A 56373-nucleotide genomic window follows, 5' to 3' on the forward strand; every position below is an offset into this window, starting at 1 on the left:
CTTGACCATCTGCCCTTCTTCAAAACTGATCTTCATCAGTTCACCGCCGACCCGGCTGCGCACATTGATGGTGTTCAACGCCGTTACGGTGCCGAGGGCCTTGTAGTACAGCGGGAAGTCCCCCACGACCGCCGGCGCCACACGCACCGGAACCGCGCCCGCCGCGCCACCGAAACCGGGGCGCATGCTCCCCGAACGGCCGACGTGACCGCTCGCCGCCTTTTGTGCGGGAGCGTCCTTGCTGGCGCTGCCGGCCGGCCAAAATTTCCAGCACAGGCCAGCAATGATCAACAGGACCAGCAGGCCGAACAGCCAGCGACGAGAGTGACGGGAAGCGGAAGATTGCATGGAGTGATTAACCATTGGGCGCGTGGGCATCTTTATACGGGAGGCTGAACGATAAGCACTGACGGTCAATTAGCAAAGCGCCTTTACCGGCAATTTACCTTCAGCCTGTTTTTCGCGAGTGATTGCTAAATGACTGAAGCACAAATGAAAACGGCCTGGACAGAGCCAGGCCGTTAATAATTGTAATGCCTGTTACTTGAGCACGGCCAACGCTGCTTCGTAGTTCGGCTCCTCAGCGATTTCCGCGACCAGCTCGCTGTGCAGCACTTTGTCGTTTTCGTCCAGTACGACGACCGCGCGAGCGGTCAGGCCCTTGAGTGGACCGTCGGCAATGGCCACGCCGTAGTTCTCGAGGAACTCGGTGCCACGCAGGGTCGACAGGTTCTGGACGTTTTCCAGGCCTTCGGCGCCGCAGAAACGCGCTTGGGCGAATGGCAGGTCGGCGGAAATGCACAGCACCACGGTGTTGGCGATGTCATTGGCCTGGGCGTTGAACTTGCGAACCGAAGTGGCGCAGGTCGGGGTATCGACGCTTGGGAAGATGTTCAGGACTTTGCGCTTGCCAGCGAAGTCTTTCAGGGTAACGTCGGACAGGTTGCCTGCGACCAGGGAAAAGGCTGGCGCCTGGGAACCGGCTTTAGGCAGTTCGCCGTTGACTTGAACCGGACCGCCTTTGAGAGTGACTTGAGCCATGATCAGTGTCCTTATTAGTAGTGGGTGTAATGAACCATCGAAGGATCTCGCAAGGAGGCGAAGTTAACCACGAATGGGCGGTCGAGCCTATCTCGACGTATCGATAGATTTTTCCGAATCCATTGAAATAATTAACCTTCTGACTGGCCGTAACCGTGCTGACTGCTAACTTGCTTAGTTGAACCTTACAGCGCAGAGGGGTATATCCCACAGCGCATTCGTCGATTTCTGACGATCAGTTCACGCCATACCCACGCTCACCCACAGGATTGTGCAATGACCCGATTGACCCCGACTCGCCTGCTACTGGGCGGCCTTTGCCTGTTATTGAGCGCCACCAGCTGGGCGGACTTTACCGCCAGCCCCGCAGAAGCCCGCAGCATCGCCAAGGAAGCCTACCTGTACGGTTATCCGGTCGTTGAGATGTACAAGACCCTGTATGCACAAACCGTGGACAAAGGCGGACCGAACTTCAAGGCGCCGTTCAACCATATCGGCAATACCGCCAGGGTGTTCACGCCCAAGGACACGGCGATCATCACGCCCAATTCCGACACGCCCTACTCCTTCGTCTGGATGGACTTGCGCGCCGAGCCGGTAGTGTTGACCCTGCCGCAGATTGCCGAGGAACGTTACTACTCGGTGCAGTTGATCGACCTCTACACGCAGAATTTCGCCTATCTGGGCACCCGCAGCACCGGTAATAAAGGTGGGCGGTTCATGATTGTCGGTCCGGACTGGAAAGGTCAGCAGCCGGTCAATATCGATCGCCTGGTGCGCAGCGAAAGTAACATCGCCTACGCGCTGTATCGCACCCAACTGTTCGACGACAAGGACCTGGAGAAGGTCAAACGCATCCAGAACGGCTACAAGGTCCAGCCCCTCAGCCAGTACCTCAAGCAACCGGCAGCGCCGGCGGCGGCGAAGATCAACTGGCCCAAGCCCAGCGCCCATATGAGCGACAGCCCGGAGCTGTTCAAGTACCTGAACTTCATGCTGGCCTTCGCCCCGGCCGTTGATTCGGAGCGGGAGGCCCTCGCGCGCTTCGGCAAAATCGGGGTCGTCGCCGGCCAGCCGTTCGAACTCAAGACCCTGAGCAACGAACAGCGCCAGGCCCTGGAAGACGGGATCAGCGATGCCCAGGCCGAGTTTGCGGCGTTCAAGAAGGAAAAAATCGATACCCACCAGCTCAGCAGCGGTGACTTCTTCGGCACCCGTGAGCACCTGCAGAACAATTACCTGTACCGCTACGCCGGCGCCAACATCGGGATTTTCGGCAACTCTGCCGATGAAGCTGCGTACATGGGCTATTTCGTCGACAGCACCGGCAAGCCACTGAATGGCGCCAAGCGCAGCTACAGCCTGCACTTCGCCAAGGACCAGTTGCCACCGGCGGAGGCGTTCTGGTCGCTGACGATGTACGACGGCAAGACCAAACTGTTGGTGCCCAATCACCAGGATCGCTACCTGATTAATTCCCGAATGTTGCCTAAGCTCAAACGCGACGCCGATGGCGGACTGACCCTGTACCTGCAGCACTCGGTGCCAATCAAGGACCAGCGCAGCAACTGGCTGCCAGCGCCCCACGGCCCGTTCTATGCGGTATTGCGCCTGTATCTGCCCAAACCCGAGGTCGCCAATGGCCAGTGGAAACTGCCGGCGCTGACCCCAATCAACTGATCGTCCCACTGCAAAGGATCGCCCCCATGACCGCACTGACTGATATCAATGCCCTGCAAGCGAACATCGCCGAGGCGGTACTCGGTCAGGATCAAGTGATCCGGCAGATCATGCTTGGCCTGCTGGCCAACGGTCATTTGCTCCTCGAAAGCTTGCCAGGGCTGGCCAAGACCCGCACGGTCAAAGCCCTGGCCAAGCACCTCGATGCAAAAATGCGCCGGATCCAGTTCACCCCCGATTTGCTGCCCTCGGACATCACCGGCGCCGAGGTACTGCACCAGGTCGACGGACAGAATCAGATCCTGTTCCAGCCGGGACCGTTGTTCGGCAACCTGATCCTCGCCGACGAAATCAATCGCGCGCCGGCCAAGGTCCAGGCGGCGCTGCTCGAGGCCATGGAAGAGCGGCAAATTACTGTGGCTGGCAACAGCCATGCACTGCCGCAGTTGTTCATTGTGGTGGCCACGCAAAACCCGATCGAACAGGAAGGCACCTACCCCCTGCCGGAGGCGCAGATGGACCGCTTCCTGATGAAAGTGCTGCTGGATTACCCCAGCGCTGAAAACGAAAGCCAGGTGTTGCGCCTGTTACGCGACGAAGAACAGGCCCAGGCCGGCACAGCCGCGACCGCCCCCGGCTTTCAGCTACCTCAGGAAGTGATCTTCAATGCACGCCGTGAAGTCAGTGCGGTCAGTGTCGCGCCGGCCATTGACCGTTACCTGATCGATCTGATCAACGCCACCCGCCACCCTGCCGACTACGATGCCGACCTGGCGCGCTGGATCACCATCGGCGCCAGCCCCCGTGGCGGGATTGGCCTGGACCGCTGCGCGCGCGCCGACGCCTGGCTGCAGGGCCAGGATTTCGTCACCCCCGATAACGTGCGCAGCGTGGTTCACCCGGTGCTGCGTCATCGCCTGCAATTGAGTTATGACGCGGTGGCCGACGGGGTCAACGCAGACCAGGTGCTTGACCGCCTGCTCGACACTGTCGCGATTCCCGCCTGAGGCCATGCCGATGAACACTCAGGAACTGGATGGCCTGGTGTACGTATCGCTGAAGCAACTGATGTCCCTCGAGTTCAAGGCCCGTGACCTGAGCTTCACCGCGCGCCAGCCCCAGGGCAGCATCCTTGCCGGCAATCATGCATCGCGCCTGCGCGGGCGCGGCTTGAACTTCGATGAGCTGCGCCGCTATCAACCCGGCGATGACCTGCGCCATCTCGACTGGCGGGCCTCGCTGCGCACCGGCAAGCCGGTGGTACGCACCTTCACCGAGGAGCGCGACCGCCCGGCGTTAATCCTGGTGGACCAGCGCATGTCGATGTTCTTTGGCTCGCAGCGCAGCTTCAAGTCGGCGCTGGCCGCTGAGCTGGGCGCACTGGCGGCGTGGATGGTGTTCAACGCCGGCGACCGGGTCGGCGGCCTGGTGTTTGACGATCGGAATATCGACAGCGTCGCCCCGCTGCGCAGCCGCAAACGCCTGGAAGCGTTGTGCACGCGAATTGCACGGCAGAATCAGGCACTCAGTGCGCGCAACCCGGATCACGAAGGCGAGGATCAACTGGACAAGGTCCTGCAACGGACCCTGGCCGTGGCCAGGCACGACCATCTGATTTGCATAATCAGCGATTTCGCCGGCGCCGGTCCGCGTACGCTGCAACTGATGCGCCAGCTCAGTGCGCACAACGATGTGATCGCCATGCAGGTTTACGATCCGCTGGCCCTCAAGCTGCCGAACAACGGCCATGTGCTGGTGACCCAAGGACAATTGCAGGTCGAATTGGCGGTGGGCCAGCGCCAGGTGCACCAACCGCTGGGGGATTTTCTCAGTGGCCGCTTGAAAGACGTCGCCACGTTGCTGCGGCGCAGCCGGGTGCCGGTGATGATGTTCAGTACCGCGCTTGCGGCCCATGAGCAATTGCGTGCGGAGCTAGGCAAGCTCGTCGGGGGGCGGCGATGAGCAGCCATGTGCCGAGTATCGATCAGCTCAAGGAAATGGCCCTGCCGACGCCCGTCAGTTACATGCCGCAGACCTGGGGCTGGTGGTGTCTGCTGGGGCTGCTGCTGGTGGGATTGCTGGTGTGGGCGGCGCGGCGTTATTGGCAGTGGCGGCGGGATGCCTATCGGCGTGAAGCCCTGGAACGGCTGGCGCTGTTGCAACGGCGCAGCAGTGATTTGAATGCGTTGCGTGAGTTGCCGGAGTTGCTCAAGCGTGCGGCGCTATCGATGCCAGTACCACACTCCCCAACTGTGGGAGCGAGCCTGCTTGCGAAAGCAATCTTCCATTCAACATCGCGAGTGCCTGACATGCCGCCATCGCGAGCAGGCTCGCTCCTACAGGGTGGTGTTTCAGATTCAACATCGGCGGGGGCTGACACACCGCCATCGCGAGCAGGCTCGCTCCTACAGGGGCCGGGTGCGCTGGCGAATGATGATTGGCAGGCATTTTTACAGTTCCACAGCCCCACCCCACTGCCGGAGGATTTCAGCCGGCAATTGGCAACGCTGGCCTACGCCCCGCAAGCGACGCTATTGGCGATACCGGACGAGCAGCGCCAGGCGCTGTTCGCAACCTGCAAGCAATGGCTGGAGCAGCATCATGTGGCAGTTTGACTACCCCTGGCTGTTGCTCCTGCTGCCGCTGGTGTGGCTGGGCTATCACTACTTGGCGGATTACCGCGAAGCGCGCAGTGCGCTGCGGGTGCCGTTTTTTGCCGCGATGAGTCGAGCAATAGGACAAACGCCGAGCCAGTCCGGGGGGCGTGGCAATCGCTTGCAGTTGTTGCTCAATCTGCTGGTCTGGGCCTTGCTGGTCGTGGCCGTGGCGCGGCCGGTGCTGGTGGAAAAACCCATCGAACGCCAGCAGCCCGTGCGCGACCTGATGCTCGCCATCGACATCTCGCAATCCATGGAAACCCCCGACTACACCGACAGCAACGGGCAGAAGATCAATCGCCTGGCTGCGGTCAAGGCGGTGGTCCAGGGCTTTATCGAGCGGCGCAAGGACGATCGCCTGGGCCTGATCGTGTTCGGCAGCGGCGCCTACCCACAAGCGCCCTTGACCCTCGACCACACCAGCCTGTCGCTGTTGCTGGACGACACCGGGATCGGCATGGCCGGACCCAATACCGCGATTGGCGACGCCATCGGCCTGGCGTTGAAAATGCTCGACCAGGCCCATGAGCAGGAAAAAGTGCTGATCCTGCTCACCGACGGCAACGACACCAGCAGTGCCATCACCCCCGAGCACGCCGCGAGCATGGCCGCCGCCAAGGGCGTAGTGATTCACACCATCGGCATCGGTGACCCGGGCGCCAGCGGTGAGTCCAAGGTCAATCTGCAAGGGCTCGAGCAAATCGCCACGGCCACCGGCGGACGCTTCTTCCGCGCCGAAGACCGCCAGGCCCTGGACCAGGTCTATGCCACCCTCGACCAGATCACCCCGCACCGGGTCCAGACGTTCAGTCACCAACCCAAGCGCGAGCTGTTCTGGCTGCCGTTGGGCGCGGCCATCGGCCTGCTCGCGTTGTATCACCTGATCGCCCTGCTGTGGCCACGGCTGCACGCGGGTCGCCAACCCGAGGAGGCTTGAGATGGAGATCAACCTCAGTGACTTTCACTTTCTGCGCCCGGCCTGGCTGCTGCTGGCGCTGTTCGGCGCGCTGCTGCCCTGGCTCTGGCGGCGCAGTCGCGACCTGCAACGGCACCTGCGCGGGACCATCGCCCCGCATCTGTTGCCACACCTGCTGATCACTCCCGACGATCCCAATCGCTGGCGCCCGGTGCACCTGACCTGCGCGCTGCTTGTGCTCGGCGCGGTAGCCGCCGCCGGGCCGACCTGGGAACAGGATCGCCCGGACTTCCTGGAAAACCGTGCGCCGCTGATAGTCGCGGTCGACCTGTCGCCGTCGATGGACGCCAGCGATGTCGCCCCCACCCGCCTCGAAGCCGCCAAGCACAAGCTCCACGATCTGCTGCAACGGCGCAGTGGCGCGCGCACTGCGTTGCTCGCCTATGCCGGCAGTGCACACCTGGTGTTGCCGCCTACCGATGACCCGGCGCTGCTCGACAGCTTTATCCAGGCCCTCGCCACCCAACTGTTGCAGAAACCCGGCAAGAACGTCGCGGCGGTGATCGACCAGGCCAAAACCCTGCTGCAGGCGGAGAAGACCCCGGGCACCCTGCTGCTGATCACCGACGGCGCCGACACCGGGCAACTGGCGGAGCTGGATAAACACCTGGACGACAGCCCGCTGCAAGTGCTGGTGCTGGCCGTGGGCAACAGCGCCGGCGGCGTGATCACCGACGCCAACGGCCAACCCCGAACCGACAGCAATGGTCGGCCGGTGCTGGGCAGTTTCGATCAGGCAGCACTCAAGCAACTGGCCTCGACACTCGACGCCCCACTGGGCAGCCTGACCCTTAACGACGACGATCTGGACTGGATCGAACTGCATGCCCAGCAGCATTTCCAGAGCGCCAGCGCCGAGCAGCAGCAACTGCACTGGAAAGACGCCGGCTACTGGCTGTGCTGGCCGCTGCTGCTGTTGGCCTTCCTCGCGGTGCGGCGCGGCTGGAGTCTGAACTGGACCGCCGCCCTGCTGCTCGGGGTCGGCCTGGCCGGACAGCCGGCAGACGCCGAGGCCAATGCTCTGACCGATGCTTTTTTCAGCGCCGACCAGCAGGGTCGCTGGGCCTTCGAACATCAGCATTTTCCGCAGGCGGCGGCGCTGTTCGAGGATCCGTACTGGAAAGGCATTGCCGCCTACAACGCCGCTGACTTTGACCTGGCGCTGGCTACATTCGCCCACCTCGATACACCGCAAGCCTACTTCTACCTGGGCAATATTTACGTGCGTCGCTTCAAGTTCGACGCCGCTATCGCCGCCTATACCCAGGCCCTGAAACTGCAACCGCGGTTCCCCGAGGCCACTGCCAACCTCGCACTGGCCCAGGCGTTGCTCAAAGACACTGAAAGCGCCGAACAGAACGCGCCCGAAGTCAAACCCGACGAGGTCAAGTACGACAAACCGGCCGGCAAGGGCCAGAGCAAAGCGGTGCAGACGCCACAGGCGGCATCCGATGCGCAATGGCTGCAGAACCTGACGACCTCGCCGGCGAAGTTTCTCCAACAGAAATTCCGTATCCAGGATCAGGAGGGCCAACCATGAAAACCCTATTGATCATTGGCGGTCTGCTGCTCGTTCTATCGGCGACTTCGGCCACGGCGGCCGAACCTGATCTGCGGGTGCAGGCAAGCCTGCAACCCGCCAAGCCGGTGATGGTCGGCGGTCTGGTGAGGTTGCAGGTGGAAGTGCTGACCGACACCTGGTTCACCAGCGCCCCCAGCCTGCCGGAACTCAAACTCGACGGCGCGCTGGTCATGCCCCCCAACGGCGAGTCCGAGCACACCACGCAGACCCTCGACGGCAAATCCTACTCGGGCATGCGTTACAGCTACCTGATCACCCCCAATCAGGCCCAGGCGTTCGACATTCCGGCGTTGACCGTACGGGCGACGCCGGGCCAGGCCAGCCAGGCACTCAGCGCGCAAAGCCAGCCCCTGCAGTTTCGCGCCGAGCAGCCGCCGGGATTCGCCCCGGGAGAACCGGTGCTGGTCGCCCAGGGCCTGCGCCTGACCCAGGTGATCCAACCGTCGACCACCCCACTCAAGGCCGGTGACAGTCTGACCCGGCAGCTCACCTTGCAGGCCGACGGTGCCCTGGCCATGGCCTTGCCGGCGCCTCAGCTGGGTGACGTCGAGGGCCTCAAGCGTTACCTGAAAACCCCGCAGGTCAGCAATCTCGACGATGGCCGTGGGCATCTGAATGGCGGGCAGCGCATCGACGCTGCGACGTATCAGGTCCAGCGCCAGGGCCATTACAGCCTGCCGGCGATTCAACTGCGTTGGTGGGATGCGGCGGCTGGGCAAATACGGGTGGCGGAAGTGCCGGCGGTGACCTTCGAGGCCGCGGCCAATCCCGGCTATAAACCGGTATTCTCGATTGCCGAAGACCTTGAGCGACTGGGCCAGAAGGGTCGCCTGCACCTGTCGCGGCACGGGGTGCTGTGGACGGCAGGACTGTTGCTGGTGGTGATTGCCGGTTACCTGCTCAGGCCCTGGTGCCAACGCGGCTGGCGCGCATGGCGGGCGCGCCGTCAAGCCCGGCATGCCGCCTGGCTGTTGTCCGCCGACTACGCCTGGGAGCAGATTCCCGGACAACTGCAAGGCCAGCCGCCGCAGTTAAGTGCCCTGTATCTGTGGGCGCGCCGCAGCGGAAAAGGGCTGGCCATCGGCGTTCTCGGCGGTTCGGTACAACAGCTGCTGCGCCGCCGATACACGCGCGAAGCCGACGATCAGCAAGCTCTGACGCAGTTCAAGCCAACGTTGACTACGCTACAGGCTCAGGTCGCCGCACAGCGCGCAACCGAGCCCCAGGCCTTGCGTCCACTCAATCCACGTCACGAGAAGGATCACTCATGAACTCACTGAACGTCCGCTACCAGCGTCACGGCCTGAAGTTGCTGCTGGCCTTGGCGCTTAGCCTGCCATTGCTGGCCAGCGCGGCCGATGTTTTGCCTTCGTGGAACGACGGGCCGACGAAAAAGAACCTCATCGAATTCGTCGAGGCGGTGACCACCCAAGGCTCGAAGGACTACGTCAAGCCAGAGGAACGGATTGCCGTGTTCGATAACGACGGCACCCTGTGGAGCGAGCAACCGATGTACTTCCAGGTGCTGTTCGCCCTGGAAGAGGTCAAGCGCATGGCGCCCCAGCATCCGCAATGGAAAACCGAGCAGCCCTTCAAGGCGGTACTGGAAAACGACCATCAGGCACTGGCCGCCAGCGGCATGGACGGCCTGATGAAGATCATCGGCGCGACCCACACCGGGATCACCACCGCCGCCTTCATGGACAACGCCAAGACCTGGCTGAGCCAGGCCCGTCACCCGAAAACCGGCAAACCCTACACCGAGATGATCTTCCAGCCGATGCTGGAAATGCTCGACTACCTGCGCAGCCAGGACTTCAAGACCTACATCGTCTCCGGCGGCGAAGTCGAGTTCATGCGCGCCTTCGCCGAGCAGGTCTACGGCATCCCGCCGGAGCAGGTGATCGGCACCACCTTCGCCACTCAGTTCCAGCTCAACGGCAACGACGCCTCGATCCTGCGCCTGCCCAAGCTCGCCCATAACGATGACGGGCCGGGCAAACCGGAGAGCATCCAGCAGGTAATCGGTCGGCGCCCGATCCTCGCCTTTGGCAACTCCGACGGTGACCTGCAGATGCTGCAGTGGACCGCAGCCGGGCCGGGTAAACGCTTCATGGGCCTGGTGCATCACACCGACGCCAAGCGCGAATGGGCCTATGATCGACAGTCAAACATCGGCCGCCTGGACAAAGCGCTGGATGAAGCCAACAAGCGCGGCTGGAGCGTGGTCGACATGAGCAAAGAATGGAAGCGTATTTACCCATTCGACGCCCCTTCCACCGAGTAGCCGCAATAGTAGTATTCAGCAGCTCTCTTCCCGGTCCTGTACAAGGCAATGCCCATGTCTTCACGTGTCGCCAGCAAGTCGTCGGCCATTCCCGCCTCTCACACCCACGCCCCTGCCCTGTTGATCCCGGCCCTGCTGCTGGTGGTCTCGGGGGCAGCGGCGCTGGTCTATCAGGTGCTGTGGATCAAACAGTTGTCGTTGGTGGTGGGGGTCGAGGTGTACGCCATCACCACTGGCATCAGCGCCTTCTTCGCCGGCCTGGCCTTGGGTGGCTGGCTGTTCGGGCGCCTGGCCGACCGCTTGCAGCGGCCGTTGCTGCTATACGCCGGGCTGGAAGTGCTGGTGGCGCTGCTGGGCGTCGGCGCAACGCTGGGGATGAGTCTGGCCGCCGCGCCATTCGCCTGGCTGGAACAGCAGATCGGCCTGGCGGCCTGGGGGCTGCCGTTTGCCCTGGTGGGTTTGCCGGCGGTGCTGATGGGCGGCACCCTGCCGGTGCTGGTGCGCGCGCTGGCGACGGATCCCCGGCATTCGGGCAAGGCCGGCGGCCAGTTGTATGCGGCGAATACCTTGGGGGCCATCGCCGGAACCCTGCTGGCGGCCTTCCTGCTGATTGCCACCCTGGGGGTGCGCGGCAGTGCAATTTTCGCCGCCATGCTCAACCTGTTGGCGGCCGCCGGTGCGCTGCTGTGGTTTCAACGCCAGGGCCCGGTACCCGCTGAATCAGCGTCAGCTAAAGTCGTAGCGCCTGCCGCGCCGGCGCGTCTGGCGCTTTGGCTGTACGCGATTGCCGGCGGCGTGGCGTTGGGCTATGAGGTGGTCTGGTCGCAGTCCATCGTGCAATTCATGAGCACCCGCACCTATGCCTTCGCCGTGGTGCTGGCGACTTACCTGCTCGGCCTGTTCCTCGGCAGCGTGTGGATGGCCCGTCGGGTTGAGCGGGTGCGTGATCCCTGGGGCTTGTTCGGCTTGTTGATCGCCGCTGCCGGGCTGCTGGCCTTGCTGGAGGTGGCGCTGCTCGGGCGCTGGCTGGTGTTGCTACAAACCCAGGGCGAAGCCGTCGCGCTGGCCCTCGGCGCCAGCGAACTGGCGGCGATGAGCGTGCGTTTCGCCGTGGCCGCGCTGTGCATCGTGTTTGTCCCGACCTTGCTGCTAGGCGCAGCCTTTCCCTTGGCCCTGCGCCTGTGCGTGGGCCAGGATCGGGTGGGCCGGGATGTCGGGGCGGTCGTGGCGTTCAACACCCTGGGCGGCATCATCGGGGTCATGCTCTGCGGGTTCCTGTTGATTCCGCTGCTGGGGTTGGTGCGTACCCTCGGGCTGCTGGCGCTGATTGCTGCAGCGGTCGGGGTGATCGCCATCAGCCAAGGTCGAGCGCTCAACAAAGGCACGCGCCAAGGCGTGATCGCGGTCGCCGTCCTCTCGCTGGGCGTCGCCGTGCTGACTCCGGTCGACAAGCTGGCGAGCCTGCTGCCGGGCGCACGCAATGGTGAATTGGCGTTTTATCAGGAGGGCCGTGGCGGCACCGTTGCGGTGGTCACCCAGGGCAAACAGCCACGTACCTTCCAGCGCCTGTATATCCAGGGCGTGTCAAACACCGGCGATGCCATGCCATCACTGCGCTACATGCGCATTCAGGCCCTGCTGCCGCTGTTGATCCATAACGGTGAGCCGCGCTCGGCGCTGGTGATCGGCTTCGGCACCGGCATCACCGCCGGTGCCTTGCTGCAATACCCTGGACTCGAGCAACGAGTGGTCGCCGAACTGTTGCCGGCGGTGGTGCAGGCCGCGCCGCTGTTCAAGGGCAACTACAACGCCGGGGCCAACCCGGCCCTCGATGTGCGCCTGCGCGACGGTCGCCAGGAACTGCTGCGCAGCGAACAGCGTTACGACCTGATCACCCTGGAGCCTCCGCCGCCCTCGGCCGCGGGCGTAGTCAATCTGTACTCCCGGGACTTCTACCAATTGGCAGCGCGACGTCTCGAAGCCAAGGGGCTGGTCGCGCAGTGGCTGCCGTTGCCGACGCAGAACATCGACGACTCGCGGGCCCTGGTGCAGAGTTTTCTCCAGGTGTTCCCCTACGCCAACGTCTGGACCAGCGAGTTCCACGAAATGTTGCTGGTGGGCTCCCTCGAGCCGATTGAACTGGACGCCGCGCGCATCAGCCAGCGCTATGCCCAGGACAGCGTGCGCAACGCCTTGCAGGAGGTCGGGGTGAGTTCGGCGCCGGCGCTGCTGGCCACCTGGGTCACCGATCGCCTGGGTTTGCAGCAGTTTGCCGGCCAGGCGTTGGCGGTTACCGATGACCAGCCGCGCATTGAATACGCGCCCTGGGTGCGAGCCAAGGAGATCAGCCGGGTACTGCCCGCCCTGCTCGACCTGCATCGCCCGCCGCCACTGCTCAACGCCGATCCGGCCTTCAGCGAGCGAATGAACGTCCACCAGCAACGCCTGATGCAGTTCTATCGTGCCAGCCTGCATGCCTACGACGGCGACCGCCAGGCCTGGGCCCGGGATATACGGGAGGTGATGCGTGGGGATTCGGCGAATCCGTATTATCGGTGGTTTGTCGGGGAGTAAGCGATGTGCAGTTGGTGCGGGGCTTGAGACCGCGTCGATTTCTTCGCTGCGATGGGGCGTCCCGACAAGCCAGCGAAGGCGACCGCAAAGCCCCCACAAAAATCAGGATGACAGCGCCCCGCTCAACCGTTACAACCTCATGCTGTAGACGCTCATCGCCTCTGGACCATGGAAGTCGCAATGCCGATCACTAAAAACAAAAACACCCAGCCTGACCCTGATTCCCAACCAAACCCGATGTCCCGCTATCTGTTTCCCGCCACCGCCGCCCTGCTGTTGCTGATAATGGCCGGGTTGGGCTGGTTTCTGCTCGCCAGCAAACCCAGCCCCGCGCCCTACGTGGCGCCCAGCGTTGCCGTCGCTCCGGCGCCCAAGCCCGCGCCTGCAGCGGCACCCTTGCCACCCGCGAGCATGGTCGAGGAGCAGCAATGCCAGGGCTGCCACAGCGAACAGGTCAAGGACTGGCAAGGCTCCCATCACCAGTTGGCAATGCAGGTCGCCGATGCGCAGACAGTGCTGGCCGACTTCAATGACCGCAGCTTCAAGGCCGAGGGCGAGACAACCCGGTTTTTCCGCAAGGACGATGCGTTCTGGGTCAACACCCCGGGCACCGATGGCAAAAATGCCGACTTCAAAGTGGCCTACACCTTCGGTGTCGCACCCTTGCAGCAGTATTTGGTCGAAGTCGGCGAAGGCCGCCTGCAAGCCCTCGGCGTGGCCTGGGATACCGAGAAACACCGCTGGTTTCACCTCTATCCGGGTCAGGGCGTGACCTTCAAGAACCCGCTGCACTGGAGCAAGCCGAGCCAGAACGCCAATTTCATGTGCGTCGAGTGCCATACCACCGGCTTCAAGCGCAACTTCGATGCCGCCAGCAACAGCTTCGCCAGCCAGTGGAACAGCCTGGGGGTCGGCTGTCAGGCCTGCCACGGCCCGGCCTCGAATCACTTGCAATGGAGCGCGAAAAAAACCGACCTGATCCATGCCGGCTTCGACGTCGACCTCAAGGACCGCAACGCCACCACCGAAATCGAGACCTGCGCCCGCTGCCACTCCCGTCGCGCGCCGCTGGGGGATGGCTACACCGTCGGCAAGCGGCTGATGGACGACTACCTGCCCAGCGTGCTGACCCGCGAGCTGTATGCGCTGGACGGCAAGATCAAGGACGAAGTGTTCGAGCACGGCTCGTTCCTGCAGAGCAAAATGTTCGACAAGGGCGTGCGCTGCAGCAATTGCCACAACCCCCACAGCACTGAACTCAAGGCCTCCGGCAACGGCGTGTGCCTGCAGTGTCACAACACCGCGGGCAAGACGGCCGTCGAAGGTGTCGACGGCAAGGGCCTGCTAGCGAAAAACTACGATTCCATCGAGCACACCCGCCACACCATGGGCCAACCGGGTTCGCAGTGCGTCGATTGCCACATGCCCGGCAAGTTCTACATGGGCAACGACTTGCGCCATGACCACAGCTTCAGCATTCCCAATCCCGAACGAGCGAAAAAACTCGGCACCCCGGACGCCTGCCTGACCTGTCACCAGGGCAAGGCCGGCGACAAGGTCACCGAGCAGTTCAAGCTGTGGAACACCCACCCCGCCGCCCAGGCGCCCCGATACGACGAGAGTCTGTGGCAAGTGCGCGGGGGTCAGCCGGGTGCCGCGCAGGTGCTGTATGAACAGTTGCAGCGCAGTAACCTGCCGGCCATCCAGCGTGCCACCTTGCTCGGTGAACTGCCGCAGTACCCCAGCGAGCAGGCGCTCAAGCTGGCCAGCAAGGATCTGGCGCACCCTGAGCCGCTGGTCCGCGAAAGCGCGATCCGTGCGGTCAGCGCCTTCCTCCCGACACCTGAGCGTGTGTCCCTGTACACGCCGCTGCTCAGTGATCCGGTCAAGGCCGTGCGGATCGCCGCCGCCCGTGATCTGCTGAGTGCTGCCAACAACCTGGGCAGCGCGCGGGCCAATTGGCAGGCGGCAATCGACGAGTACGAACAGGTGCAGTTGAGCCTGGCCGAGCGCGCCGAGGCCAATCTCAACCTGGCGATGCTGTATCAGGCCAGTGGTCGCAGCACCGAGGTCGAGCCGCGTTTGCGGGCGGCGCTCAAGCGTGACGGCGATTTCTACCCGGCGCTGGTGACTCTGGTGCAGTGGCTGGAATCCCAGGGGCGTACCGCCGAGGCCCAGGCATTGCTGCTGCAAGGTCTCAAGGAGCATCCGGATGCGGCGCTGCTGCAGCATACCCAGGGCCTGGCGCTGATCCGCGCCGGAAATCGCGAGCAAGCCATGCAGGCCCTGCGAGCTGCGGTGAAGCTTGAGCCGCAGAACGCGCAGTACGGTTATGTGCTGGCCGTGGCCCTGCATGAGCAAGGCAAGCTCGACGAGGCCTGCGCCTTGCTGGAGAAACTGATCGAGCAACAGCCGACCAACCGCAGCGCGCGACTGGCGCTGATCCAGTACTACCTCAACAGCGGCCAGGAACCGAAGGCCCAGGTGTTGTTGCAGGGCTGGAAGAAGCTCAATCCGGGGGATCCGGCGTTGAAGGGGTAAACAACCTGTAGGAGCGAGCCTGTTCGCGATTAGGCCGGCACATTCAACATCTGCAGCGCCTGACACTCTGCAATCGCGAGCAGGCTCGCTCCAGGGTTTTGTGTTCGATCACAAGATCTTTGCGCCCTACCCCCGCCGCCGAAACAGCGGCCGGGGTTCGATGACCGAGCGTCCGTACTGCACGCTCATCCCGGCCAGGCCCTTGAGCGCATCCTCGGGGCATTTGTCGGCGCGTACGACGAAGGCATCGAAGCCGCATTGGCGCATGTGGCTGAGCTGGTCGCGTAGCACGTCACCGATCGCCCGCAGCTCGCCGGTCCAGCCCAGGCGGGTGCGCAGCAGATAGGCCTGGCTATACGCACGGCCATCGCGAAAGTCGGGGAACTGCAGGGCAATCAGCGGCAGTTGGGCAAGCCAGGGCGTGAGGCTTTCGACCTCGTCATCCGGACCCAGCCACACCCCGTGCTCGCTCGAAGCCTCCTGCAGCCACAGTGCCAACGGCAGCAGCAACGGCCCTTCGCTCCGCTGCGTCTCGGCCGTATCAATCATGGTCCAGCGATCCTCCCGGTCCAGCTCCGCCACTCCATGGCGCCAGCGCAGCAGATTATTCATGCCACACCCTCCACGGCTTTCGTGTAAACCCGCTCCTTGAATGGCTCCAGGCCAATGCGCTGCACGGTGTCGACAAACAACTCTTCCGGCTCGCGATAGCGCACGAAGGTGGCGATGATCTGCTCGATCACCTCTGGCACTTCGGCGGCACTGAACGAAGGGCCAATGACTTTGCCCAGCGCGCTGTGCTTGCCCTGGGCGCCGCCGAGGGTGATCTGGTACCACTCGCTGCCATTTTTATCGACGCCGAGGATGCCAATATTGCCGATGTGGTGATGACCGCAGGCATTCATGCAACCGGAGATATTCAGGCTGATATCCCCCAGGTCGTGCAGATAGTCGAGATCGTCGAAACGGGCCTGGATACCCTGGGCAATGGGGATCGATTTGGCATTGGCCAGGGCACAGAAATCGCCACCGGGACAGGCGATGATGTCCGTCAGCAGACCCGCATTGGAACTGCCCAGCCCGGCCTCGCAGGCCAGGCGCCACAAGGCATGGAGCTGGGCCTTGGGCACATCCGGCAAGATGACGTTCTGCTCGTGAGCTATGCGAATTTCGCCGAAACCGAACTGCTCCGACCAGGCCGCCACCGCGTCCATCTGCCGATCGCTGACATCACCCGGCGGCGCAGCACTGCCCGGTTTGGTCGACAGCACCACGCAGGCATAACCGGGCACCTTGTGCGGCTGCACGTTACGCGCCACCCAGCGGGCAAAGGCAGGGTTGTCCGCCAGGCGCGTGCCGTGCTCCAGGCAGGTGTCGGCGAGTGGCGCATAACTCGGCGCAACGAAGGCGCTGGCGACCCGCTGGAACTCCTCTTCGGTCAACTGCGCAGGACCGTCCTTGAGGTGCTGCCATTCCTGCTCCACTTCCCTGGCGAACGCGTCGATCCCCAGGGCCTTGACCAGAATTTTAATCCGCGCCTTGTACTTGTTGTCACGCCGCCCGTGGCGGTTGTACACCCGCAACACTGCCTCGACGTAGGACAGCAGGTGCTGCCAGGGCAGGTCCTGGCGAATCTGCAAACCAAGGATTGGCGTGCGTCCCAGGCCACCGCCGACAATCACCCGCAGCAGCATCTGCCCGCTGGCGTCGGGGTAAAGGTAGAGGCCGATGTCGTGCATCATGATCGCCGCGCGGTCCTGTTCGGCGCTGCAGATGGCGATCTTGAATTTGCGCGGCAGGAACAGGAATTCCGGGTTGATCGTCGACCATTGCCGGAGGATTTCCGCCAGCGGTCGCGGGTCGATCAACTCGTCTGCCGCCACGCCGGCGAAAGCCTCGGTGGTGATGTTGCGCACGCAGTTACCGGAGGTCTGGATCGCATGCATCTCGACCTCGGCCAGGCGCTCGAGGATGTCCGGAACCTCGGCCAGTTCGATCCAGTTGAATTGCAGGTTCTGGCGGGTGGTGAAGTGCCCGTAGCCACGGTCGTAGTCCCGGGCGATCGCCGCCAGGGTGCGCATCTGCCGCGCACTCAAGGTGCCGTAGGGAATCGCCACCCGCAGCATGTAGGCATGCTTTTGCAGGTACAGGCCGTTTTGCAGGCGCAGCGGCAGGAACTCCTCTTCGCTCAGTTCGCCCGCCAGGTAGCGCTGCACTTGATCGCGGAATTGCGCGACCCGTTCAAAGACCAGGGCCCGGTCATAGTCATCGTATTGATACATGTCGCTACCTCATCAGCAGGATCGGGCTCTACGGCGCGTTCAAAAGGACGCTGACTATGGCGCAACGGCTCAGTGCGTTACAGATTCAGCTAAATCCGAAAAAACCATATCAGCCGCCTCCGAGTCGCAGCCAGCAAGCGAAATATCTGATCTGCATTTATGGCGTTTTTCTGAGCCTGTTTTGTTTCCGTCGGGTTTCCTAGAGTGCGGCCCATGCCTGGCCGGGTGGCCTGGCAAGACTTTGCAACCGTGGAAGCAATGACCATGAGCACAGCTACAATCGGGCAGGCCTATAACTACAAGGTCGTCCGCCAATTCGTCATAGCAACAGTGGTATGGGGTGTGATCGGCATGGCCATGGGCGTGTGGATCGCCTCGCAACTGGTGTGGCCGGAAGCCAATCTCGACTTGCCGTGGACCACTTTCGGCCGGCTCCGGCCGCTGCACACCAGCCTGGTGATTTTCGGCTTTGCCGGCAGCGCGCAGTTTGCCGCCAGCTATTACGCAGTGCAGCGCACCTGTCAGGTACGGCTGTACAGCGACAAACTCGCGGCCTTTACCTTCTGGGGCTGGCAATCAGTGATCGTGATCATGCTGGTGACCCTGCCGCTGGGCTACACCACCACCAAGGAATACGCCGAGATCGAGTTCAGCGGGGCGGTGTGGATGACCGTGGTCTGGGTGGCCTACGCCATCGTTTTTTTCACCACCGTGGTGCAGCGCAAGACCAAACACATCTACGTCGGCAACTGGTTCTTCGGCGCCTTCATCGTGGTGATCGCCATGCTGCACGTGGTCAATCACCTGTCGATTCCGGTGGACTGGTTCAAGTCGTACCCGGTGTATTCCGGGGCCACCGATGCCATGGTCCAGTGGTGGTATGGACACAACGCCGTGGGCTTCTTCCTCACCACCGGCTTCCTCGGGATGATGTATTACTTCGTGCCGAAACAGGTCGGGCGGCCGGTCTACTCCTATCGCCTGTCGATCGTGCACTTCTGGGCGCTGATCACCCTGTACATCTGGGCCGGCCCGCACCACCTGCACTACACCGCCCTGCCCGATTGGGCGCAGTCGCTGGGCATGGCGATGTCGCTGATCCTCCTGGCGCCGAGCTGGGGCGGGATGATCAACGGCATGATGACCCTCTCCGGCGCCTGGCATAAGCTGCGCACCGATCCGATCCTGCGCTTCCTGGTGCTGTCGCTGGCGTTTTATGGCATGTCGACCTTCGAGGGGCCGATGATGGCGATCAAGACGGTCAACGCCCTCTCTCACTACACCGACTGGACCATCGGCCACGTGCACGCCGGCGCCCTCGGTTGGGTGGCGATGATCACCTTTGGCGCTACCTACCACATGGTGCCGAAGATCTTCGGCCGCGAGCAGATGCACAGCATCGGCCTGATCAATGCGCACTTCTGGCTGGCGACCATCGGCACTGTGCTCTACATCGCTTCGATGTGGGTCAACGGCATCACCCAGGGCCTGATGTGGCGTGCGATCAATGACGACGGCACCCTCACCTACTCTTTCGTCGAAGCCCTGCAGGCCAGTCATCCGGGGTTCATCGTGCGTTTTGTGGGCGGGGTGTTCTTCCTCAGCGGCATGCTGTTGATGGCCTACAACACCTGGCGCACGGTGCGGGTTGCCGACGTGCGCCTGGCCGAACGTGAAGCGCAGATCGCCTGAGGCAAGGAGCCGAACATGATCGACATGCTGATGCTCGGATTCCTCTGGCTGGCCATCGAGTGCTGCCTGCGCCACCAGACCGGCGAAAGCCTGGAGGACGCCAGCCTGATTCCGTTTGCCGATGATCCCGAGGTCGCACGGCGGGTGGAGCAGGCCACTGGCAAGCGCATCGATGCGGTGGCGCCGGAGGTGGCGAAACCGGGTTGGGGGAATGTCGAGGCCTGAGCCTGGCCCTTGCGCATGGCAGGTTGACGGGCGACAGTGTGTGTCGCTCGTCAACCATCCAATCCAGGGAAGAATCGCATGCGCACCATCGGCCTTATCGGCGGCATGAGCTGGGAATCCAGCGCCGAGTATTACCGTTTGATCAACCAGCAGGTACGCGACCGCCTCGGCCCGCTGCGTTCTGCGCAACTGTTGATGCACAGCGTCGATTTCGGCCCGGTGGAACAGGCCCAGCACGCCGGGCGCTGGGACGATGCAGCGCAGATCCTGGTGGATGCCGCCAGTAGCCTGGAGGCCGGCGGCGCCGAGTGCGTGGTGCTCTGTACCAACACCATGCACAAGGTGGCCGGACAGATTCAGGCAGCGATATCCGTGCCGTTCCTGCACATTGCCGAGCCCGCCGGCGAGGCTGCGCTGGCCATCGATGCACGCACCGTTGGCCTGTTGGGCACAGCGTTTACCATGGAGCAGGACTTCCTCAAGGAGCGGCTGACTGCCCAGGGCTTGCAGGTGCTGGTGCCCGAGACTGAAGACCGGCAAGCCGTGCATCGGATCATCTACGACGAACTCTGCGTCGGCGTCATCAGCGATGCTTCGCGTGAGCGTTACCAGCAGGTGATCGAGGCCTTGGCCGCCCGCGGTGCCCAGGCAATCATTCTTGGCTGCACGGAAATCAGCCTGCTGATCAAACCCGAGCACAGCGAGTTGCCGTTGCTCGACACCACCGAGCTGCATGCTCGCGCGGCCGTGGCCTTTGCCCTCGGCGATTGACTCAACCCGCTTCTGAACCATGGCGCAGACGCGCCATGGCCAGGGCGTCGACATGCCGGCCATCGCGCACCGCGTACTGGCGCAACAGACCTTCCGTCTCGAAGCCGAATTTGCGGTACAGGGCAATCGCCGCCTGGTTATCGGCATACACGGTCAATTCGACGCGACTGACATTCATCCAGTTGTCCGCCAGATCCAGCGCAGTCGCCAGTAACCGCGAGCCCAGCCCCTGACCCTGCCACGCCTGAGCTACGCCCATGCCGATGTGGGCGCAGTGGCTGCGGCGGATTCGGCTGAATTGTTCCAGGCCAATGTTGCCGATCACTTGTCCCTTATGCAGCGCCACCAGTTGCACCGCGTGTTCGTTATCCGGGGCCAGGCGCTTGCGCCACACGGCACTGGACTGAAAGGGCATTTGCAGGACCTGACGAGCCACGGCGGGATCGTTATAGAGGGCGGTGACGCCTTCGACGTGGGCTTCGGCGAAACGCTCGATGATGATGCTCGGCTCGTGTGAGGCCATGAACTCTCTTCCTTGATGGTGACCGGGCTTGCGAGTCTAACCCGTTGTGCGTGAGCTGCGCACAGGAGGGTGTCATTCACTCAAGAGCATCGATACCCGACGATCACTGGAGTAATCTGGCGCTTCCCATCGGTACAGGAACTGGCGACCTTGGAACTCCATGTTGTGATCAACGGCCGCAAGGACCTCGCCGGCCAGTTGTACCGGCAATTGCGCGAAGCCATCGAGTCGGGGCGGCTGGCCGCCGGTACGCAACTGCCCCCCAGTCGCCTGCTGGCCGAACAATTGGGGGTGTCGCGCAAGACTGTCTCCGACACCTATGCGCAATTGACCTACGACACCTACCTGACCGGCATGATCGGCAAGGGCACTTTCGTCAATGCGCGCCCGCCAGGCAGCGTGCGCAAGCAGCATCACTCACAACTGGCGAGCGCCAACAGCGTCGAACGCTGGCGCACACTGCCGGTGTTCCTGCGCCATCCGAGCCTGCAGGGGTCGTTGCGCTATGACTTCATTGGCGGCGCCACCACCAAGGGTCTGTTTCCCCAGGACGAATGGCGTCGCTGCACCGCTTTTGCCCTGCGCCAGATGGCCGGCTCCAAGGGTTTCTACAGCGAGCCTGCAGGCTTGCCGGCATTGCGTTCGGCGATTGCCGGGCATATCGCCTTTTCCCGAGGCGTGGTCTGCGAGGACACCGACGTGGTGGTCTGCAACGGTGCCCAGCAAGCGCTGGACTTGATCGCCAGGGTCTTGATCGAGCCCGGTTGCCGGGTGGCGATGGAGGACCCCGGTTACCCGCCGGCACGCCTGTTGTTTGCTTCTCATGGCGCCGAGGTGGTCGGGGTGCCGGTGGATGAGCACGGGGTCCAGGTCGAGCTGATTCCCGAAGGCACCCGGCTGATCTACGTCACCCCCTCGCACCAGTTCCCGCTCGGCCTGGCCATGGCCCAGGCGCGTCGCGAAGCCCTGCTGGAGCGGGCTTACGCCCTGGGGGCGATCATCATCGAGGACGACTACGACAGCGAATTCCGCTACGAAGGCCGGCCCACCGACTCCCTGCAAAGCATGGACGAGCACGGGGTCGTCGCCTACGTCGCGACCTTCTCGAAAACCCTGCTGCCGGAGCTGCGCCTGGGCTACGCCATTCTGCCGCCGGCGATCCTCGAAGCGGTGCTGCGGGCCAAGCAGTTGACCGACCTGCACACCTCGACCCTGCCGCAGTGGGCGTTGGCCAGGTTCATCAGCCAAGGCTGCCTGCTGCGGCACATTCGTCGCTGTCACACGGTGTATGCCGGACGCCGGGAGCGCATTCTCAGCCGGGTAGCCGCAGACTTGTCGCCCTGGCTCGAAGCGATCCCCAGTTCCGCCGGGTTTCATCTGGTGCTGATGTTCAAGGTCGAAGTCGACGTGCCTCTGGTCATCGATTTGGCGAAGAAAGTCGAAGTCGGGCTGTACGCGCTCGACGATTTTTTCTATCTCCAGACACCGCGCAATGGGCTGCTGATGGGCTTCGGCGCGATCGAGACGTTGGACATCGACATCGCCCTCGACCGCCTGCGTGAGATTCTCCGGCAAGTTGCCTGAGGCCGGGGTGGTCTTGAGCGTCACCTATTGGTCTCCTCGCCTTCCTTGGGATTGGCTGTTTGTTGTCTCAGGCATCGGGCTTACCGTAACGCCTGAGCCACAACCCTGATCAACACTCTCGAAGGTGCCCCCATGAAACCCCTGACACTGTTCGCCTCCACCCTCACCGCCCTCAGCCTGCTGGTCTCGGCAGGCGTCTTCGCCCATGAGACTGGCGCCCCCACGGAAACCGTCAAGGTGCTGCAGGACCAGATGCTGCTCAATGCACCGGGTAAAAAAGCCCTGATGATCGAAGTCGACTATCAACCCGGCCAGGCCTCGGTCGCCCACAAGCACCAGGGCACAGCCATGGCCTATGTGCTGTCCGGGCAAATCACCTCCCAGGTCAAGGGTGGTGAAGCGATCACCTACAAGACCGGCGAGTTCTGGTATGAACCGGCCGGCTCCGAGCATCTGATCTCGAAAAACGCCAGCAGCACCGCGCCGGCGAAGCTGCTGGTGTTCATGGTCCTGGCGCCGGATGAGCAGATATTGATTCCATTGCAGCAGTGACAACACGCTCGCTCCCACAGGTTTTCAGCGAGCACTTGCACCAATGAGCTATACCCTCTATTCCCCTGATAACCCTTCCTCCCCGGAGGTCGCCCATGAAATCTGGCCACGCCATCGCTACGCTGCTGCTCGTTGCCAGCCTCTTTGGCTGCACCCGCTCCAGCGAACCGGGCACATCGATCACGCTGCAGGCCACCCGGCACAACACCGGGCAGATCGGCAGCACCACCCTCGCCAGTTGGGATCATCAGACCGGTTTCAACTTCTTCATCAGCGGCGTGCCTACCGGCACCGTACTGCCCCTGCGTGTCTCCACCTTTATCTACAAGGGCAGTTGCGCGCAGCCGGGAGAGGTGGCGTTTGCCATGAATGACCGGGTCAACACCGAACGCGCGGCCATCGCCGGCTGGACCTTCTCCCGCAGCGCGCCGATTGCCCTGTCCGAATTGCTCGCTGGCGACTACTCGATCGTGGTGCGCTCAGCCGCCACCGATGGCAATCTCGATCTGTTTTGCGGTGACATCAAGTCAACCAAGGCGCAATAACCATGACGGATGACGATCCCGAAGCCGCCCTGCTGCGCAGCTGGCAGCACAACGCCCAGACCTGGACCGACGCGGTGCGCAGCGGCGCCATCGAGAGTCGGCGCCAGGTGACGGATCAGGCGATCCTGCTGGCGATCATGGCTCGTCAGCCCGAGCGGGTGCTCGACCTCGGTTGTGGCGAAGGCTGGCTATTGCGCGCCCTCACCGAGCGCGGCATCGAAGCCATTGGCGTCGACGGTGACGGTTCATTAGTGGAGGCCGCACGTGCGGCGGGATCGAAGACGGTCTTTCACGCAAGCTATGCCGAACTGGCAGCAGCCAAGGTCGAGATTGGCCACGACTACCCGCTGATCTGCACCAATTTCGCCCTGTTGCACCAGGACATCATTCCCCTGCTCGCGGCGATGCAGGCGCTGCTCGCCCCCGGTGGCACGCTGCTGATCCAGACTCTGCACCCCTGGAGCGTGGCCGCCGGTGACTATCAGGATGGCTGGCGCAGCGAGGCCTTTACCGGCTTCGAGGGCCACTGGCAGCCCATGCCCTGGTACTACCGCACCCTGTCGAGCTGGCTGCGGGCGCTGGACATGGCCGGTTTGCGCCTGCTCGAATTGCAGGAACCGCAGCATCCGCAAAGCCCGCAACCGCAGTCACTGTTGCTGGTGGCCGAGCGGAAAAGCCCGGCCTGAACCCTGAGCTACACTCCTGAGCTGCGCCATTCCTGTCTGCCGATCCGGAGGTAACCCCATGACCGATAGCACCGAATTGACCACCTTCACCGGCTGGGCCGCCACCGCCGCCGGCGCGCCATTGGAGCGCTACAGTTACGACCCGGGGCCGCTGGGCGAGGAAGAAGTGGAAGTGGCCGTGGAATACTGCGGCGTCTGCCATTCCGACCAGTCGCTGATCGATAACGACTGGGGGATCAGCCATTACCCGTTCATCCCCGGCCATGAAGTGGTCGGCAAGATCGTGCGCACCGGCAGCCGGGTGCATGGCCTGCAGGTCGGGCAACGGGTGGGGATCGGCTGGTACAAGGGCAGTTGCATGCATTGCGCGTCGTGCATCGGCGGCGCGCACAACCTGTGCGGCACTGCCCAACCGACCATTATTGGCAGCAACGGCGGTTTCGCCGACCGCCTGCGCTCGCACTGGGCCTGGGCCCTGCCGATTCCCGGGGGCATCGACCCGGCCCTTGCCGGACCGTTGTTCTGCGCCGGCTCGACGGTGTTCAACCCGCTGCTGGAATTTGGCGTCAAGCCCACCGACCGGGTCGGCGTGGTCGGCATCGGCGGCCTCGGCCACCTGGCGCTGCGCTTTCTCAATGCCTGGGGTTGTGAAGTCACCGCCTTTACCTCGTCACTGAGCAAGAAGGACGAAGCGCGGCGTCTCGGTGCACACAACGTCGTCGCCTCCACCGACAGTGAGGCGCTCAAGGCGATCGCCGGGACCCTGGACTTCCTGCTGGTCACCGCCAACGCCAACCTCGACTGGTCGGCCATGCTCGCCACGCTGCAAGGCAAGGGGCGCCTGCATTTTGTCGGGATCGTTCCCGACGCGATTCCGGTGCACGTGTTCGACCTGATCCCGCAGCAGAAAAGCCTCTCCGCTTCGCCCGTCGGCTCGCCAACCACCACCGCGCGCATGCTCGAATTCTGCGCCCGGCACCAGATTGTGCCGCAGGTCGAGCACTTCCCCATGAGCCGGGTCAACGAGGCCATCGAGCACCTGCGCAGCGGCAAGGCGCGTTATCGGGTGGTGCTCGACGCCAGCCAGTAACTGCCTGGGCGCCTCTAGGATTCGAGGCGCCCTTCACCCTCGCGGTCGTGGACGTAGTGGTGGCCCACGGCAAACGCCGGCAACCAGGCCTCGCGGCGCACCATCCAGATTTCGTAGGTAGGGATCAGTTGATCAGGGGCATCGAGGGAGCCGAGGTTGATTTCGATCTCATCGGCGCTGCGGCCAAACACCGACGAACCGCAATGCCGACAGAAATGCCGTCCGCGATACTCGCCTGTTTCGCCGCTGATCGTCACTGCCTCCTCGGCAAATATCGCGCTGGCATTGAACAGCGCGCCGTGAAACTTGCGACAGTCCAGGCAATGGCAAAGCCCCACTCGATACGGCTGACCCGCCGCCTCGAAACGCACCTCACCGCACAGGCAACCGCCCTTGAATCGTTGCATGCTGCACCTCCTTGAAGGGCTCGATGACCCACTGAAACTAGCAGCCTGGCAGCGAACTCAACGCGGTGACTGACGACAGGTCGTCACCCGCGATTAGCTCTCATCGGTGGCATAATCGCAGCGGGTTCATATCAGGGGCGTATCAATGAGCGTCGACAGCTACGATCAACTGGCGATTTTTTCCGCCGTCGCTCAGGCGCGCAGCTTCACCCGCGCCGCCGCCAAACTGGGCATGTCGCAGCCCGCCTTGAGCCGGGCGATGCGTCAGCTGGAAGAACGCCTGGGCGTGCGCCTGCTTTCGCGCACCACCCGCAGCGTCAAGCCGACCGAGGCCGGCGAGCATCTGTTGCGGGTGATCGCTCCGCGCTTCGAGGAAATCGACAGCGAACTCGCGTTGCTCAGCCAGTACCGCGACAAGCCCGCCGGCAAGCTGCGCATCACCGCTGGCGAGCACTCGGCGATCACCCTGCTGCAACCAGTGCTCGGAAAGCTGCTGCCGGACAACCCCGATTTGCATATCGAAATCATCGTCGACTACGGCCTCACCGACATCGTCGCCGAGGGCTTCGACGCCGGCGTGCGCCTCGGCGAGCAGGTGGCCAAGGACATGATCGCCATGCGCATCGGCCCGGACATGTGCATGGCGGTGGTCGGCTCGCCGACTTACTTTGCGCGCCACCCGCAGCCCAGCGAACCCTCCGAGCTGATGCAGCACAATTGCATCACCCTGCGCATGCCGACTTACGGCGGCCTGCTGCCCTGGGAGTTCGAGAAGAACGGCCAGACCCTGAATGTGCGCATCGAAGGGCAGATGGTCTTCAACAACATTTCAATGCGCCTCGAAGCGGTGCTCCAGGGCCTGGGCCTGGCGTGCATGCCCGAAGACCTGGTGCGCGAACATGTCGCCGCCGGCCGCTTGATTCGGGTGCTCGCCGATTGGTGCGAGCCGTTTTCCGGTTATCACCTGTACTACCCGAGCCGGCGCCAGAGTTCGCCGGCCTTCACCTTGCTGCGTGAAGCCCTGCGCTATCCGGGCTGAAGCAGACTCAGGAACGCGCCGCCGCCAACTGCTGCTCCAGCGCATCGCCGGCGCGCCGGGAAGCATCGACGGCGCCATGTTCGGCCAGCAACTGCGCCAGTTGCCGCAACTGCCCGGCGCTCAAGCCGACCCGCAGACTGGCGGCAACGTGCGAGCGCAATTGCGATTCGACACCCGGCGTCGCAGCCAATGCAGCGACTGTGGCCAGTTCGCGGCTGTGCCAGTCGAGGTTGTCGCGCTCGAAGATGTCGCCGAACAAATGCGTCTGCAGGTATTGATTGATCAGCGGAACGAAGTCGAACAGTGGGCCCTGCACCGGTCCACCGGCAATCCGCGATTGATTGGCTTTGCCCGCCGCCAGCAGTTCGTTGCCCGTGGGGATGACGCGACCCGGCTCTACGCCTTGATTGTCCTGAATGCCGCGCTGCTGGCGGTCCCGGGTGACGTTCATCAATTCGCCAAGGGCGTTGAGGCTGCGCGGAAAACCGCTGTAAGCGTAGAGCTGCACCAGAATTTCCTTGGCCTCGCTGACGCTCAGACCCGCGTCCAGTCCCTGATTCAAGGCAGCATTTAACCTGGGCATATCACTCACCGCCATGGCGGCGGCAATCAACGGGATCGCTTGCTGTTTCGTCGATAACGTCTCGGAGGCGGCAGCGGGTGCCGCCGCGGCAGGACGGTCGGCGTTGTATTGCGCATCCGTGACCTTCTCCAGCCACTCGACGTTTTTGCCGTCCACACTGCCGGTCACCGCCAGATGGGTCATGGCGCTCGCCGGGGCCGCACCGTGCCAATGCTTGACCCCTGGCGGGCAGACAATCACATCGCCCGGACGGATCTGCTGCACCGGCTTGCCCCACTCCTGCACCAGGCCGATGCCCGAGGTGACCACCAGCCGCTGACCCGCAGGGTGGGTGTGCCAAGCCGAGCGGGCGCCGGCCTCGAAGCTGACGTAAGCGGCGGACGCATTGAGTTCGTCGCTGGCGGTAAATAACGGATCGACCCGCACCTGCCCGGTGAAATAATCCGCCGGGCCAGCCATCGAGGCCTGACTACCGGCGCGGTTGATCTGTTGTTCGCTGCGGGTTTCAGCGGCCGCCTCGACAAAGGGTGCGGCGGCGCAGACGGCGAGGCCGATCAGGGTATTTTTCATGGGCAGGTGTCCGTTCAGGTCAATGTCCTGACACGTTACCCCTGCAGAATTGATCGATAAACCGCACGAATTTGATAGCACTCATACCAAATTCACATAGATCTGCTGGCATCTGACAACCGTTCATCGCTGGACTACGCTGCGATACGTAGCCTTTATCTAAAGCCGTTGGTGGAAGGAATCCCAGTATGCGCAGGACGTTGTCCGCTGTAATGATGGTCGTGCTGGGCATGTGGCTGGCGATGCCCACCTGGGCTGACGACGGTGCAAAAGCCGACCCACCGGCCAGCGCCGAACTGAAGATCGCCAATCGCAACGTCGTGGTATTTCGCAGCACCCTGCTGGGTGAAGCGCCCGAGTCCCGGGTTAAACGTGCACGCGCGGTGATCACCGATGCGCTGGATGAAAACGACGAGCCCCGGGTATCCATCGACGCGGTCCAGGACAATTACCTGGTGCTGATCGGCACCAAGCGCGCGTTTATCGTCGCGCCCGGGGATGTCGACAGCGTCGAGTTCGAGTCAGTGCGCCAGGCCGCCGAAGCCGCCGCCGACAAGCTGCGCCAGGTAGTCGCGGAAACCCGCGAGGCGCGCAGCCTGCATTTGATACTGCGAGCGCTGCTGGCGGTGGCCGTGGCGACCGCCATCTACCTCGCCCTGCTGTGGGGCATGGGTTACCTGCGCCGCCGACTGCTGGGAATATTGCCGGGGCTGATGCACCGGCACACCCAGGCGCTGAAGGTCGGGCGGGTCCAGGTGATCGATGCCAACTACCTGTACCCGCTGGTCAGCCGCCTGCTCGAAGGCTTGCGCTGGGTCGTGGTGTTGCTGCTCACCTACGAATGGCTGGGCTTTGTCCTGTCGCGCTTCCCTTACACCCGACCCTGGGGTGAAAGCCTGAACAACTACCTGGTCGAACTCGCCAGCTATTTGCTGCAAGCGATTGTCGACGCCATACCTGGCCTGGGCGTCGCCCTGGCGATCTTTTTCATTGCCCGTGGCGCCACGGCGTTCACCCGGCGCATTCTGCGGCGCATGGCGATTCCCGGGACCCTCAACTGGCTCAACCAGGAAACCCTGCAACCGACCCAGCGCCTGACCTCGCTGGCGATCTGGCTGTTCGCCCTGGCCATGGCCTATCCCTACCTGCCGGGAGCTGGCACCGATGCGTTCAAGGGCTTGTCGGTATTGATCGGCTTGATGATTTCCCTGGGCGCCAGCAGCGTCGTCGGCCAGGCGGCGGCCGGGTTGATCCTGACCTACACCCGCACTCTGCGCCCCGGCGAGTTTGTGCGCATCGGCGAATACGAAGGCACGGTCACCGAGTTGGGGATGTTCACCACCCGCATCCGCACCGGCCTGGGTGAGGTGCTGACCCTGCCCAACTCACTGATCACCGGCACCGTCACCAAGAATTACTCGCGCACCGTCAAGGGCGCTGGCTATGTGGTGGATACAGTGGTGACCATCGGCTATGACACGCCGTGGCGCCAGGTCGAGGCGATGTTGCTGGAGGCGGCGCGACGCACGCCGGGGATTCTCGAAGACCCGCCGGCGCAAGTGTTCCAGACTGCGCTGTCGGACTTCTATCCTGAGTACCGCCTGGTGGCCCAGGCCATCCCCAGCCAGCCGCGTCCACGCGCAGTGCTGCTGAGCATGCTGCACGCCAACATTCAGGACGTGTTCAACGAGTACGACGTGCAGATCATGTCGCCGCACTACCTGGGCGATCCCGAGCAGGAAAAACGCGTACCCAAAGATCAGTGGTACAGCGCGCCGGCGCACCCCCCCAGGGAAATCGACCCCCGGTAATAGGCTGCGCGTCCGCCCTGCTATGCTGCCCTGATGTCACCGCGGGCCGACGCCCGCACATCCTGCCGAACGATTGCACGGGAGCGCACTGATGAGCCGACTCACCGCCAAAGACTTTGCCCCGGAACTGCTGGAGCTCTACGACTACTACGCCCATGGCCGGATCAACCGTCGTGAGTTTCTCGACCGAGCCGCGCTGTTCACCTTCGGCGGTCTCACCGCCAGCGCCCTGCTCGCCGCCTTGAGCCCCAACTATGCGCTGGCTGAACAGGTGTCCTTTACCGATCCGGAGATCCTCGCCGAGTACGTCACTTATCCGTCGCCCGAGGGTCACGGCCAGGTTCGCGGCTATCTGGTGCGTCCGGCCAAGGTCACCGGCAAGCTACCGGCAGTGGTCGTGGTGCATGAGAATCGCGGGCTCAATCCTTACATCGAAGACGTTGCGCGGCGTCTGGGCAAAGCCGGTTTTATCGCCCTGGCGCCCGACGGCCTGACATCGGTGGGCGGCTATCCGGGCAACGATGAATTGGGCAAGGAGCTACAGGCCAAAGTCGATCCGGGCAAGCTGATGAACGACTTCTTCGCCGCCATCGATTGGATGAAAAAACACTCGGATGCCACGGGCAAGGTCGGGATCACCGGTTTCTGTTATGGCGGCGGTGTGTCGAATGCCGCCGCCGTCGCCTACCCGGAACTGGCCGCTGCCGTACCTTTCTATGGCCGCCAGCCGGACGCCAAGGACGTGCCACGCATCAAGGCACCGTTGCTGCTGCACTACGGCGAACTGGACAAAGCCATCAACGAAGGCTGGCCGGCGTATGAGCAAGCGTTGAAAGCCAATGGCAAGACCTACGAGGCCTACATCTACCCCGGCGTCAACCACGGCTTCCATAACGACTCGACCCCGCGTTATGACAAGGCTGCCGCAGAGCTGGCGTGGAGCCGGACGCTGGAGTGGTTCAGGCGGTATTTGGGGTGATTGTCCCCACTAATGAAATGGTTACCCCCGCCGCCCCTTGCGATAGCTCACTAAACTTTCGCAAGATAGATGAAAGCAAGCCAAACACGACATCAGAAACAGTATTGCAGAAAAGGGGGTAACCATAGATGTAGGAGCGAGCCTGCTCGCGATAGCGGTCAATCAGGTACACCGTGGCGCCTGAATCGCGAGCAGGCTCGCTCCCACAGGTTCTGTGGCCGATCACAAGATCTGCATCCACCGCAAACCCTGTGGGAGCTGGCCTGCCAGCGATGAGGCCTTCAGCAACACAGCATCAACTTCATCGCGAGCAGGCTCGCTCCAGTATTGTGTGGCGTATGCGGATCTTTTGATCAAGGCCACAGTGATTTTCAGCACAAAAAAACCCAGCACTTGGCTGGGTTTTTTTATGCGACTTAGCTTACAACGCCATATCCGCAGCAGGATTGCTCGGGATCGGCTTGGCCGGGGCCGCCGGGGTTGCCGGGGTTGCCGCTGGAGCCAGGTCCGGGTTGATGGCCGGTGGTGGATCCAGTTGCAGCACCTTGCTGGTGTACGCCCATTCCTCGGCCACACGGGCCGGGTCGTCGTTCAGCTTGGTGCCATAGCTCGGCACGATCTGGTGCAGTTTTTCCTGCCAGGCCGGGCTGGCGACTTTGTCCTTGAAGACTTTTTCCAGCACGCTGAGCATAATCGGCGCAGCAGTCGATGCACCTGGCGATGCGCCCAGCAGGCCGGCAATGCTGCCGTCTTGCGAAGCAACGATCTCGGTGCCCAGTTTCAGCACGCCGCCCTTCTCTTCGTCACGCTTGATGATCTGCACGCGCTGACCGGCTTGCCACAGGCGCCAGTCTTCATCCTTGGCGTTCGGGAAGTACTCTTTCAGCGCGTTCATGCGGTCCTTGTCCGACAGCATCAACTGGCCGGCCAGGTATTCCACCAGCGGGTACTGCTCGATGCCCACTTTGGTCATCGGCCACACGTTGTGGGTGGTGGTGCTGGTCAGCAGATCAAAGTACGAGCCTTCTTTCAGGAACTTGGTCGAGAAGGTCGCGAACGGGCCAAACAGGATCACGCGCTTGCCATCCAGCACGCGGGTGTCCAGGTGCGGTACCGACATCGGCGGTGCACCCACCGAAGCCTTGCCGTAGGCCTTGGCCAGGTGTTGCTGGGCCACGGTTGGGTTCTCGGTTACCAGGAACGAGCCACCTACCGGGAAACCGGCGTATTCGCGGGCTTCAGGGATCCCCGACTTCTGCAGCAGGTGCAGGGCACCGCCGCCAGCGCCGATGAACACGAACTTGGCGTCGGTCTGGGTCTCGCTACCGTCTTTCAAGTTCTTGTAGGAAACACGCCAGGTGCCGTCTTCGTTGCGCGCGATGTCTTCGACTTCGCTCGACAGTTTCAGCGAGAAGTTCGGCTTGGTTTGCAGGTAACCGGCGAACTGGCGGGTGATCTCGCCGAAGTTTACGTCGGTGCCCAGCGGCGACCAGGTGGCGGCGATCTTCTGCTTCGGATCGCGGCCTTCCATCATCAATGGCACCCATTGCTTGATCTGCGCCGGGTCTTCGGAGTACTGCATGCCGGCGAACAGCGGGCTGGCCTGCAGGGCTTCGTAGCGTTTTTTCAGGAACTTGATGTTGTCATCGCCCCACACGAAGCTCATGTGCGGTGTGGAGTTGATGAACGAACGCGGGTCTTTCAGGACGCCGTTCTTGACCTGCCAGGCCCAGAACTGACGGGAGATCTGGAAGGCTTCATTGATTTCAATGGCCTTGGGAATCTCGACCTTGCCGTTCTTGTCTTCCGGGGTGTAGTTCAGCTCGGCCAGGGCGGAATGGCCGGTACCGGCGTTGTTCCAGCCGTTGGAGCTTTCCAGGGCGACGCCGTCGAGACGTTCAACCATCTCCATCGACATGCCCGGCTCGAGTTCGTTGAGCCACACGCCCAGGGTCGAACTCATGATGCCGCCGCCGATCAACACGACGTCGACTTTCTTTGTCTCAGCTGCATGCACAGGCATAAAGACCATCGACATGGCCAGGCCGAGTAGCCCCTTGTTCATTTTTTTTAACATTCGGTATTACCTAGGATAGAACGCCATTCACCCGCAGTGGTGATCCCAAGGCGCCCTGGCTGACGGCACACTGGCCGTCGAACCCCGCACTCAAGAAGACTGATGGGTGAACATATAAAGCCGACACACACTGCCGACCTCACGTTTAGGCCCCTCCCGCGCTGACTTTTTATTGGTCATTGGCTTCAGCAACTTGGGTGACGCTAATTCTCGTATACAACTTGGAGCGCACGATTAGACAGATTAGACCCGCCAGTTGGAACACGCTCTAAAAACCGCTTCGCGGCGCTGTGCCGCGAGCTTCCGTGCTGCGGCATTCTACCTCAGGTGTCGCGGTCAACGAACTGCAACCTTATTGCGCAGTGCCATTACGCGGTTTATAGAACATGAACTTGCCGGTCTCAGCGGTCTTGATGTACTGCTTCGCCCAGGCCGGCTTGACGTTGCGGTCATGGAAATACAGGGCACCGTGGGTACGGTCCTTGAGTTGCTGGTTCAACGCCTTGCGCGCGATTTCCTTGGCCTCGGTGTACTCGCCCTCCTCCTGGACCTGATCGGAGCGTCCGTCGCACCACCAGGAAAACTGACAGGCGCGGGTTTCGACGCCCTGCTTGACCACACCGCACACGGTATCGGGAAAGCCCTCATGCCCCAGGCGATTCATCACCACGCTGGCCACAGCCTCCATGTCGGCAGCGGTAATACCCTTGGCCTCCCAGTAAATGCTGCGCGACAGACAGGTAATGGGGTCGTCCAGCGGCGCCTTGCCAGCCGGGTCGACTTTCTGCACTTCGCTCGGGGTGATGGTCTCGACCTTGGGCACGGGCGCAGCGCCCGCCTTGTCCGCGACCTTCTGTTCCAGCACCTCGGCCTTATTCTCCACCGCCGCCGCTTTCGGCTCGGGGTCGGCCGCGAACGCCGGACCACCGAGCAACACCATCAAGACACCACCGACCACCAACAAAAGGCGCATGGCTGTACCCTGCTGTGACTGCCCTCGCGATGCTGCGACGGGCCCTGAGCAGTGGACACTGGTCGACGGAAAAAATTTCCGGGATTTCGGGCAGACTGCACGATAGCCTTTTGCACACTTGGATAAACGTATAAAGCCTTGCATGACACCGGGGGATATCGCGCATCATGCGCACAGTCATTCCTGGGGAGAAATCCATGCGCGTCCTGTCATCCGTCCTGCGTCTCGCCACCCTGACCGTGGCCATCGGCTGCGCCAACAGCGCCCTGGCCAGTGAAGAAAGCCAACTGGTGGACGCCATCAACGCCTATCGCAGCCAGATCCAGCGTTGCGCCGACCAGGCTTCCGGCGAACTGCCACCGCTGGCGGCCGATCCGCGCCTGGTGCTGGCGCCGGACCGCAATGTCGGCGATCTGCAGCAGGCGATGGCCCAAGCCAAATATCCGATGGTCAATGTGCAGGCGATCACCCTCAAGGGTCCGCTGAATGCCCAGGCGGCGATGAAAGCGGTGCAGGAAAGTTTCTGCCACGTGGTGCTCGACCCGCAGTTCATCGATATCGGCGTCAGCCACGCCGGACCGGCCTGGCGCATCGTCCTGGCGCGCCCGCTGCTGACGGGCGGCCTGGGGGATTGGCAGACCGAAGGCCAGAAGCTGCTGGAGCTGATCAACGGCGCCCGCAGCCAGGCACGCCAATGCGGCACCCAGGCGTTCAGCGCGACCAACCCGCTGACCTGGAACGCAACGTTGGCCAGCGCCGCCGAAGCCCACACCCGCAGCATGGCCAATAACAATTTCTTCGATCACAAGGACCGCGACGGTCGCACCCCCGGCGACCGTGCGGAATTGGCCGGCTACAGCGGCCAGGGCGTCGGCGAGAACATCGCCGCTGGCCAGGACACTCCGCGCAAAGTGCTCGACGGCTGGCTGGCCAGCCCCGGGCACTGCGCCAACCTGATGAACCCCTCGTTCAGCGAACTGGGCAGCGCCTACGCGACCGATCCGAAAAGCGACGCCGGGATCTACTGGACCGCAATGTTCGGCACGCCTTGAGCCGACTAGCGGCGGTCATCGGACAACGGGCCAGGCTCATTGGCCGGTGGCACCTGGGGGTTGGCGCCCGGAGCATCCGGGTCCGTCGGACGTTCGACATCACTGTGGTCGCGGCGACCGGGATCGCGCACATTCGGGTCGGTCACCGGGTCGTGCTGGCGGGAGGGATCGGGCGGATCACTGGGGCTCGGTTCATTAGGACTATGCATGATGCACCTCAATCAAGCTTGGTTTGATTGGAAAACCCCGCCCAATGCGAGGTTCGAACACAGGTACTCAATCATTGGGCAGCGGCATGTCCTTGTCGCCGGGAATGCCATCGCCCTCGCTGGGCTCGTTCCACTTTTCCTCATGCTTGCGCGGGATCACATCCGGGCGCGCCAGCGGGTCGTCACGCAGGGGATTGTCCAGATCCACATCGGGATCGGGCTCCGCTGCACGCGGATCGTCTTCAAGGGGTTTGTCGTCGAAACTTGAGTCAGTGGACATAGGCACCTCGGGGGTCGAGGTCCGGAGAATCCGGGCCGTACTCATTGGAAGGTGACCATCGACGGCCGTGCGGACGAGATGACCAACGGTGCAGTTGTTGGGCCGGGAAACTTCCAGCGCGCTTTTACACTCAACTGACTGATAGCCAACACGCCTGTGCAGCTCAACCAGGGAGGTCTTCCATGACCGAGCACATCGTGCATTTCCATTGCCAAATCGACCAGGGCACCACCGAACGCTTCCGCGACTGCTGCCTGGAAGCCATCGACCAGGGCGCCAGTTCGCTGCTGCTGAACCTGTCGACCATCGGCGGCAGCACCAACTTCGGTTTCACCCTCTACACCTTTCTCAAGTCCTTGCCGGTGCCGTTGTGTGCGATCAACGCGGGCAACATCGAGTCCATGGGCATCATCATGTTCCTCGCCGCCAACCACCGGATCACCGCTCCCCATTCGCGCTTTCTGATCCACCCGATGAACTGGTACTTCAGCCAGAACTCGGTGGACCATCAGCGCTTGCGCGAGTACCTGTCGAGCCTCGATAACGACCTGGCGCGCTACGTGAAAATCTACGAGATCGAAACCGCCGAGGCCGACACCCAACTGGATATTTTCAAGTGCCTGTCGGCCGAGGAAAAAGTCATTGCCGCCCACGAGTCGCTGGCCTATGGGATTGCCCATGAGGTGAAGCAGGTAGTGTTCGCCGAAGACATCAAACACTGGAAGGTCAGTGGCGGTTGAATGCCATTCGTCGCGTCAACCGCGAACTTTTTTCAACTTCCGCGATGCCGGGTTCTCTCAAGTAATGCTTGCAGCAGTTCGCAAGCACACCCACTGATCGAGAGGTAGAGAATCATGGCTAACACCGGAAATTCCAACCCAGGCAACATGTCCAAGGATCAAGGAAAAGCCAGCGACGCCGGGAAAAAAGGCGGACAAGCCTCCGGCGGCAATGATCGGCAGAAAACCAACGATGCCAACAAGGACAGCAGCAAGAAAGGTGGACAGCAACCCAGCGGCGGCGGTCGTCGCAGCTAGGCGTAACCCGACCGGCAAGGGCTTCGGCCCTTGCCCTAGCCAGGTCAACCCACACGCTGGCAAATCCCGACTAGGCTGTTTCAGGCTCACCCGTTCCTGAAACCCTCCAAGGAGATTGCCATGGCACTGCGTATCAACGACTTGGTCCCCGACTTCAGCGCCGAGACCGACCAGGGTCCGCTGCACTTCCACGAATGGATCGGCTCGGGCTGGGCCATTCTCTTCTCCCACCCCAAGGATTTCACCCCGGTGTGCACCACCGAATTCGGCGCCGTGGCGCAACTGGCGGATCAATGGGCCAGCCGCGGCACCAAAGTGATTGGCGTGTCAGTCGACAACGCCGACTCCCACACCCGCTGGAAGACCGACATTGAAAAAGTCTGCAGCGCCAAGGCCGGCTTCCCGATCATTGCCGACGAAAGCCTGGCCGTGTCCAAGGCCTTCGACATGCTGCCGGCCGAAGCCTACCTGCCCGATGGCCGCACGGCTGCCGACACGGCCACGGTGCGCTCGGTGTTCATCATCGGCCCGGACAAGAAGCTCAAGCTGTCGATGACTTATCCGATGTCGGTGGGTCGCAACTTTGCCGAGGTGCTGCGCGCCCTCGATGCCCTGCAACTGACGTATAACGTACCGCTGGCAACTCCAGCCAATTGGTCGGCGGGCCAGGACGTGATCGTCGCCCTCGCCCTCAACGACGACCAGGCTCGGGAGAAATACGGCAGCCTCGAGATCAAGCTGCCGTACCTGCGCACCACCCCGGCGCCGAAGTAGAGCCGGGAAGACCAAACGCCCGGGCCGGGGTTCCAGTCCGGGCGTTTTGCGTTACACCAGGCGTTCGATTTTCTGGTGCCGCCAGACGAACGTGTAGTACGCCGATTGCAGCGCCAGCATGCTCAGGTAGGCCACGGGAAACGCCATCCAAACGCCCGGCAGGCCGAAGTGCGCGTCCAGCAGATAGGCCATGGGCAACTCGACGCCGAGGATGCAGAACACCGAAATCGCCACCGGCATCAGCACCGTGCCGCTGGCGCGCATGATCCCGCCGATCACCGACTGGAAGCCGAACACCAGCATGCTCCAGAGCATAATGTGCAGCAGGTGCTCGGCTTGCGCTTGGGTCGCCGCCTCGGTGATGAACAGGCCCAGCAGCCAGTGCGAAAGCAAATACCCCAACAGCACCAGGCTGCCGGTCAGGCAGACGTTGATCAGCAGACCAGTGCGCAGGATCGGCCCGATGCGCTCGATGCGTCCGGCACCGATGGCCTGGGCGCCGAGGATCGAGGCCGTGATCGCAATCGACAGTGCCGGGAACTGCACGTAGTTGACGATCTGTGTGACCGCGCCATAGGCCGCCGTGGCCTGGGAGCCGTGCTGGTTGACCAGCGCCAGGATCACCAGCTCCGACAGCGAAATCACCACCATCTGCAGCCCGGTCGGCAGGCCGATACGCAGCACCTTGCCGAGAATCACCCGGTCCAGGCGCATGGCCGCCAGCAGCGCGCGATCCGGGGCCAGCACGTGGCCCTTGCGGATCAAGCGCCAGGCCAGCATCAGCATCGCCAGCAGGTTACCCAGCAGGCCGGCGAAGGCCGCGCTCTGGATGCCCATCGGCGGCAAACCGAACCAGCCACGGATCAACGCCGGGGTCAGCAGCAAACCGATGCAGGTCGAGACAATCAACGCCAGCAGCGGTGACAAGGTATCGCTAACCCCGCGCAGCAATTGAGTGAACAGCACGAACACCAGCAGCAGCGGCATGGTCCACATCATCACTCGGGCGTAGGCCACCGCGTCTTCCAGCACATCCGCCGGTGTTCCCAGGCCCTGCAGGGCCTGATGGGCGAATACGCTGCCGAGTACCGCCGCCAGCAGCCCGATCAGCGCCCCCAGCAGCAAGGTGGTGCCGGCGATTGCCTTGACCGCCGCCGGCTCCCGCGCGCCCCAGGCCTGGCCGATCAGCACCCCGGCACCGGCGCCCAGGCCGATGACCAGGGCAATGAAGAAGAACACGATGGGAAACATCCCCGACACCGCCGCCAGCGCCTGGGTCCCAAGCATCTGGCCGATGTAGATGCTGTTGACCGTGCCGGACATTGACTGGAGAAAGTTCGACAGCACCATCGGCGCCAGGAACAGCAGGTAGGTTTTCCAGAGCGGACGTTGCGGAACCGGGTTGTGCATGGAGGATCCATCTCGGACGGTCAGGAGAATGTGCTGAGCGCAGTCTACGACAAATCGCTCCTACAGGGCCTGGTGCACGCCGGACCAAACTTGTGCGAGCGGGCTTGGCCGTCACGCAGGTAGGCCTTGAGGAATGGGTACCGGACACTTCGCTTACCGCCAGCAGCTCCATGAACAGTGTAATGCTCAGGAGCGAGAGGCATTTCGGACCCATTCCGAGGACAGCCATCAACAGATCAAAAACCGACACTTCCTACACCTAACACCGAAACAGCTGATTTATCCCTCCCCCACTCCTTGCATAGGGTGCTCGGCACTTCAGACAAGGAAAGCTCATGTCACAACAGACCTGCCTCTTCGTTCCCTGTGCGGCCCATGGGGCGGCATCTTTCAATGCTGGCGTTGGGCGGTGAGCCCGATGACCCTCGGCGAACAACTGAGCATTGTCGTTGCGGAAACCGGTTTGTTCGCCGACCGGTGCCGGGCCTGCGAGCGCCAGGGTCTGCCGATCCTGCCGTTGCGCCAGGCCCTGGTCCCGGACCACGCGGTCGATTCGTTCCCGAGCGAGAATGGCCAGGTCCAGACCCGATTGGGCTGGCGCACCTTGCGCGCGGGCTACCTGTATGTGTTGCTCGACCGCAAGATCTGGCACGCCTACCAGGTCACGCCTGATGGTTACTTACGGCAGTTCAATCCTTATACGCCGCCGGCCACCAACGAGTCCTTGCTCGCGTCGACCTGTGTCTCGGCCCAACACGATGCCCCGGCCTCCTTCCTCAATATCGACACCCATGAGTACCACGTAGCCTGGTTGGCGTTTGCCAGTGATCCCTGGCCGGCCAGTGTGCTGAATGCCTACAAGGCTGGACAGGCCTCTCACCGCTTTCAGACTCTGGACCTCACCCAGGCACGGGATAACCCGGCCAGCCTGGGCCTGGCCATGACCGCAGAGTCGCTGCAGGTGGATGAGCGGGTCCTGGAGTACCAGTCGCTGCAGGCGAGCCAATTCCCCAGCGTGCACGGTGTCTACCCGCGAGCCCTGCGCCGTCAGGCATTAAAAGGCTATCTGCGGAACGCCACCGCGCGCCATGAGCTGCAACAGGGCGTGCTGGCGTTTGTCCTCGATGACACCCTCGGTCTGGTCCAGGAATACAACGCCCAGCGCACCGCCTGGATTCATGCCCGCCAGCAATGGCTGGAAGATCCGCTTCGCGCCTACCAGCACCAAACCTCGCAGATTCTGTTGGCCATCCGCGCCCAGCACCGTGACCGCGCAGAGGCGCACACCCCATCCTTCGAACCCACCAGCGGTGACGGCCCCCCGGTGTTTGTCGACCCCGCTGTTGAACGCCAGCGCATCATCGACCACCAGGCCGTCGAGTCCGATCAGAATCTGGAGCAGCGCTACGACGAAGCGGCGCGCGCACGGTTTCAGCAGGGCTACGATAAACGGCTGCAACGCTACCAGCAGTTGATTGATCAAGCCGCCGAGGCCTATGCAGCAGCTTGTCGCACGGCACGCTTCAACTGCATCGAACAGCATGACTACGACGGTGCTGTCGGCGCCTCGGGCCGGGCCTACGCCACCACCATGGCGCTGTGCCTGCGTGGTGGCATCAGCGAAGCCCCGGCGCCCAACGGCGACGAGCGCGGCCCCAGCGCACAGCTCTGGCGGGCGTGGCTCAGCAATCCACAGAGCCCGATCTACCGCGCCCTGTTGTTACGTGACCAGTCCCTGCTGGCCAACCTGCTGCCGACTTTCGAGGACGACGCCAGCCTTGCGTGGAACGACAGCGAACGGCTCTACAGCGCCCTGAGCAAACTGATCGCCAGCGACCGGGGCGAGTACCTGCTGGGCGCCTATCTGAAACAATCCATGGCCGACCTGCTCGGCGCCCTGAATGCCGCCAGCGCCCGCCTGCAACCGATCATCGGTCCCGCTGTAGGGCGCGTGGTTTCCCGTGTCAACAGTGCCAGCCAACTGTTGCACAACCGCCTGCACCTCACCGAGCTCCAGGTGCAGATGAAGCTCAGCGAGTACTACGCGCTGCAGTCGGAGCACCTGCGCAACCTGCAGCACAACGCCATCGCGTCCATGGACCGCAGTTGGGACAGCATCCTCGAGGAAAAGGGCACCCGGGACCCGACAACACGCAAGGTCACCGGCAAAGTCCGGCCGCTGATCCAGGGCGGTTTGCTCAGCCTGGCACTGCTCGATCCAAAACTGGCCTCGTTGACCATCACCGTGAGTGTCTGGGTCGAAGGCAAGGCTTCCAACCTGCTGCAGGAAACCCAGCGCGGCATGGCGCAACTGACTGACAGCACGCACTCGGCCTTGCAGGATGTCAGGGTCGGCATGGGCACCCTCGACCCCAAGGCGCGTCAAGTGCTGCAGGGGCTCAAAGTCTCATCAAAACAGGCCGCCCAGTGGGTACGCACCGGCTTCACCGGCCTGCGCGGTGCGGCTGGCGGCGACATGCTGCTGGCGCTCGGCGGGATGTATTTGCTCAACGACGCCTTGAACAAGAACCTCAAGGAAGCGGAGCGAGTCGTCGGGGATAAAGCCCTGGAAGCGCGGCTGGCGTTGTACGGCAGCAGCCTGGGGGTATTGGGGGGTGGGCTCGAGTTGGTGGGTGGGGCGTTGGCGAGAGGGGGGAGTCGGGTGTTGATGAGTGGGGGGTTGTCTGTGCAGGGAGCGGCGGCTATCAAGAAAACTGGCGGATGCCGGGGGGGTGCTCGCGAGAGCGGGGGCGGTCATAGGGGCTGCTGCGGGGATATTTGAGGTAATGCAGGCTGGGGTGGCCGCTAATAGAACCTGGCATAGCAAAGACACTTCTGCCGCAATTGGATTCTTTTTTTCGATGACGCTCTCCGGGGCTGGAGCACTCTTTGGTGTTGTTGCCGCGGCATCACGGGCAACCACATTAATGGGGCCATTGGGTATCGCAATTACATTGGGCATGCTGGCTTATGGCATATCTCAATGGGCCAAAAGCAAAGAGTCGACCCCTTTCGAACAATGGGCAAAACGCTGTTACTTCGGAAATGCCAACGAAACCCCCAAGGTTCATTGGATCAGACCTGATCAGGCCCACATCGCGATTGCCGAACTCAATGCCATAACCCTCGGTCTTGAGGCGGGCATCCATTTCCGACTGCGTTTGACCGGACTCAGCTCACCTGACGATGGCGGCCTCATCCCGGGCCTCAGCGCCCCGGTCTACGAGCAATGCCTGGAGTACCGGGTGTCCCTGCCGTACTTCGACGCGACCCGTTCTGCCTACCGCTGGGCGGTGACGATCCATCGCCGCGGTGACGAGACTGGCAACCAGTCCCTAGGCGGTGAGGTGATCGTGGAAGGCGAGTGGAATCCCCCGCCTGTCCTTACCTCCGCCAGCGAGCGCCGCGCAGCACTGAAGGCATCAACCCGACCAAGGCAGCCTGACTACAAGGAAAACAGCATCACCCCCCGAGTCAACCTGCGCACCGTGCGTTCGACCGATGGCAGCCCCATGTCGGTGAAGGACATCCAGGGAGCGATTGTCTTACTGCTGGAGTCTCGCCACTACAACATCGAGGGCGCGACCTTGTCATTGACCTACTGGCCAGACCGCGACGTACAGGATGCTTATGCAGAACTGAGCACGATGGATTTTCTATGAAGTGCAGAAGGCCGTGCAGCAAGACGTGTTAACCACCCAGACTGGAGCGTTGCAATGGCTTACACAGCCCCTTTACTCAACAAGCCGGCGGAAGGCTGGAAGCATGACCTTCCAGGCCCCAATCAACTACCAACAATGACGCCGTATCCTCCAGTCCTTCCCAATCCGCCCAATTACGTAGACGACATCTATTTGGAATTGGCACGCTCGACATTTAGTATGCGGGGTGCAGCCGCATGGGGTGCCACTATCCTTGCATTGCTATCCTTCTGCGCCCCTGTGATTTGGCTCGTCTTTGTTGTGGTGGAGCGTCGATTACCTCCTTTCGCCATCAACATCGTTGGGCCTATCGCATTTATCATCCCTCTATGGGGAGCGATTTATTATTGGCGCATGGACACCGAAGCCCCACGCGATGAACCCATTCGCTTCAATCGTTTGCGTCGCAAAGTCTATGTCTATCGCTTCTTCCACGACGGTGCAAAACCCTTCAGCCGCACGGCCTGGGGGGTGCGCCCGGTAGTCTATGACTGGGACGACCTGCATGCCGAAGCCTGCAGCCTCTACGGTCCCATGGGCACCGGCGGTTTTATCGAAACCGTCACGCTGGCCGTGCTCAAGCCCGGCACACACGAGGTGATTGATCGCTTTGTGTTCGCCCACGGAATCCTGCGAGGCGAGATGTATTGGGCCATGGCCCAACTCTTCATGCAGCAGGGCCCCCATGCACTGCCCACCTTCCCTTACGTACCCCGCGACTGGAACAACGAAGACGTGAGCTTCAACCTGGCTCGGCGCCTCGCCCCCAAAGTCGTCTGGCCGGCAGAGATGGATCTGGAATCGCGGACGGCGCCCTGAGCCTGAGTCAGATCTGAGGCGGCAGTTGTTTTAATCTCTTACTGGAACCAATCAATGGCCTATACCGCCCCCTTACTGAACGAGCCGGCTGAAGGCTGGAAGCATGACCTTCCAGGCCCCAACCAACCTCCCAGCAGAACCCCGAATACGCGGCTCCTGCCAAACCCGCCCAATTACGTAGACGACATCTATCTGGAGTTGGCACGATCAACGTTTCGAATGCGTGGGGTTGCCGCCTGGGGAGCGATCTATTTTTTTCTGTTTTCTATGATTCCACCCATTGCTTGGATCTTTCTGACACTAAAAGTAGGAGAGGTACCGTCCTTTGCATTTCATATCTTCGGCCTACTAGCGACATCTACGGGCATATGGGGAGCGATTTATTATTGGCGCATGGACACCGAAGCCCCCCGCGATGAACCCATCCGCTTCAACCGCCTGCGTCGCAAAGTCTATGTCTACCGCTTCTTCCACGACGGCGCAAAACCCTTCAGCCGCACAGCTTGGGGCGTGCGCCCAGTAGCCTATGACTGGGACGACCTGCATGCCGAAGCCTGCAGCCTCTACGGCCCCATGGGCACCGGCGGTTTTATCGAAACCGTCACGCTGGCCGTGCTCAAACCCGGCACACACGAGGTGCTCGATCGCTTTCTGTTCACCCACGAGATCCATCGAGGCGAGATGTATTGGGCGATGGCCCAACTCTTCATGCAGCAGGGCCCGCACGCCCTGCCCACCTTTCCTTACCCGGCCCGCGACTGGAACAAAGAGGACGTGAGCTTCAACCTGGCTCGACGTCTTGCCCCCAAAGTTGTCTGGCCGGCGGAGATGGATCTGGAGTCGCGGACAGCGCCTTGACCAAGGCCGCAAAGCCTGGGGTTGCACGTAGGGAATGGGGAGCATCTGTGGGAGCTTGTTGGCGATAGTGATGATGTGGTGTTCGTTCTGTGGCGACCCGGACACCGTAGGAGCGAGTGCCCGCTTGCGGCTTGCTCGCGAAGATCTCAAGTGCGACGAGTTCATCCAGGCAGTGCGCGTCAACGTTGACGACCATCGCGAGCAAGCTCGTTCCCACAGGATTTGCGGCTTGTCCATAGATTGTGGCAACCCGGGATGGCCCCGTCGCGAGGCAAGCCTTGCTCTTACAGGGCCGGGCAGGCACCGAGCCGGGTTACTTCAGGTCCAGGCAATAGGTGTAGTAGCCCGGGTCGCGGACGTACCCCAGCGACTCGTAGAGGCGTTGCGCGGTGTGGTTGTCCGTGGCGGTCTCCAGGACCAAGCCCTTGGCCCCGGTGGCCAGGGCGAACTCCCGGGCGGCGTTCATCAACAAGGTCCCTACCCCTCGCCCGCGGGCCTGGGGGGCGGTGAACAGGTCGCTGAGCAGCCAGGTGCGGTGGGCATCGATCGAGGAAAAGCTGGGGTACAGTTGCACCAAACCCAGCGCCTGGCCGGACTCATCCTGCGCATAGAAGATCACCGATTCGTCACGGACCAGGCGCTCGGCCAGGAACGCCCGCGATTGAGGCAGGTTCGCCGGCTGGCCGTAGAAGCCGCGGTAGGCGTCGAACAGGTCGGCGACTTGATCAAGGCTGGAGGCATCGGCACGTAGCAGCTTGAGGGTCATGGGCAACTCGGCTCAGGTCAGGGTTCGACCCTGGAGTCTAGCCAAGCCCGCCACCCAAGCACGGGCTTTTATTCCTGCCGAGCCCGGCGATCACACAATCGGTGCAAATCCGATCGGCGTATCCGGCCAGGGGCTCAACACCTCGAAGCCATCGGCCGTCACCGCCACCATGTGCTCCCACTGCGCCGACAGCGATTGATCACGGGTCACCACCGTCCAGCGGTCGCTCAGGGTGCGGGTTTGGGCCTTGCCGGCGTTGAGCATCGGTTCGATGGTGAAGATCATCCCGGCCTTGAGCTTCATGCCCTGCCCCGGCTGACCGTAATGCAAAACCTGCGGCTCATCGTGATAAACCTTGCCGATGCCATGCCCGCAGTACTCGCGCACCACGCTGTAGCCTTCGCGCTGGGCCACGCTCTGGATTGCATGGCCGATGTCACCCAGGGTCGCACCGGGACGTACGCTGCGGATCCCGGCGCACATCGCTTCGTAGGTGGTGTCCACCAGGCGCCGGGCCTCGGCGCTGGGTTCTCCGACGAAGTACATGCGGCTGGTGTCGCCGTACCAACCATCCTTGACCACCGCGATATCGATGTTGACGATATCGCCGTCACGCAGCGCCTTGCCCGAGGGAATGCCGTGGCAGACCACCTCGTTGACCGAGGCGCAGATGGTTTTCGGGAAGCCGTGGTAGCCGACGTTACCGGGAATGGCTTGCTGCACATTGACGATGTAGTCGTGGCAGAGCTTGTCCAACTGATCGGTGGTGACCCCGGCCTTGACGTGCGGGGCGATCATCGCCAGCACCTCGGCGGCCAGCTTCCCGGCGATACGCGACTGGGCGATCTGCGCCGGGCTGTTCAACGGAACCTTCGCACTCATGCCCGTGCTCCCGTCGCCAGGTCCGCGGCACACAGCCGACTCAAGTCCAGCCCGCCATCCTGCTCGGCACGAATCAGCAAGCGGCAGATGTCGCGGTGATCCAGATTGGGATGCAACTCGGTGAGCATGCCAATACGCATCCAGTGCTCAGCCTGGGCATTGATCGAACGGTTCAGGGCCGTGCTCGCGAGTCGCAGACTCTCGTGCATGCCCTCGGAAATTTTCACGATACCCACTGCAATTACCTACTATGAAATATATACGTTTCGTATATTAATCGATAAACGGGTGATGCAGCAAACCGGGCGCTCAGGCCTGTAGCAATCGGGCAATTTCCCGGCGCAGTGCGCCATGGACGTCCTCGCTGTAAGGCGTGGCGTTTTTCCAGTCATAGAACCACACCGGCATCCTGCGCTTGTCCTCCGGCTCCGAGGCGTAGCGCGCAAACAGATGACAATGCAGTTCCGGCTCGGAATTGCCGAGGATTTCGTAATTCATGCGCAGCGCATCGGTGGCCTGCAACACCGCATCGCCGAGGCGCGCCATGTCCAGCAGGTAGAGGGATCGGGCGTCGGCATCCAGGTCGTTGAGGCTGGGCACCACCGGATCGGGCAGCAGCAGGCAGTAGCCGGGCAGAAACTGCACATCGCCCATGACCGCCCAGCCAGAGGCCATTTTGCAGATGACTTTATCGTTGGCACCCTTGCGGGCGAGTGCTACGCGTTGCGAAATCAGCGACATGGTTCTTCCTTGAGGTTGGATGGGCAGTCGGTTGCCACCCCTGTGTCCGTCGAAAGCGTCGATGATATCGTGAGTGGCGCCAGCCTGCTGGCGATGGCGGTGATTCAGGCAAACTGCGGGGCTGCAAATCGCGGGCAAGCCGGCTCCAACATCCGAGGGTACGCAGCCCCACCAACACATCCCACTGCTTCTTTTGCCGTGCGCATGGTGTTAAATACAGCCCCCAGGGTGCGAGCCCGAACCCTGTCGGGTATTACAGTGCAACGAGAACCGATATGAAAAAGCATTTTGAGGTCACCGAGGTTTCCATCGCGCAACTGCGTGCGGCGCTCGAGTCCGGGGCGACCACGGCGGTCGAGCTGGTGGAGGCTTATCTTGCGCGGATCAATGCCTACGATGGCGCCGATACCCCTACCGCCTTGAACGCGCTGGTGGTGGCCAACCCCGAGGCGCTGGCCGAAGCACGGGCCAGTGATGACCGTCGCGCCAAGGGCCAGACCCTCGGGCCGCTGGACGGGATCCCCTACACCGCCAAGGACAGCTATCTGGTCAAGGGCCTCACCGCCGCGTCCGGCAGCCCGGCGTTCGTCAAACTCGTCGCCCAGCGCGATGCCTTCACCGTCGAGCGTCTGCGGGCCGGCGGGGCGATCTGCCTGGGCAAGACCAACATGCCGCCGATGGCCAACGGCGGCATGCAGCGTGGGGTCTACGGTCGCGCCGAAAGCCCGTATAACGCCGCCTACCTCACCGCGCCCTTCGCTTCCGGTTCCTCCAATGGTGCCGGCACCGCCACCGCCGCCAGCTTTGCCGCGTTCGGCCTGGCCGAGGAAACCTGGTCGAGCGGTCGTGGACCGGCCTCGAACAATGGCCTGTGCGCCTACACCCCATCGCGCGGGGTGATCTCGGTACGCGGCAACTGGCCGCTGACCCCGACCATGGACGTGGTCGTGCCCTTCGCCCGGACCATGGCCGATCTGCTGGAAGTCCTCGATGTGGTGGTCGCCCCCGACCCCGACAAACGCGGCGACCTCTGGCGCCTGCAACCCTGGGTGCCGATCCCGGATGTCGATGCGGTGCGCCCGGCCTCCTACGCCGCGCTGGCGAATGACACCGCCGCATTGGCGGGCAAGCGTTTCGGTGTGCCGCGCATGTACATCAATGCCGACCCTGACGCCGGCACCAGCGAGGCCCCGGGCATCGGCGGTCCGACCGGCCAGCGCATCGTCACCCGCGACTCGGTGATCGATCTGTGGAAGGACGCACGCCAGGCCCTCGAAGCCGCTGGCGCCGAAGTCATCGAAGTGGATTTCCCGCTGGTGTCCAACTGCGAAGGCGATCGCCCCGGCGCGCCGACCGTGTTCACCCGTGGCCTGGTGACCAAGGACTTCCTCCACCACGAACTGTGGGACCTAACCGCCTGGGCCTTCGACGATTTCCTCCAGGCCAACGGCGATCCAGCACTGAACCGCCTGGTGGACGTCGACGGCGCACTGATCTTCCCCCACGACCCGGGCACCTTGCCCAACCGCGAAGGCGACCTGGTGGCCGGCATGGACGAATACGTGCGCATGGCCGAGCGCGGCATCACCCCATGGGACCAGATCAGCAGCGTGCCGGACGGCCTGCGTGGTCTGGAACAGACGCGACGTATCGACCTGGAGGAATGGATGGACCGCCTCGGCCTCGACGCCGTGCTGTTCCCCACCGTTGCCGACGTCGCACCGGCCAATGCCGATATCGATCCAGCGGCAGCGGACATCGCCTGGAGCAATGGGGTCTGGGTAGCCAACGGCAACCTGGCGATCCGGCACCTCGGCGTGCCCACCGTCAGCGTGCCGATGGGCGTGATGGCGGACATCGGCATGCCGGTCGGCCTGACCTTCGCCGGTCGCGCCTACGATGACTCGGCACTGTTGCAGTTCGCCGCGGCCTTCGAGTCCACTGGCAGCAAACGCCTGATCCCGCCTCGTACGCCGGCGTTGTCCGACGTCAAGTAAGCCGCACTGCAAGGGCGCTCACTCAGCGCCCTTGCAAGGTCATCCGCCACCTACCAAAGCGCAATGTCGTAAGTGAAATAGATCCGGTTGCTATCACGTCCCCGGGCGAAGTCCGAGCGATACACGTAGTTGCGTACTTTCACCCCCAGCCCCTTGAAGGTGCCGTCCTGCACCACGTAGGCGATCTCGGCATCGCGCTCCCATTCTTTGACCGTACTGTCGGACTTGCCATCGTTGCCACTCAGGTAACGGGTGGAAAAGGTCAATCCGGGTACGCCCAGTCGGGCAAAGTCGTAGCCGTAGCCGAGCATCCAGGTCTTTTCGTCTTCTTCGATGAACTTGCCGATGCCGACGTTACTGAAGGAATACACGGTCGCGCCACTGATGTACGGCAGGCCGGCATCGCCGCTGAGGGTCTGGTAGCCGCCACTGACGGTGTGACCCAGCACGGCGTAGCTGAGCAGGCCGCTGAGCATCTGGTTATCGATCTTGCCGCCGTGGGCAGCGCCCGAATCGGCACTGTTGAAGTAGCGCAGGTCGCTGGTCAGGACGCCCGGCCCCAAGAGCAAGTCATGCTGGATACCGGCGAAATTCTGTCGGTAGAAATTCTCCAGTTCGCCGTAGAAGTAGCTCAGGCGAATGTTCTTGCCCAGCTTGTAATCGGCGCCGGCGTAGCTGAAATCCCCTGACTGATCACCGCTGTAGCCATCGGGCACGATCGGCATACTGTTGCTCGAGTCGCGCAGCTTGAAGCGATCCAGGTAACCGCCGGTGAGCGTCAGATTGGCGATGTCATTACTGGTGAACTGTCCGCCCTCGTAGGTCTGTGGCAGCAGCCGCGCATCGTTGTAGATCAGCACCGGGGTCTTGGGCAGCAAGGTGCCGTACTTGACCGTGGTCTTGGCCAGGCGTGCCTTGGCGGTGACGCCAGCGCTGGAGAACTCACTGGCGGCGCGACCATCGCTGTCAACCGGGAGCAAGCCGGTACCACTGCGCCCGCGCCCGGAATCGAGCCGCACGCCGAGCAGGCCCAGGGCATCCACGCCAAAACCGACGGTGCCCTGAGTGAAGCCGGACTGGTAGTCCAGCAGGAAGCCCTGGGCCCACTCGGTGCGCTCGCTCTTGGCGGTGCGCGCCGCGCGAGCGCTCATGCCGTGCTCGTCGCGAAAGTTTTCGTTGAAGTAGACATTGCGCAATTGCAGCTTGAGCTTGCTGTCGTCGATGAACCCTTCGGCACTGGCGCTGGCCAAGGGCAGCAAGCCCAGCAGGGAAAACACAGTGCCACGGGAAAGCAAATTGCTCATATCAAACCACTCATTGTTGTTATTGAGAGTGCAGGTCGGCGCACGCCTCGATGGCGAGGCGCGTGCAATGTCGGCAGCAGGTGTCGGGTGGATCAGGAGAAGAGGCTGATGGCTCCGGTCAGCAGCGCCAGCGCGGTCACCACCAGGGAGGTGAGCACCGCCCATTTGACGGTGGCCTTCTGGAAGTCACCGATGTCGCGGTCGACCATCCCCACCAACAGCAGGGTCGAGGCCACCAGCGGGCTCATCAAGTGCACCGGTTGGCCAAGGACCGAGGCCCGGGCGATTTCCACCGGGTCGATGCCGTAGGCGGCCGCGGCGTTGGCCAGGATCGGCACCACGCCAAAGTAGTAGGCATCGTTGGACAGCACGAAGGTCAGCGGCATGCTGGTAATCGCCACCACCAGCGGGAACAGATGGCCCCAGGACGGCGGGATCCAGTCCACCAGGGTCTGCGCCAGCGCGTCAACCATCTTGGTGCCGGAGAAGATCCCGGCAAAGATCCCGGCGGCGAACACCAGCAGCACCACGGTCATCGCATTGCCGGAGTGAGCGAGAATGCGCTCCTTCTGGATGTCCAGTTGCGGGTAGTTGATCATCAGGGCGATGACGAAACCGATCAGGAACAGGATCGCCGAGTGCGCCAGGCCCATCACCAGCGCCACCATCACGGCAATCACCAGCAGCAGGTTGATGTAGGCCAGTTTTGGCCGTTTGTGCGGGGTGTCTTCCAGAATCGCCTTGATATAGCAGTCACCACCGCCGCTTTGCAGTTGGATATTACCAATGCGCTTGCGCTCGGCACGCCCCAGCAGGAACGCAGTGAACACCACCCACGCCGCACCACCGATCATGGTCGGCAGCAGGGGCACGAAGTAGTCCCCGGCATCCAGGCCCAGGGCAGCGATTGCCCGGGTTGCCGGCCCGCCCCATGGGGTCATGCCACTCATGATGCTCAAAGACAACATGGCGATGGTCGCGAGGATCATCGGGTTCATGCCGATGCGCTTGTACAGGGGCAGCATCGCCGCACAGGTAATCATGTACGTCGTAGTGCCGTCGCCATCGAGCGCCACCACCAGCGACAACAATGCGGTGCCGATGGCGATTTTCATCGGGTCGCCATTAACGCGTTTGAGGATCTTGCGGATCAGCGGGTCAAACAACCCGGCATCGATCATCAGGCCGAAGAACAGAATCGCAAACAGCAGCAGTGCGGCAGATGGCGCGACCATTTTCAGGCCATCGAGCATCATTTTGCCGGTGGTCCCACCAAAGCCACCGATGACGGCAAAAACGATCGGCACCACCGTCAGCGCGACAATCGGTGACAGACGCTTGGACATTATCAGGTAGGTGAAAACCACCACCATGGCCAGTCCGAGGAAAGCGAGCATAGATTTTCTCTCTTGTTGTTATCAGTAGAATGGCTGCCGTTCAGGCACACGCTCCCCGCTCCGCCAGGCGGCACCTTTCAGGGTGCCGGGCGGTGGGAGTGAGCGAGAACGGGGGGGTGGGTTCAGCGGTTGTCGGCGAGAGGCGCCTTGTCGTGGGGCAGTTGATCCCAAGTGGAACTGACGGGTGTTTCCAGCGGCGCATGCCCCTCGAGGGTGCGCAGCAGGACTTCACGGTCGCAGGCTTTTTCCGAGATGGAGATCACCACCGTGGCCACTGCATTGCTCGCCAGACTGGTCAGCGCGCGGGCTTCGGACATGAAGCGATCGATGCCGATCAACAGCGCCAGGCCGGCCAGGGGAATGTCGTGGATCACCGTGAGGGTCGAGGCCAGGGCGACGAAACCACTGCCAGTGACACCCGCCGCGCCCTTGGACGACAACAGCATGATCGCCAGCATGGTCACCGTTTGCCCCAGTGTCAGGTCGATGTTGCAGGCCTGGGCAATGAAGATGGCCGCCAGCGACAGGTAGATCGCCGTGCCGTCGAGGTTGAACGAGTAGCCCGTCGGCAGCACCAGCCCGACCACGCCCTTCTTGCAGCCCAGCGCCTGGAGTTTTTCCAGCATGCGCGGCATCACCGGCTCGGTGGACGAGGTCCCCAGCACCACCAGGAATTCTTCGCGCAGGTAGCGCAACAGCTTCCACAGGCTGAAGCCGTGGGCGCGGCAAATACCGCCCAGCACCACGAAGACGAAGAACGCGCAAGCGATGTACAGGGTCATGATCAGCTTGGCCAACGAGCCCAGCGAGGTGATCCCGTACTGCCCCACAGTAAATGCCAGGGCACCGAAGGCTCCGATCGGGGCGAAGCGCATCAGGTAGGAGAAAATCTTGAAGACCATGTGCGAGGCCGCTTCCAGCACGTCCAGCACCGGCTTGCCGCGCTCGCCCAGGGACGACAGGGCGAAACCGCAGAGCACCGCGATAAACAGCACCGGCAACACTTCGCCTTTATTAAAGGCGCCGATAAAGGTGTCGGGGATGATGTGCATGAAGAACTCGACCACCCCCAGCTTCGCCGCCGAGTCGGTGTATTGCGTCAGGCCCTGAGTGCTCAACTGCGAAGGGTCGATATTCATTCCCGCCCCCGGCTTGAACACGTACACCGCCACCAGGCCGATGATCAGGCTGACCACGGTCAGGCCGAGGAACAGCAACATGGTCTTGCTCAACAGGCGGCCCAGGGAGCGTTTGTCACTCATGCCGGCGATCCCGGTGACGATGGTGCAGAACACCACCGGGGCGATCATCATCTTGATCAGTTTGATGAAGGCATCACCCAGCGGCTTCAAGGCGATCGCCTGTTGCCCCCAGAAGTGGCCGACGACCACGCCCAGCACCACGGCGCAGATGATCTGGAAGTAGAGCGACTTTACAACTTTCATGGCATCACCCATTTTTGGAATTGTTCTGATGCGGCAACCAAGGCGACGTCTGGCTAGCCAGCACGTCGACGTGTGGACCGGGCGTAGACGAAACCGGAAAACAAGCGGCGGGCAGTCCGCACGACCGAGGCACGGATAGTGTCGCCGTTGTCGCCGGTGTAGGACAGAACTACATCAATCCCACCGCCAGGGTGTTCAATTCGTACATGTTCCAGTCGGGGCTCACTGACCCCGCCCAGCAGTTTCGCCACCACACTGCCTTCAGTGACACAGGCGGTGGCCAGGCCGATCGAACCGGTGATGGCCAGGGCGCGGTGGCAGTTGTGCGGCATGAAGTAACGCACCTCGAGGGTCCCGCCATTGCGGGCCGGGGACACCAGCACCGGCTTGGGGATCACCTTGTCACGCACATCGCCCAGGCCCATGGCCAGCCCGGCCTTGAGGCGCAAGGACTCCAGGCGACGGAGAAATTCGCCATCGGCATCCAGCTCGGCCGGGCTTTCGTCGCCGCGTTTACCCAACTGGCCGGCCTCGACAATCATCATTGGCATGGCCATGTCGATGCAGGTCACGGCAATGCCGTCGATCAGATTCTGCGGCTGCCCCGTCGGGAACAGCTTGCCGGTCTTGCTGCCCACCGCATCGAGGAAGGTCAGTTGCACCGGTGCGGCGGTGCCAGGTACGCCGTCGATGGCGGTGTCGCCGTCATAGCTGACCTTGCCCCGCGGGGTCTGCACTTCGGAGTGAATCAGGGTGCCCGTATTGAGATTGCGGATGCGAACCTGGGTGGTACCGACCTTGGCCTTGACCAGGCCCTGCTCGATGGCGAATGGGCCGACCGCACAGAGCATGTTGCCGCAGTTGGGGGCGGTGTCGACGCGGCGCTGGGAAACCATGACCTGGACGAACAGGTAGTCAACGTCGGCGTCAGGGTGCAGCGACGGGCTGACAATCGCCACTTTGCTGGTCTGCGGGCTGCCACCGCCGATGCCGTCGATCTCCAGTTCGTGGCCGGACCCCATCAGGTTCAGCAGCAGCTCGTCACGTTCGGCAATGGCCACTGGCAGATCCCATGCGAGAAACACCGGACCCTTGGAGGTACCACCGCGCATTAACACACAAGGAATTTGTTGCATGAACTCTGACTCTTGTTGATCAATCGGGATAATTGATGTTCTGGACACAAGAGTGACAAAGATTGAAAAGTGTTTCCAATGCAAAGATCAGAGCTATTATTGCGTTTGACGAATGAATTAAACCGACTGGCGTATCAGGCCCTACAGGTATGACTGCACATGGATTACGAACTTCAAGATATCCGTTCCTTCGTAAAAATCGCCGAGCTGGGCAGTTTTCACGAAGCGGCTGACGCACTGCACCTGTCCCAACCCGCCTTGAGCCGGCGCATCAAGAAGCTCGAAGAAGGCCTCGGCACCGCCCTGCTCGACCGCACAACACGCAAGGTCAGCCTGACCAGCGTTGGCCGGGATTTCCTGCCCAAGGCACGGCGCCTGCTGGATGACTTCGACGATTCGATTTTGAATATCCGCGAACTGGCCGAGCGCCAGATTGGCCGGGTGACACTGGCCTGCATCCCCACTGCGGCGTTCTACTTTCTGCCGTCAGTGATTCGCCTGTACAACGAGCGCTACCCGAAAATCCGCATCCGTCTGCTCGACCTCAGCGCCAATGAAGGCCTGGAAGCGGTGCTGCGGGGCGAAGCCGATTTCGGCATCAACATGATGAGCGGACAGCACCCGGACATCGAATTCGTGCCCCTGGTCAACGAACCCTTCGTCCTCGCCTGCCGGCGCGATCACGAGTTGGCCGGGCGCAGTGCGGTGACCTGGTCGGAACTCAGCGATTACCGGTTGATCGGGGTCGGTCGCCTGAGCGGCAACCGCATGTTGCTCGACCACGCCCTGTCCGGCTTGAGCTGGCGTCCGCAGTGGTTCTACGAGGTGCAGCACTTGTCGACGTCGCTGGGTCTGGTGGAGGCTGGTCTCGGCGTTTCGGCGATGCCCAGCCTGGCGATGCCGACGGTGGATCACCCGACCCTGGTCAGCGTTCCGTTGATCGAACCGGTGGTCAATCGCTCACTCGGACTGGTCTACCGCCGTGGTGCTTCGCTGTCTCCGGCTGCCGAAAAATTCGTATCGATCCTGCTGGAACAGTGGCCGCAGTGACGCCGTCACGTGCTGCCCTGCCCTCACTTGATCCGATAGTGAAAGGTATTACGCACCGCCGGCACGGCCACCGCCTGACCGTCGATGATCCGTGGCTGGTAGCGGAAGGTGTTGGCCGCCGCCAGTGACGGGCGGATGAACAGCGGATGGCAACCGTCCAGCACCTTGGGGTTTTCCACCTTGCCCTGGGGATTGACGGTGTACTCCACCGAACAGTCGCCCTCGAGGTTTTTGTCCAGGGCGCGCTGCGGATAGTCCGGCGCCTGCTTGCTCAACGGCAGGTATTGGCGACTGTCCGCCAACGCTTGCTGGCGTGAGCGCTCGGCTGCCGCACGAGCCTGTTCGGCGCGCTGTGCCTGCTGCTGAGCCTGCTGTTGGGCCAGTTGCTGTTGCTCGGCGTCGCGCTGGCGCTGGTCCTGTACCTCTCGCTGGCGTTGTTGCTCCAGCTGTTGCTCGCGTTTTTTCTCCTCGACCCGCTTGCGCGCCAGGGCCGCCTGTTCGAGTTTCTGCGCCTGGACCTGTGGATCGACGCGCGGCTTGACCGGTTCCGGCTGCGCGACAACCGCTGGCGCTGGCACCGGTTCCGCCAGTACCGGTTCGGCCACCGGCGGTGTCGGTACGGGTGACGGCGCCAGCATCACCAGTTGGGTGTGCAACACCGCAGGCGCGGCGGGCGTTGGCGGGCTGACCGACCAGGTGTGCATCAGCACCGCCAGTACACCGCCGTGCAGCGCCAGCGCCAGGCCGGCCGCCAGGCTGTTGCGCCGGAACTGCGCGGGCACGCAAGGCCGCAGATTCAGGCTCGGGGACGACAGAATCATGCTGGTCATTGTGGCGCCTCGGTCACCAGTCCGAGATTGCTCACCCCACCCTGTTGCAGCGCCGCCATGGCCGCCACCACGCTGCCGTAGCCGGCGTCCTGGTCGGCGCGGATGTAGACCTGAGTGTCGCTGCGCGCACTGACCACCTGGGCGATCTTGCCGCGCATTTCTTCCAGAGTCACCGCGCTGTCGGTCTGGTGCTGGGTGTCGAGTTCGCCGCCGAGGTTCCAGTAATAGCCACCCTCGGCCTTCACCGACAGGGTCAGGATCTGTTGTTGGCTGTCCGTGGCCAGGGCTTCACTGGCGACCTTGGGCAACTCGATCTTCACTCCCTGGGTGAGCATCGGCGCGGTGACCATAAAGATCACCAGCAGCACCAGCATCACGTCGATGTAAGGCACCACGTTCATTTCGGCCTTTGGCCCGTGTTTGCGTTGCGGCCTGACTAACATCTGCGTTCTCCTGCTCAGGCGGCCGTGGCCAGGTTCAAGGCGCTGCCGTGCAACGTGCGGTGCAGGCGCACCTGCAGCTCATTGGCAAAGGCGTAGTAACGGGTGAGCAAGGTCTGGCTGCGTGCCGAAAAGCGGTTGTAGGCAATCACCGCCGGAATCGCCGCGAACAGGCCGATGGCCGTGGCGATCAACGCTTCGGCGATCCCCGGGGCGACGGTGGACAGGGTTGCCTGTTGCACCTGGGACAGGCCGAGGAACGAATTCATGATCCCCCAGACGGTGCCGAACAGGCCGATGTAAGGGCTCACCGAGCCCACAGTGGCGAGAAATTGCAGACCTTTTTCCAACTGGATTTCCTGCTCGCTAATGGCCACGTAAAGCGCCCGCTCCACCCCTTGCTGTACCGCCTCGGCACTGCCGCCGGTGGCTTGGCGCAAGTGATTGAACTCCTGGAGTCCGGCCTGGAAGATCGGCTCGATACCGGCATCGGCATCCGTGTTCTGCGTGCTTTCGCG

The 56373-nt window shown here is 62.7% G+C and carries 54 protein-coding genes (2 of these 54 running past the window's edge); 31 read left to right on the forward strand and 23 right to left on the reverse strand.

Annotated features, from left to right (window positions below):
* Nucleotides 1-363: the beginning of an MdtA/MuxA family multidrug efflux RND transporter periplasmic adaptor subunit gene (locus KW062_RS15885; protein WP_105754256.1), read on the reverse strand. It extends 954 nt beyond the left edge of the window; 363 of the gene's 1317 nt are visible here — the first part of the coding sequence; its start codon is at nt 361-363; the stop codon falls past the left edge of the window.
* 177 nt (nt 364-540) lie between these two features.
* Entirely contained in the window at nt 541-1041 is a 501-nt protein-coding gene (gene tpx, locus KW062_RS15890) for a thiol peroxidase (protein ID WP_027618951.1), read from the reverse strand.
* Between the two features lie 276 nt (nt 1042-1317).
* On the opposite strand from tpx, the gene KW062_RS15895 reads away from it, so the two are divergent.
* The 10 genes from KW062_RS15895 (at nt 1318) to KW062_RS15940 (ending at nt 15338) form a co-directional block, all read left to right on the forward strand.
* The gene (locus KW062_RS15895; protein ID WP_105754257.1) at nt 1318-2721 is read left to right on the forward strand and encodes a DUF1254 domain-containing protein; all 1404 of its coding nucleotides are present in this window, start codon (nt 1318-1320) and stop codon (nt 2719-2721) included.
* A gap of 26 nt (nt 2722-2747) precedes the next feature.
* The gene (locus KW062_RS15900) at nt 2748-3728 is read left to right on the forward strand and encodes an AAA family ATPase (protein WP_105754258.1); all 981 of its coding nucleotides are present in this window, start codon (nt 2748-2750) and stop codon (nt 3726-3728) included.
* Nucleotides 3729-3738: 10 nt separating this feature from the next.
* Entirely contained in the window at nt 3739-4683 is a 945-nt protein-coding gene (locus KW062_RS15905) for a DUF58 domain-containing protein (protein WP_105754259.1), read from the forward strand.
* The gene (locus tag KW062_RS15910) at nt 4680-5336 is read left to right on the forward strand and encodes a DUF4381 domain-containing protein (RefSeq protein ID WP_105754260.1); all 657 of its coding nucleotides are present in this window, start codon (nt 4680-4682) and stop codon (nt 5334-5336) included. Before KW062_RS15905 ends, KW062_RS15910 begins: the two co-directional genes overlap by 4 nt.
* Nucleotides 5323-6315 (forward strand): vWA domain-containing protein, encoded by a 993-nt coding sequence (locus tag KW062_RS15915; protein ID WP_105754261.1) that lies wholly within the window; start codon nt 5323-5325, stop codon nt 6313-6315. The genes KW062_RS15910 and KW062_RS15915 overlap by 14 nt, the downstream gene beginning before the upstream one ends.
* A gap of 1 nt (nt 6316) precedes the next feature.
* Entirely contained in the window at nt 6317-7894 is a 1578-nt protein-coding gene (locus KW062_RS15920) for a VWA domain-containing protein (protein ID WP_105754262.1), read from the forward strand.
* Nucleotides 7891-9207, forward strand: coding sequence for a BatD family protein (locus tag KW062_RS15925; protein WP_256350785.1), 1317 nt, complete (start codon nt 7891-7893; stop codon nt 9205-9207). The genes KW062_RS15920 and KW062_RS15925 overlap by 4 nt, the downstream gene beginning before the upstream one ends.
* The gene (locus KW062_RS15930) at nt 9204-10223 is read left to right on the forward strand and encodes an HAD family hydrolase (RefSeq protein WP_105754264.1); all 1020 of its coding nucleotides are present in this window, start codon (nt 9204-9206) and stop codon (nt 10221-10223) included. The genes KW062_RS15925 and KW062_RS15930 overlap by 4 nt, the downstream gene beginning before the upstream one ends.
* Nucleotides 10224-10277: 54 nt before the next feature.
* On the forward strand, nt 10278-12797 hold the full coding sequence (locus KW062_RS15935; RefSeq protein WP_105754265.1) for a fused MFS/spermidine synthase: 2520 nt from the start codon (nt 10278-10280) through the stop codon (nt 12795-12797).
* 180 nt (nt 12798-12977) lie between these two features.
* Nucleotides 12978-15338, forward strand: coding sequence for a tetratricopeptide repeat protein (locus tag KW062_RS15940; RefSeq protein WP_105754266.1), 2361 nt, complete (start codon nt 12978-12980; stop codon nt 15336-15338).
* Nucleotides 15339-15464: 126 nt separating this feature from the next.
* On the opposite strand, the gene KW062_RS15945 is transcribed toward KW062_RS15940, so the two are convergent.
* Together KW062_RS15945 and KW062_RS15950 are read right to left on the reverse strand one after the other, a co-directional pair.
* Nucleotides 15465-15950 (reverse strand): DUF934 domain-containing protein, encoded by a 486-nt coding sequence (locus KW062_RS15945; RefSeq protein WP_105754267.1) that lies wholly within the window; start codon nt 15948-15950, stop codon nt 15465-15467.
* A complete protein-coding gene (locus tag KW062_RS15950) occupies nt 15947-17620 on the reverse strand; it encodes a nitrite/sulfite reductase (RefSeq protein ID WP_105754268.1) in 1674 nt (557 codons plus the stop codon). The genes KW062_RS15945 and KW062_RS15950 overlap by 4 nt, the downstream gene beginning before the upstream one ends.
* 264 nt (nt 17621-17884) lie before the next feature.
* On the opposite strand from KW062_RS15950, the gene ccoN reads away from it, so the two are divergent.
* The 3 genes from ccoN (at nt 17885) to KW062_RS15965 (ending at nt 20308) form a co-directional block, all read left to right on the forward strand.
* Nucleotides 17885-19312, forward strand: a complete 1428-nt coding sequence (gene ccoN / locus KW062_RS15955) for a cytochrome-c oxidase, cbb3-type subunit I (RefSeq protein ID WP_105754269.1) — start codon at nt 17885-17887, stop codon at nt 19310-19312.
* A gap of 15 nt (nt 19313-19327) precedes the next feature.
* The gene (locus tag KW062_RS15960) at nt 19328-19537 is read left to right on the forward strand and encodes a CcoQ/FixQ family Cbb3-type cytochrome c oxidase assembly chaperone (RefSeq protein WP_105754270.1); all 210 of its coding nucleotides are present in this window, start codon (nt 19328-19330) and stop codon (nt 19535-19537) included.
* Between the two features lie 78 nt (nt 19538-19615).
* Nucleotides 19616-20308: an aspartate/glutamate racemase family protein gene (locus KW062_RS15965; RefSeq protein WP_105754271.1), complete on the forward strand. Its 693-nt coding sequence runs from the start codon at nt 19616-19618 to the stop codon at nt 20306-20308.
* A gap of 1 nt (nt 20309) precedes the next feature.
* Here KW062_RS15965 and KW062_RS15970 read toward each other — a convergent pair whose 3' ends face one another.
* Entirely contained in the window at nt 20310-20831 is a 522-nt protein-coding gene (locus tag KW062_RS15970) for a GNAT family N-acetyltransferase (RefSeq protein ID WP_105754272.1), read from the reverse strand.
* Nucleotides 20832-20981: 150 nt separating this feature from the next.
* Between KW062_RS15970 and pdxR the strand changes: the two genes are divergently transcribed.
* The 5 genes from pdxR to ahr all read left to right on the forward strand — a co-directional run bounded on the left by pdxR (nt 20982) and on the right by ahr (nt 25288).
* The gene (gene pdxR / locus KW062_RS15975; RefSeq protein ID WP_105754273.1) at nt 20982-22415 is read left to right on the forward strand and encodes a MocR-like pyridoxine biosynthesis transcription factor PdxR; all 1434 of its coding nucleotides are present in this window, start codon (nt 20982-20984) and stop codon (nt 22413-22415) included.
* Nucleotides 22416-22547: 132 nt separating this feature from the next.
* Nucleotides 22548-22967 carry a cupin domain-containing protein gene (locus tag KW062_RS15980; protein WP_105754274.1) on the forward strand — a complete coding sequence of 140 codons (420 nt, stop codon included), beginning with the start codon at nt 22548-22550 and terminating at the stop codon, nt 22965-22967.
* A 95-nt stretch (nt 22968-23062) separates the two neighbouring features.
* Nucleotides 23063-23512 (forward strand): hypothetical protein, encoded by a 450-nt coding sequence (locus tag KW062_RS15985; protein ID WP_027618968.1) that lies wholly within the window; start codon nt 23063-23065, stop codon nt 23510-23512.
* A gap of 2 nt (nt 23513-23514) precedes the next feature.
* Nucleotides 23515-24198 carry a class I SAM-dependent methyltransferase gene (locus KW062_RS15990; protein ID WP_105754275.1) on the forward strand — a complete coding sequence of 228 codons (684 nt, stop codon included), beginning with the start codon at nt 23515-23517 and terminating at the stop codon, nt 24196-24198.
* A 58-nt stretch (nt 24199-24256) separates the two neighbouring features.
* Nucleotides 24257-25288 (forward strand): NADPH-dependent aldehyde reductase Ahr, encoded by a 1032-nt coding sequence (gene ahr, locus KW062_RS15995; protein WP_105754276.1) that lies wholly within the window; start codon nt 24257-24259, stop codon nt 25286-25288.
* Nucleotides 25289-25302: 14 nt separating this feature from the next.
* Here ahr and KW062_RS16000 read toward each other — a convergent pair whose 3' ends face one another.
* A complete protein-coding gene (locus KW062_RS16000) occupies nt 25303-25695 on the reverse strand; it encodes a GFA family protein (RefSeq protein ID WP_105754277.1) in 393 nt (130 codons plus the stop codon).
* Between the two features lie 145 nt (nt 25696-25840).
* On the opposite strand from KW062_RS16000, the gene KW062_RS16005 reads away from it, so the two are divergent.
* Nucleotides 25841-26734 (forward strand): LysR family transcriptional regulator, encoded by an 894-nt coding sequence (locus tag KW062_RS16005; RefSeq protein WP_105754278.1) that lies wholly within the window; start codon nt 25841-25843, stop codon nt 26732-26734.
* Nucleotides 26735-26741: 7 nt separating this feature from the next.
* On the opposite strand, the gene KW062_RS16010 is transcribed toward KW062_RS16005, so the two are convergent.
* A complete protein-coding gene (locus KW062_RS16010) occupies nt 26742-27887 on the reverse strand; it encodes a (R)-mandelonitrile lyase (protein WP_105754279.1) in 1146 nt (381 codons plus the stop codon).
* A 230-nt stretch (nt 27888-28117) separates the two neighbouring features.
* Here KW062_RS16010 and KW062_RS16015 point away from each other — a divergent pair, with 230 nt between their 5' ends.
* Nucleotides 28118-29698, forward strand: a complete 1581-nt coding sequence (locus tag KW062_RS16015; protein WP_371321455.1) for a mechanosensitive ion channel family protein — start codon at nt 28118-28120, stop codon at nt 29696-29698.
* Nucleotides 29699-29789: 91 nt separating this feature from the next.
* Complete coding sequence (gene yghX, locus KW062_RS16020; protein WP_105754280.1) at nt 29790-30677, forward strand: YghX family hydrolase; 888 nt, start codon at nt 29790-29792, stop codon at nt 30675-30677.
* A 421-nt stretch (nt 30678-31098) separates the two neighbouring features.
* Here the strand turns inward: yghX and mqo are convergent, their stop codons facing one another.
* Both mqo and KW062_RS16030 read right to left on the reverse strand, forming a co-directional pair.
* The gene (gene mqo / locus KW062_RS16025) at nt 31099-32754 is read right to left on the reverse strand and encodes a malate dehydrogenase (quinone) (protein ID WP_105754281.1); all 1656 of its coding nucleotides are present in this window, start codon (nt 32752-32754) and stop codon (nt 31099-31101) included.
* A gap of 352 nt (nt 32755-33106) precedes the next feature.
* Nucleotides 33107-33727: a cell wall hydrolase gene (locus KW062_RS16030; protein WP_027618977.1), complete on the reverse strand. Its 621-nt coding sequence runs from the start codon at nt 33725-33727 to the stop codon at nt 33107-33109.
* A gap of 197 nt (nt 33728-33924) precedes the next feature.
* Between KW062_RS16030 and KW062_RS16035 the strand changes: the two genes are divergently transcribed.
* The gene (locus KW062_RS16035; RefSeq protein WP_105754282.1) at nt 33925-34779 is read left to right on the forward strand and encodes a CAP domain-containing protein; all 855 of its coding nucleotides are present in this window, start codon (nt 33925-33927) and stop codon (nt 34777-34779) included.
* A gap of 5 nt (nt 34780-34784) precedes the next feature.
* Here the strand turns inward: KW062_RS16035 and KW062_RS16040 are convergent, their stop codons facing one another.
* Entirely contained in the window at nt 34785-34988 is a 204-nt protein-coding gene (locus tag KW062_RS16040; RefSeq protein ID WP_033866201.1) for a hypothetical protein, read from the reverse strand.
* A gap of 67 nt (nt 34989-35055) precedes the next feature.
* Entirely contained in the window at nt 35056-35268 is a 213-nt protein-coding gene (locus KW062_RS16045; RefSeq protein WP_105754283.1) for a hypothetical protein, read from the reverse strand.
* A gap of 182 nt (nt 35269-35450) precedes the next feature.
* Here KW062_RS16045 and KW062_RS16050 point away from each other — a divergent pair, with 182 nt between their 5' ends.
* The 3 genes from KW062_RS16050 to KW062_RS16060 all read left to right on the forward strand — a co-directional run bounded on the left by KW062_RS16050 (nt 35451) and on the right by KW062_RS16060 (nt 37079).
* On the forward strand, nt 35451-36008 hold the full coding sequence (locus KW062_RS16050) for an ATP-dependent Clp protease proteolytic subunit (RefSeq protein WP_027618981.1): 558 nt from the start codon (nt 35451-35453) through the stop codon (nt 36006-36008).
* Nucleotides 36009-36122: 114 nt separating this feature from the next.
* The gene (locus tag KW062_RS16055; RefSeq protein WP_027618982.1) at nt 36123-36305 is read left to right on the forward strand and encodes a general stress protein; all 183 of its coding nucleotides are present in this window, start codon (nt 36123-36125) and stop codon (nt 36303-36305) included.
* A gap of 120 nt (nt 36306-36425) precedes the next feature.
* Nucleotides 36426-37079, forward strand: a complete 654-nt coding sequence (locus KW062_RS16060; protein ID WP_105754284.1) for a peroxiredoxin — start codon at nt 36426-36428, stop codon at nt 37077-37079.
* Nucleotides 37080-37130: 51 nt separating this feature from the next.
* Here the strand turns inward: KW062_RS16060 and KW062_RS16065 are convergent, their stop codons facing one another.
* Nucleotides 37131-38489, reverse strand: coding sequence for an MATE family efflux transporter (locus KW062_RS16065; RefSeq protein WP_105754285.1), 1359 nt, complete (start codon nt 38487-38489; stop codon nt 37131-37133).
* A gap of 418 nt (nt 38490-38907) precedes the next feature.
* Between KW062_RS16065 and KW062_RS16070 the strand changes: the two genes are divergently transcribed.
* The 4 genes from KW062_RS16070 to KW062_RS28945 all read left to right on the forward strand — a co-directional run bounded on the left by KW062_RS16070 (nt 38908) and on the right by KW062_RS28945 (nt 43867).
* The gene (locus tag KW062_RS16070; protein ID WP_305729862.1) at nt 38908-41271 is read left to right on the forward strand and encodes a T6SS effector BTH_I2691 family protein; all 2364 of its coding nucleotides are present in this window, start codon (nt 38908-38910) and stop codon (nt 41269-41271) included.
* A gap of 4 nt (nt 41272-41275) precedes the next feature.
* Complete coding sequence (locus KW062_RS16075; RefSeq protein WP_146118240.1) at nt 41276-42151, forward strand: hypothetical protein; 876 nt, start codon at nt 41276-41278, stop codon at nt 42149-42151.
* Between the two features lie 219 nt (nt 42152-42370).
* Nucleotides 42371-43009: a DUF6708 domain-containing protein gene (locus KW062_RS16080; protein WP_327192046.1), complete on the forward strand. Its 639-nt coding sequence runs from the start codon at nt 42371-42373 to the stop codon at nt 43007-43009.
* A 54-nt stretch (nt 43010-43063) separates the two neighbouring features.
* The gene (locus KW062_RS28945) at nt 43064-43867 is read left to right on the forward strand and encodes a DUF6708 domain-containing protein (protein WP_256350788.1); all 804 of its coding nucleotides are present in this window, start codon (nt 43064-43066) and stop codon (nt 43865-43867) included.
* Between the two features lie 313 nt (nt 43868-44180).
* Here the strand turns inward: KW062_RS28945 and KW062_RS16090 are convergent, their stop codons facing one another.
* The 4 genes from KW062_RS16090 to KW062_RS16105 form a co-directional block, all read right to left on the reverse strand.
* Nucleotides 44181-44633: a GNAT family N-acetyltransferase gene (locus KW062_RS16090; protein WP_105755473.1), complete on the reverse strand. Its 453-nt coding sequence runs from the start codon at nt 44631-44633 to the stop codon at nt 44181-44183.
* A gap of 90 nt (nt 44634-44723) precedes the next feature.
* Nucleotides 44724-45515: a type I methionyl aminopeptidase gene (map, locus tag KW062_RS16095; protein WP_105755472.1), complete on the reverse strand. Its 792-nt coding sequence runs from the start codon at nt 45513-45515 to the stop codon at nt 44724-44726.
* Nucleotides 45512-45751, reverse strand: coding sequence for a ParD-like family protein (locus KW062_RS16100; RefSeq protein ID WP_027618296.1), 240 nt, complete (start codon nt 45749-45751; stop codon nt 45512-45514). Before KW062_RS16100 ends, map begins: the two co-directional genes overlap by 4 nt.
* Nucleotides 45752-45824: 73 nt before the next feature.
* Nucleotides 45825-46256 carry an HIT family protein gene (locus tag KW062_RS16105; protein ID WP_105755471.1) on the reverse strand — a complete coding sequence of 144 codons (432 nt, stop codon included), beginning with the start codon at nt 46254-46256 and terminating at the stop codon, nt 45825-45827.
* 275 nt (nt 46257-46531) lie between these two features.
* On the opposite strand from KW062_RS16105, the gene KW062_RS16110 reads away from it, so the two are divergent.
* Entirely contained in the window at nt 46532-48253 is a 1722-nt protein-coding gene (locus KW062_RS16110) for an amidase (RefSeq protein ID WP_105755470.1), read from the forward strand.
* Nucleotides 48254-48303: 50 nt separating this feature from the next.
* On the opposite strand, the gene KW062_RS16115 is transcribed toward KW062_RS16110, so the two are convergent.
* The 4 genes from KW062_RS16115 to KW062_RS16130 form a co-directional block, all read right to left on the reverse strand.
* Nucleotides 48304-49557, reverse strand: coding sequence for an OprD family porin (locus tag KW062_RS16115; RefSeq protein ID WP_105755469.1), 1254 nt, complete (start codon nt 49555-49557; stop codon nt 48304-48306).
* A gap of 92 nt (nt 49558-49649) precedes the next feature.
* Nucleotides 49650-50954, reverse strand: a complete 1305-nt coding sequence (locus KW062_RS16120; RefSeq protein WP_027618292.1) for a CitMHS family transporter — start codon at nt 50952-50954, stop codon at nt 49650-49652.
* Nucleotides 50955-51076: 122 nt separating this feature from the next.
* Nucleotides 51077-52411 carry a dicarboxylate/amino acid:cation symporter gene (locus KW062_RS16125; protein WP_256350789.1) on the reverse strand — a complete coding sequence of 445 codons (1335 nt, stop codon included), beginning with the start codon at nt 52409-52411 and terminating at the stop codon, nt 51077-51079.
* A 41-nt stretch (nt 52412-52452) separates the two neighbouring features.
* On the reverse strand, nt 52453-53535 hold the full coding sequence (locus KW062_RS16130; protein ID WP_105755468.1) for a 4-oxalomesaconate tautomerase: 1083 nt from the start codon (nt 53533-53535) through the stop codon (nt 52453-52455).
* Between the two features lie 159 nt (nt 53536-53694).
* Here KW062_RS16130 and KW062_RS16135 point away from each other — a divergent pair, with 159 nt between their 5' ends.
* Nucleotides 53695-54585, forward strand: a complete 891-nt coding sequence (locus tag KW062_RS16135) for a LysR family transcriptional regulator (RefSeq protein ID WP_027618290.1) — start codon at nt 53695-53697, stop codon at nt 54583-54585.
* A 23-nt stretch (nt 54586-54608) separates the two neighbouring features.
* Here KW062_RS16135 and KW062_RS16140 read toward each other — a convergent pair whose 3' ends face one another.
* The 3 genes in view from KW062_RS16140 to tolQ are tightly spaced (at most 14 nt apart) and all read right to left on the reverse strand, a layout consistent with a single transcriptional unit that may run on beyond the window.
* Nucleotides 54609-55415: an energy transducer TonB gene (locus tag KW062_RS16140; RefSeq protein WP_027618289.1), complete on the reverse strand. Its 807-nt coding sequence runs from the start codon at nt 55413-55415 to the stop codon at nt 54609-54611.
* On the reverse strand, nt 55412-55858 hold the full coding sequence (gene tolR, locus KW062_RS16145) for a protein TolR (protein ID WP_027618288.1): 447 nt from the start codon (nt 55856-55858) through the stop codon (nt 55412-55414). Before tolR ends, KW062_RS16140 begins: the two co-directional genes overlap by 4 nt.
* Nucleotides 55859-55872: 14 nt before the next feature.
* Nucleotides 55873-56373 carry the 3' portion of a protein TolQ gene (gene tolQ, locus KW062_RS16150; protein WP_105755467.1) on the reverse strand. 210 nt of this gene lie beyond the right edge of the window, so only the last 501 of its 711 coding nucleotides appear in the window; the start codon falls outside the window, past its right edge — the gene reads right to left on this strand; its stop codon occupies nt 55873-55875.

The sequence above is a fragment of the Pseudomonas fluorescens genome (assembly GCF_019212185.1).
GTDB lineage: Bacteria > Pseudomonadota > Gammaproteobacteria > Pseudomonadales > Pseudomonadaceae > Aquipseudomonas.

Excerpts from the sequence above, each read along its gene's own strand:
- tpx (WP_027618951.1), bottom strand. The coding sequence starts at position 1,041 with ATGGCTCAAGTCACTCTCAAAGGCGGTCCGGTTCAAGTCAACGGCGAA.
- KW062_RS15895 (WP_105754257.1), top strand. The coding sequence starts at position 1,318 with ATGACCCGATTGACCCCGACTCGCCTGCTACTGGGCGGCCTTTGCCTG.
- KW062_RS15900 (WP_105754258.1), top strand. The coding sequence starts at position 2,748 with ATGACCGCACTGACTGATATCAATGCCCTGCAAGCGAACATCGCCGAG.
- KW062_RS15905 (WP_105754259.1), top strand. The coding sequence starts at position 3,739 with ATGAACACTCAGGAACTGGATGGCCTGGTGTACGTATCGCTGAAGCAA.
- KW062_RS15910 (WP_105754260.1), top strand. The coding sequence starts at position 4,680 with ATGAGCAGCCATGTGCCGAGTATCGATCAGCTCAAGGAAATGGCCCTG.
- KW062_RS15915 (WP_105754261.1), top strand. The coding sequence starts at position 5,323 with ATGTGGCAGTTTGACTACCCCTGGCTGTTGCTCCTGCTGCCGCTGGTG.
- KW062_RS15920 (WP_105754262.1), top strand. The coding sequence starts at position 6,317 with ATGGAGATCAACCTCAGTGACTTTCACTTTCTGCGCCCGGCCTGGCTG.
- KW062_RS15925 (WP_256350785.1), top strand. The coding sequence starts at position 7,891 with ATGAAAACCCTATTGATCATTGGCGGTCTGCTGCTCGTTCTATCGGCG.
- KW062_RS15930 (WP_105754264.1), top strand. The coding sequence starts at position 9,204 with ATGAACTCACTGAACGTCCGCTACCAGCGTCACGGCCTGAAGTTGCTG.
- KW062_RS15935 (WP_105754265.1), top strand. The coding sequence starts at position 10,278 with ATGTCTTCACGTGTCGCCAGCAAGTCGTCGGCCATTCCCGCCTCTCAC.
- KW062_RS15940 (WP_105754266.1), top strand. The coding sequence starts at position 12,978 with ATGCCGATCACTAAAAACAAAAACACCCAGCCTGACCCTGATTCCCAA.
- KW062_RS15945 (WP_105754267.1), bottom strand. The coding sequence starts at position 15,950 with ATGAATAATCTGCTGCGCTGGCGCCATGGAGTGGCGGAGCTGGACCGG.
- KW062_RS15950 (WP_105754268.1), bottom strand. The coding sequence starts at position 17,620 with ATGTATCAATACGATGACTATGACCGGGCCCTGGTCTTTGAACGGGTC.
- ccoN (WP_105754269.1), top strand. The coding sequence starts at position 17,885 with ATGAGCACAGCTACAATCGGGCAGGCCTATAACTACAAGGTCGTCCGC.
- KW062_RS15960 (WP_105754270.1), top strand. The coding sequence starts at position 19,328 with ATGATCGACATGCTGATGCTCGGATTCCTCTGGCTGGCCATCGAGTGC.
- KW062_RS15965 (WP_105754271.1), top strand. The coding sequence starts at position 19,616 with ATGCGCACCATCGGCCTTATCGGCGGCATGAGCTGGGAATCCAGCGCC.
- KW062_RS15970 (WP_105754272.1), bottom strand. The coding sequence starts at position 20,831 with ATGGCCTCACACGAGCCGAGCATCATCATCGAGCGTTTCGCCGAAGCC.
- KW062_RS15980 (WP_105754274.1), top strand. The coding sequence starts at position 22,548 with ATGAAACCCCTGACACTGTTCGCCTCCACCCTCACCGCCCTCAGCCTG.
- KW062_RS15985 (WP_027618968.1), top strand. The coding sequence starts at position 23,063 with ATGAAATCTGGCCACGCCATCGCTACGCTGCTGCTCGTTGCCAGCCTC.
- KW062_RS15990 (WP_105754275.1), top strand. The coding sequence starts at position 23,515 with ATGACGGATGACGATCCCGAAGCCGCCCTGCTGCGCAGCTGGCAGCAC.
- ahr (WP_105754276.1), top strand. The coding sequence starts at position 24,257 with ATGACCGATAGCACCGAATTGACCACCTTCACCGGCTGGGCCGCCACC.
- KW062_RS16000 (WP_105754277.1), bottom strand. The coding sequence starts at position 25,695 with ATGCAACGATTCAAGGGCGGTTGCCTGTGCGGTGAGGTGCGTTTCGAG.
- KW062_RS16005 (WP_105754278.1), top strand. The coding sequence starts at position 25,841 with ATGAGCGTCGACAGCTACGATCAACTGGCGATTTTTTCCGCCGTCGCT.
- KW062_RS16010 (WP_105754279.1), bottom strand. The coding sequence starts at position 27,887 with ATGAAAAATACCCTGATCGGCCTCGCCGTCTGCGCCGCCGCACCCTTT.
- KW062_RS16015 (WP_371321455.1), top strand. The coding sequence starts at position 28,118 with ATGTGGCTGGCGATGCCCACCTGGGCTGACGACGGTGCAAAAGCCGAC.
- yghX (WP_105754280.1), top strand. The coding sequence starts at position 29,790 with ATGAGCCGACTCACCGCCAAAGACTTTGCCCCGGAACTGCTGGAGCTC.
- mqo (WP_105754281.1), bottom strand. The coding sequence starts at position 32,754 with ATGTTAAAAAAAATGAACAAGGGGCTACTCGGCCTGGCCATGTCGATG.
- KW062_RS16030 (WP_027618977.1), bottom strand. The coding sequence starts at position 33,727 with ATGCGCCTTTTGTTGGTGGTCGGTGGTGTCTTGATGGTGTTGCTCGGT.
- KW062_RS16035 (WP_105754282.1), top strand. The coding sequence starts at position 33,925 with ATGCGCGTCCTGTCATCCGTCCTGCGTCTCGCCACCCTGACCGTGGCC.
- KW062_RS16040 (WP_033866201.1), bottom strand. The coding sequence starts at position 34,988 with ATGCATAGTCCTAATGAACCGAGCCCCAGTGATCCGCCCGATCCCTCC.
- KW062_RS16045 (WP_105754283.1), bottom strand. The coding sequence starts at position 35,268 with ATGTCCACTGACTCAAGTTTCGACGACAAACCCCTTGAAGACGATCCG.
- KW062_RS16050 (WP_027618981.1), top strand. The coding sequence starts at position 35,451 with ATGACCGAGCACATCGTGCATTTCCATTGCCAAATCGACCAGGGCACC.
- KW062_RS16055 (WP_027618982.1), top strand. The coding sequence starts at position 36,123 with ATGGCTAACACCGGAAATTCCAACCCAGGCAACATGTCCAAGGATCAA.
- KW062_RS16060 (WP_105754284.1), top strand. The coding sequence starts at position 36,426 with ATGGCACTGCGTATCAACGACTTGGTCCCCGACTTCAGCGCCGAGACC.
- KW062_RS16065 (WP_105754285.1), bottom strand. The coding sequence starts at position 38,489 with ATGCACAACCCGGTTCCGCAACGTCCGCTCTGGAAAACCTACCTGCTG.
- KW062_RS16070 (WP_305729862.1), top strand. The coding sequence starts at position 38,908 with ATGACCCTCGGCGAACAACTGAGCATTGTCGTTGCGGAAACCGGTTTG.
- KW062_RS16075 (WP_146118240.1), top strand. The coding sequence starts at position 41,276 with ATGCAGGCTGGGGTGGCCGCTAATAGAACCTGGCATAGCAAAGACACT.
- KW062_RS16080 (WP_327192046.1), top strand. The coding sequence starts at position 42,371 with ATGCGGGGTGCAGCCGCATGGGGTGCCACTATCCTTGCATTGCTATCC.
- KW062_RS28945 (WP_256350788.1), top strand. The coding sequence starts at position 43,064 with ATGGCCTATACCGCCCCCTTACTGAACGAGCCGGCTGAAGGCTGGAAG.
- KW062_RS16090 (WP_105755473.1), bottom strand. The coding sequence starts at position 44,633 with ATGACCCTCAAGCTGCTACGTGCCGATGCCTCCAGCCTTGATCAAGTC.
- map (WP_105755472.1), bottom strand. The coding sequence starts at position 45,515 with ATGAGTGCGAAGGTTCCGTTGAACAGCCCGGCGCAGATCGCCCAGTCG.
- KW062_RS16105 (WP_105755471.1), bottom strand. The coding sequence starts at position 46,256 with ATGTCGCTGATTTCGCAACGCGTAGCACTCGCCCGCAAGGGTGCCAAC.
- KW062_RS16110 (WP_105755470.1), top strand. The coding sequence starts at position 46,532 with ATGAAAAAGCATTTTGAGGTCACCGAGGTTTCCATCGCGCAACTGCGT.
- KW062_RS16115 (WP_105755469.1), bottom strand. The coding sequence starts at position 49,557 with ATGAGCAATTTGCTTTCCCGTGGCACTGTGTTTTCCCTGCTGGGCTTG.
- KW062_RS16120 (WP_027618292.1), bottom strand. The coding sequence starts at position 50,954 with ATGCTCGCTTTCCTCGGACTGGCCATGGTGGTGGTTTTCACCTACCTG.
- KW062_RS16125 (WP_256350789.1), bottom strand. The coding sequence starts at position 52,411 with ATGGGTGATGCCATGAAAGTTGTAAAGTCGCTCTACTTCCAGATCATC.
- KW062_RS16130 (WP_105755468.1), bottom strand. The coding sequence starts at position 53,535 with ATGCAACAAATTCCTTGTGTGTTAATGCGCGGTGGTACCTCCAAGGGT.
- KW062_RS16135 (WP_027618290.1), top strand. The coding sequence starts at position 53,695 with ATGGATTACGAACTTCAAGATATCCGTTCCTTCGTAAAAATCGCCGAG.
- KW062_RS16140 (WP_027618289.1), bottom strand. The coding sequence starts at position 55,415 with ATGACCAGCATGATTCTGTCGTCCCCGAGCCTGAATCTGCGGCCTTGC.
- tolR (WP_027618288.1), bottom strand. The coding sequence starts at position 55,858 with ATGTTAGTCAGGCCGCAACGCAAACACGGGCCAAAGGCCGAAATGAAC.